The organism is Parabacteroides faecis (assembly GCF_014647375.1).
GTDB lineage: Bacteria > Bacteroidota > Bacteroidia > Bacteroidales > Tannerellaceae > Parabacteroides > Parabacteroides faecis.
On the sequence record NZ_BMPB01000023.1, the window covers coordinates 1 to 57,671 of the forward strand.

42 protein-coding genes and 2 pseudogenes (1 of these 44 running past the window's edge) are annotated in these 57,671 nt (G+C 43.0%); 23 read left to right on the forward strand and 21 right to left on the reverse strand.

What is annotated here, in order from left to right; translation table 11 throughout:
* Positions 1–518: 518 nt before the first annotated feature.
* From IEY67_RS24625 to IEY67_RS24635, 3 genes are all read right to left on the reverse strand, one after another.
* Complete coding sequence (locus tag IEY67_RS24625) at positions 519–920, reverse strand: ASCH domain-containing protein (RefSeq protein ID WP_183672505.1); 402 nt, start codon at positions 918–920, stop codon at positions 519–521.
* A gap of 37 nt (positions 921–957) precedes the next feature.
* Entirely contained in the window at positions 958–1,434 is a 477-nt protein-coding gene (locus IEY67_RS24630) for a YdeI/OmpD-associated family protein (RefSeq protein WP_183672506.1), read from the reverse strand.
* 329 nt (positions 1,435–1,763) lie between these two features.
* The gene (locus tag IEY67_RS24635; RefSeq protein ID WP_183672507.1) at positions 1,764–2,642 is read right to left on the reverse strand and encodes a carbon-nitrogen hydrolase family protein; all 879 of its coding nucleotides are present in this window, start codon (positions 2,640–2,642) and stop codon (positions 1,764–1,766) included.
* A 231-nt stretch (positions 2,643–2,873) separates the two neighbouring features.
* On the opposite strand from IEY67_RS24635, the gene IEY67_RS24640 reads away from it, so the two are divergent.
* On the forward strand, positions 2,874–3,779 hold the full coding sequence (locus IEY67_RS24640; protein ID WP_122351428.1) for a helix-turn-helix domain-containing protein: 906 nt from the start codon (positions 2,874–2,876) through the stop codon (positions 3,777–3,779).
* A 183-nt stretch (positions 3,780–3,962) separates the two neighbouring features.
* On the forward strand, positions 3,963–5,015 hold the full coding sequence (locus IEY67_RS24645; protein WP_183672508.1) for a thiamine pyrophosphate-binding protein: 1,053 nt from the start codon (positions 3,963–3,965) through the stop codon (positions 5,013–5,015).
* Here the strand turns inward: IEY67_RS24645 and IEY67_RS24650 are convergent.
* Positions 5,008–5,778 carry a LuxR C-terminal-related transcriptional regulator gene (locus IEY67_RS24650; RefSeq protein WP_183672509.1) on the reverse strand — a complete coding sequence of 257 codons (771 nt, stop codon included), beginning with the start codon at positions 5,776–5,778 and terminating at the stop codon, positions 5,008–5,010. The genes IEY67_RS24645 and IEY67_RS24650 overlap by 8 nt on opposite strands.
* A 493-nt stretch (positions 5,779–6,271) precedes the next feature.
* Between IEY67_RS24650 and IEY67_RS24655 the strand changes: the two genes are divergently transcribed.
* Positions 6,272–6,706: a DUF6078 family protein gene (locus tag IEY67_RS24655; protein WP_075557737.1), complete on the forward strand. Its 435-nt coding sequence runs from the start codon at positions 6,272–6,274 to the stop codon at positions 6,704–6,706.
* Positions 6,707–6,956: 250 nt separating this feature from the next.
* Here the strand turns inward: IEY67_RS24655 and IEY67_RS24660 are convergent, their stop codons facing one another.
* The 5 genes from IEY67_RS24660 to IEY67_RS24680 form a co-directional block, all read right to left on the reverse strand.
* A complete protein-coding gene (locus tag IEY67_RS24660) occupies positions 6,957–7,598 on the reverse strand; it encodes a flavodoxin (protein ID WP_075557736.1) in 642 nt (213 codons plus the stop codon).
* A 71-nt stretch (positions 7,599–7,669) separates the two neighbouring features.
* The gene (locus IEY67_RS24665; RefSeq protein ID WP_183672540.1) at positions 7,670–8,833 is read right to left on the reverse strand and encodes an aldo/keto reductase; all 1,164 of its coding nucleotides are present in this window, start codon (positions 8,831–8,833) and stop codon (positions 7,670–7,672) included.
* Positions 8,834–8,966: 133 nt separating this feature from the next.
* Positions 8,967–9,779 carry a helix-turn-helix transcriptional regulator gene (locus tag IEY67_RS24670; RefSeq protein WP_183672510.1) on the reverse strand — a complete coding sequence of 271 codons (813 nt, stop codon included), beginning with the start codon at positions 9,777–9,779 and terminating at the stop codon, positions 8,967–8,969.
* Positions 9,780–9,783: 4 nt separating this feature from the next.
* Positions 9,784–10,611 (reverse strand): carboxymuconolactone decarboxylase family protein, encoded by an 828-nt coding sequence (locus tag IEY67_RS24675; RefSeq protein WP_122360210.1) that lies wholly within the window; start codon positions 10,609–10,611, stop codon positions 9,784–9,786.
* A gap of 34 nt (positions 10,612–10,645) precedes the next feature.
* Positions 10,646–11,770 carry an aldo/keto reductase gene (locus IEY67_RS24680; protein ID WP_183672511.1) on the reverse strand — a complete coding sequence of 375 codons (1,125 nt, stop codon included), beginning with the start codon at positions 11,768–11,770 and terminating at the stop codon, positions 10,646–10,648.
* Between the two features lie 786 nt (positions 11,771–12,556).
* On the opposite strand from IEY67_RS24680, the gene IEY67_RS24685 reads away from it, so the two are divergent.
* The 10 genes from IEY67_RS24685 to IEY67_RS24730 all read left to right on the forward strand — a co-directional run bounded on the left by IEY67_RS24685 (position 12,557) and on the right by IEY67_RS24730 (position 29,692).
* A complete protein-coding gene (locus IEY67_RS24685) occupies positions 12,557–13,540 on the forward strand; it encodes a tyrosine-type recombinase/integrase (protein ID WP_183672512.1) in 984 nt (327 codons plus the stop codon).
* Between the two features lie 423 nt (positions 13,541–13,963).
* A complete protein-coding gene (locus IEY67_RS24690; protein WP_183672513.1) occupies positions 13,964–15,064 on the forward strand; it encodes a sigma-70 region 4 domain-containing protein in 1,101 nt (366 codons plus the stop codon).
* 24 nt (positions 15,065–15,088) lie between these two features.
* A complete protein-coding gene (locus IEY67_RS24695; protein ID WP_370450054.1) occupies positions 15,089–15,691 on the forward strand; it encodes a DUF3575 domain-containing protein in 603 nt (200 codons plus the stop codon).
* A gap of 23 nt (positions 15,692–15,714) precedes the next feature.
* Positions 15,715–17,142 (forward strand): DUF3868 domain-containing protein, encoded by a 1,428-nt coding sequence (locus IEY67_RS24700; protein ID WP_183672514.1) that lies wholly within the window; start codon positions 15,715–15,717, stop codon positions 17,140–17,142.
* A gap of 107 nt (positions 17,143–17,249) precedes the next feature.
* A complete protein-coding gene (locus IEY67_RS24705) occupies positions 17,250–19,238 on the forward strand; it encodes an Mfa1 family fimbria major subunit (protein WP_183672515.1) in 1,989 nt (662 codons plus the stop codon).
* 132 nt (positions 19,239–19,370) lie between these two features.
* Entirely contained in the window at positions 19,371–20,516 is a 1,146-nt protein-coding gene (locus tag IEY67_RS24710) for a FimB/Mfa2 family fimbrial subunit (RefSeq protein ID WP_183672516.1), read from the forward strand.
* A 12-nt stretch (positions 20,517–20,528) separates the two neighbouring features.
* Entirely contained in the window at positions 20,529–22,175 is a 1,647-nt protein-coding gene (locus IEY67_RS24715) for a FimB/Mfa2 family fimbrial subunit (RefSeq protein ID WP_183672517.1), read from the forward strand.
* Entirely contained in the window at positions 22,172–28,150 is a 5,979-nt protein-coding gene (locus IEY67_RS24720; RefSeq protein WP_183672518.1) for a T9SS type A sorting domain-containing protein, read from the forward strand. The genes IEY67_RS24715 and IEY67_RS24720 overlap by 4 nt, the downstream gene beginning before the upstream one ends.
* A gap of 139 nt (positions 28,151–28,289) precedes the next feature.
* Positions 28,290–28,820 (forward strand): hypothetical protein, encoded by a 531-nt coding sequence (locus tag IEY67_RS24725; RefSeq protein WP_183672519.1) that lies wholly within the window; start codon positions 28,290–28,292, stop codon positions 28,818–28,820.
* 116 nt (positions 28,821–28,936) lie between these two features.
* Positions 28,937–29,692, forward strand: a complete 756-nt coding sequence (locus tag IEY67_RS24730) for a class I SAM-dependent methyltransferase (protein WP_183672520.1) — start codon at positions 28,937–28,939, stop codon at positions 29,690–29,692.
* A gap of 25 nt (positions 29,693–29,717) precedes the next feature.
* Here IEY67_RS24730 and IEY67_RS24735 read toward each other — a convergent pair whose 3' ends face one another.
* A complete protein-coding gene (locus IEY67_RS24735; protein ID WP_122373346.1) occupies positions 29,718–30,536 on the reverse strand; it encodes a helix-turn-helix domain-containing protein in 819 nt (272 codons plus the stop codon).
* A 64-nt stretch (positions 30,537–30,600) separates the two neighbouring features.
* Positions 30,601–31,581 carry an aldo/keto reductase gene (locus IEY67_RS24740; protein WP_183672521.1) on the reverse strand — a complete coding sequence of 327 codons (981 nt, stop codon included), beginning with the start codon at positions 31,579–31,581 and terminating at the stop codon, positions 30,601–30,603.
* Between the two features lie 271 nt (positions 31,582–31,852).
* Between IEY67_RS24740 and IEY67_RS24745 the strand changes: the two genes are divergently transcribed.
* The 5 genes from IEY67_RS24745 (at position 31,853) to IEY67_RS24765 (ending at position 38,834) form a co-directional block, all read left to right on the forward strand.
* The gene (locus IEY67_RS24745) at positions 31,853–32,092 is read left to right on the forward strand and encodes a zinc ribbon domain-containing protein (protein ID WP_221267848.1); all 240 of its coding nucleotides are present in this window, start codon (positions 31,853–31,855) and stop codon (positions 32,090–32,092) included.
* Between the two features lie 5 nt (positions 32,093–32,097).
* Entirely contained in the window at positions 32,098–33,015 is a 918-nt protein-coding gene (locus tag IEY67_RS24750; RefSeq protein ID WP_183672522.1) for a cation diffusion facilitator family transporter, read from the forward strand.
* A 174-nt stretch (positions 33,016–33,189) separates the two neighbouring features.
* The gene (locus tag IEY67_RS24755) at positions 33,190–33,807 is read left to right on the forward strand and encodes a TetR/AcrR family transcriptional regulator (RefSeq protein ID WP_122373343.1); all 618 of its coding nucleotides are present in this window, start codon (positions 33,190–33,192) and stop codon (positions 33,805–33,807) included.
* 93 nt (positions 33,808–33,900) lie between these two features.
* Positions 33,901–38,148: an acyl-CoA dehydratase activase-related protein gene (locus IEY67_RS24760; protein ID WP_183672523.1), complete on the forward strand. Its 4,248-nt coding sequence runs from the start codon at positions 33,901–33,903 to the stop codon at positions 38,146–38,148.
* A gap of 38 nt (positions 38,149–38,186) precedes the next feature.
* Complete coding sequence (locus IEY67_RS24765; protein ID WP_183672524.1) at positions 38,187–38,834, forward strand: CatA-like O-acetyltransferase; 648 nt, start codon at positions 38,187–38,189, stop codon at positions 38,832–38,834.
* A gap of 148 nt (positions 38,835–38,982) precedes the next feature.
* Here IEY67_RS24765 and IEY67_RS24770 read toward each other — a convergent pair whose 3' ends face one another.
* A complete protein-coding gene (locus tag IEY67_RS24770; protein WP_183672525.1) occupies positions 38,983–39,996 on the reverse strand; it encodes an aldo/keto reductase in 1,014 nt (337 codons plus the stop codon).
* Between the two features lie 111 nt (positions 39,997–40,107).
* Entirely contained in the window at positions 40,108–41,004 is an 897-nt protein-coding gene (locus tag IEY67_RS24775; protein ID WP_183672526.1) for a helix-turn-helix domain-containing protein, read from the reverse strand.
* Between the two features lie 244 nt (positions 41,005–41,248).
* On the opposite strand from IEY67_RS24775, the gene IEY67_RS24780 reads away from it, so the two are divergent.
* Positions 41,249–42,508, forward strand: a complete 1,260-nt coding sequence (locus tag IEY67_RS24780; protein ID WP_183672527.1) for an MFS transporter — start codon at positions 41,249–41,251, stop codon at positions 42,506–42,508.
* 4 nt (positions 42,509–42,512) lie between these two features.
* On the opposite strand, the gene IEY67_RS24785 is transcribed toward IEY67_RS24780, so the two are convergent.
* On the reverse strand, positions 42,513–43,424 hold the full coding sequence (locus IEY67_RS24785) for a helix-turn-helix domain-containing protein (protein ID WP_183672528.1): 912 nt from the start codon (positions 43,422–43,424) through the stop codon (positions 42,513–42,515).
* Positions 43,425–43,606: 182 nt separating this feature from the next.
* On the opposite strand from IEY67_RS24785, the gene IEY67_RS24790 reads away from it, so the two are divergent.
* Both IEY67_RS24790 and IEY67_RS24795 read left to right on the forward strand, forming a co-directional pair.
* Positions 43,607–44,086 carry a cyclophilin-like fold protein gene (locus IEY67_RS24790; RefSeq protein WP_183672529.1) on the forward strand — a complete coding sequence of 160 codons (480 nt, stop codon included), beginning with the start codon at positions 43,607–43,609 and terminating at the stop codon, positions 44,084–44,086.
* Positions 44,087–44,133: 47 nt separating this feature from the next.
* The gene (locus IEY67_RS24795) at positions 44,134–44,550 is read left to right on the forward strand and encodes a putative quinol monooxygenase (RefSeq protein WP_122373335.1); all 417 of its coding nucleotides are present in this window, start codon (positions 44,134–44,136) and stop codon (positions 44,548–44,550) included.
* On the opposite strand, the gene IEY67_RS24800 is transcribed toward IEY67_RS24795, so the two are convergent.
* Positions 44,474–45,256, reverse strand: coding sequence for a zinc-binding metallopeptidase family protein (locus IEY67_RS24800; RefSeq protein ID WP_183672530.1), 783 nt, complete (start codon positions 45,254–45,256; stop codon positions 44,474–44,476). The two genes, IEY67_RS24795 and IEY67_RS24800, sit on opposite strands and share 77 nt — an antisense overlap.
* Before the next feature lie 113 nt (positions 45,257–45,369).
* Here IEY67_RS24800 and IEY67_RS24805 point away from each other — a divergent pair, with 113 nt between their 5' ends.
* The gene (locus IEY67_RS24805; protein ID WP_183672531.1) at positions 45,370–46,404 is read left to right on the forward strand and encodes an alcohol dehydrogenase; all 1,035 of its coding nucleotides are present in this window, start codon (positions 45,370–45,372) and stop codon (positions 46,402–46,404) included.
* Between the two features lie 624 nt (positions 46,405–47,028).
* Here the strand turns inward: IEY67_RS24805 and IEY67_RS24810 are convergent.
* On the reverse strand, positions 47,029–47,595 hold the full coding sequence (locus tag IEY67_RS24810; protein WP_122373332.1) for a sugar O-acetyltransferase: 567 nt from the start codon (positions 47,593–47,595) through the stop codon (positions 47,029–47,031).
* Positions 47,596–47,731: 136 nt separating this feature from the next.
* Positions 47,732–50,146, reverse strand: a complete 2,415-nt coding sequence (locus IEY67_RS24815) for a TonB-dependent receptor domain-containing protein (RefSeq protein WP_183672532.1) — start codon at positions 50,144–50,146, stop codon at positions 47,732–47,734.
* 151 nt (positions 50,147–50,297) lie between these two features.
* Between IEY67_RS24815 and IEY67_RS24820 the strand changes: the two genes are divergently transcribed.
* Positions 50,298–54,347 (forward strand): hybrid sensor histidine kinase/response regulator transcription factor, encoded by a 4,050-nt coding sequence (locus IEY67_RS24820; protein WP_183672533.1) that lies wholly within the window; start codon positions 50,298–50,300, stop codon positions 54,345–54,347.
* 16 nt (positions 54,348–54,363) lie between these two features.
* Here IEY67_RS24820 and IEY67_RS24825 read toward each other — a convergent pair whose 3' ends face one another.
* From IEY67_RS24825 to IEY67_RS25480, 4 genes and pseudogenes are all read right to left on the reverse strand, one after another.
* The gene (locus tag IEY67_RS24825) at positions 54,364–54,978 is read right to left on the reverse strand and encodes a flavodoxin family protein (protein ID WP_183672534.1); all 615 of its coding nucleotides are present in this window, start codon (positions 54,976–54,978) and stop codon (positions 54,364–54,366) included.
* A gap of 98 nt (positions 54,979–55,076) precedes the next feature.
* Positions 55,077–56,483, reverse strand: coding sequence for an aldo/keto reductase (locus tag IEY67_RS24830; protein WP_183672535.1), 1,407 nt, complete (start codon positions 56,481–56,483; stop codon positions 55,077–55,079).
* Positions 56,484–56,513: 30 nt separating this feature from the next.
* Positions 56,514–57,143: pseudogene (locus tag IEY67_RS25475) on the reverse strand (4Fe-4S dicluster domain-containing protein); the annotation flags it as partial.
* A 128-nt stretch (positions 57,144–57,271) separates the two neighbouring features.
* A pseudogene (locus tag IEY67_RS25480) lies at positions 57,272–57,671 on the reverse strand (4Fe-4S binding protein); its annotated part runs 390 nt beyond the window's last position; the annotation flags it as partial.

Below are 57,671 nucleotides of genomic sequence, written 5' to 3' on the forward strand. Positions count from 1 at the left end.
CCGATCCCCGACCGATGAGCTTGAAAGAAAAACAGCGCATGACACAGTTTATTTTACGCCCCCTGTTCTTATCGGCACTATCCACAATTAGATGGATAGTCCCTTCTTATCAGATTAGGCATTATCTTTATAGCAGGTTGTTAAAGTGATGCAATTCTAAAAATTTTAAAGCAGATCGCACGTTGCTAAACCATACCCCTTTCAAATTATGCACTTCATAACTAATTGTTTTTCAAAAATATAATTCTCAAACACATAGTAGTGGCATATATTAGTTTTCTCCTATCATTTTCTATCTATCGTATAGCAATTTTCATATTTTAATTGTATCTTTACCCCAACTCAAACAACCACCGCAACACCGAGCAATCTAAAGTATTGTACACGTGGGGTTATTAGTGGGAGAAAAAATTTCGAGCTTACTAAAATATTGGTTCTGTGAAGATTAGAGCTAAGGTTCATCTTCCGTCCGGACCGCTTTCGAAAGAAGCAAAAGATATAAAGCTCTGTAATATATATTACAGGGCTTTTTCTTTTTCTTCGCTTTGATATACCTTGAACCACTCACAAAGTAGTTTTGTTTCTCCTGTAAGCTTTTTCCCTATTTTTTCTAATAATAAAGAATAATATTCCGTATGTATTCTTAGCCAGTTTTCTAAATTCCCATCACCCTCGGCAATTGCAAACTCTTCTGTTATATTCTGAAATTCAACAATTTCGATCTTGTTGATTTGTATGATGCATACCTCTCTACCATGTGAATCCAATATAGAGGCATATTCATTCTCTTTTATTGTTTCTTTTAGGTTCATACAGTGATAGTCATATAAGGAAGATGTTGCTATCTTTTCTTTTGTTAGAACTTTCTTTGCTAATTTATCGGTAGTAGTTCCAAACTGTATTTTATGTTTTATTTCCATTTTTATTGTATTTGTCTTTTTTGCCAATAAAGTAACTCTAATAAAACTTATCCTCGTTTAGCACTTTGAGTATAGTTTTAGCGATACGGTCAGCTTTGGTTTGTTCTGTTTTGGCAGAATTGATCCAGTCGATAAATGCCTTTTTCTGGCCATCGCTATAAGTTTCAAACTTTTCTAATGCTCCCTCTTCATATTCCATACATAAAAGCAATTCTTCCGGAATTATCAATGGAGTTTTATCCTCATATAAAGTAATATGAACTGTGTCAGGAGCTTCCTTTTTGATTTTCTTTCTTATTGCCGATTTGATGGGTAAACCGATATTTCCGTTCCCGATAGGCATCATATTCAAATTAGAAAACTCATAGTCATCTATCTTCCCTTTTACTTTCAACATCCCGAATGATATTTTGGGCATAGGGATTTCAGGAATTTCGACAAAGGTCCAACCTCCTTTACCTCCGATTTTGAACAATATATAATCTTTGTCTACTAATGGTTTTTCTGTATTCATAATATGATATATCTATTTTAGTTTTGAAACAAAGATACTAAGTACGAATGACAGCAGTATGTCAGCAGCACAAATTATTTTTTATTCTCTGTTTACCAGACGTAGAAAAAAGTTCCTTCTTTCGTACGACCCTCGAAAGATGTAAAGTAAAGCCCTGTAATTATCACATTGCAGGGCTTTTTCTTTACTTTGATAAAAGACTCATTCTAAAAACTCCTTATAATAGATTCAATAATCTATTTTTATAGTTTCGTATTCAATCTTTTTCCTTGAATGATCCCTTATTATTGTTTCGTTTCTATGTAATTTATTCTTTTATATATCTACGTCTATTTTCTGTAATCACTTCTAACGAAAGGTTCTTCTATGCTTTCTTCAATAAGCAATTTGTACTTCTGCGGATGCCGGTAAGCATTTCCGTGTACCTCGTCGGCTCTGTATTCCCTGAGTTTCTCAATGGGGAAATTGACTATGCAAACCTCTTCATGTTCTCCAGCTTCAGAAATAAGCATATCTCTTGAACCCATTCCTGAGGGATGGTAAGCTATGCCGTCAAATGCACATGATCGGCCGTTACAGTCAAGCCTGTTTTTAGGGTAATTGGCGGTTGCAATTCCAACCATATTTTCATAAGCACGGGTTCGGAGTTGCGAAAATCGGTTAATTTCAATGGGACAAGCATTGGGAACTAAAATGATTTCAGCTCCTTTCAACATGAGTATTCTAGCACTTTCAGGAAATTCTCTGTCATAGCAGATCATGACTCCGACTTTCACATAACCCTGCACTGTGTTCAAATTTACAACCAGAAAATCATCTCCAGCTGTCAATCTGCATTCATCGCCAAAATCGCAAGTATGTACCTTTGCATAAATGAGCACGATGTTTCCAAAACGGTCAATCATACACAGTGTATTTCGCGGCAATGGTTCATATTGTTCAAGAAATGTTATTCCGATAGCCATCTGCAATTCTTTGGCGAGTTCACGAAATGAATTGATGAACGGGCTGTCGATCGCTATGGCACTTGCTTTTAATTTATTAAGGTCTTCGGGTATTTCGTACCCAACACTCCACATTTCCGGAAACAATGCGATGTCGGCACCTGCATCTTTTGCTATTCTGCAATATTCCATCCCTTTTCTTAAGTTTTTATCCAATGCATCTTCGGGGAGAAGCTGCAACAAAGCTACTTTTAGATTTTTCATGATGGAGCTATTTTGATGTTATAGTTCTGTATTTATCTTTATTTTTTAATAATCAGAAAACAAATATACGAAAAGTGCAGCTTTCTATGCGTTTTTCGCCGAGGAGTCATTTTACTTTCAAGTTTATCGAAACTACGGGAAGCATTACCATTATTACGGTTTCTTTCCATGCGATGATGAGGATAAGGAAAAAACGAATTACTTTTGTAGTGGATCAAATATTAATATATTATGGATGAGATTCTTAAAGTAGATACGATTGAACAGTACAATGACCTGTTCGGTTTTGAAACCCTCCATCCGCTGGTGGCAATTGTCGACCTTAACAAGCCGGAAAGCCAGCGAAGGGACCGGATGACTCTCGGCTTTTATTCTCTTTTCCTGAAGGAGACCAAAGGGTGTGTGATCAATTATGGAAAAAGCATTTATGATTTCGATGCCGAAACAATTGTTGCCATTGCACCAGGTCAGACGGTGGGTTATTCCAATGATTTCACGGGAACGACTCCGAAGACCATCGGTTTATTGTTTCATCCTAATTTTATTAGCGGAACGTCATTAGGGCAGAAAATCAAAAAATATACCTTCTTTTCTTACGAGTCGAATGAAGCTTTACATCTGTCGGAAGAAGAGCTCCGGATCATAAGGGATATACTGTCTATCATCCGGACAGAATTGAAACATGCGATAGACAAACATACCAGAGGATTGATATGTACCAATATCGAATTGCTGCTGGATTATTGCATGCGCTTTTATGACCGTCAGTTTATCACACGACAGGGCATGAACCTGGACGTATTGGCCCGTTTTGAAAGATTGCTTGACGAATATCTGGATTCCGGACTTGCCGCTAAAGCAGGATTACCTACGGTTAACTATTTTGCAGACAAGATTTGCCTGTCTCCCAACTATTTTGGAGATCTTGTAAAAAAAGAAACAGGCAAATCTGCTAAAGAGTACATCCAATTGAAAATGCTCAACTTGGCTAAAGAGGAATTACTGAACCCGGAGAAATCAATCACACAGGTTGCTTATTCACTGGGATTCCAGTATCCCCAACATTTCGTTCGCTTCTTTAAGAAATATGGAAATATGACACCCAGTGAATATAGACGCGCAAGTTCGTCTTTATAACCCGGTTGTCCGTTCCAGTTCTTCGGGATAACGGTTGCCTGTCAGTTTTATTTTAGAACTGGCCTCATTGATGTTTTTCAACTCATCAAAAGAAGTATTCTAATCCAATGATATAGTTATATTTCACTATTGCTCTCGTTAATGAGTAGCCCTAACTTTGTACTTTATTTATAGTACATAGAAATGAAGCTATCAGGAACTGAAATATTAATTAAAGTATTTGCTAATCACAACGTTGATACCATTTTCGGGTATCCGGGGGCTTGTGTAATATCAATTTTAGACAAGCTATTTAACCACGATGAGATAAAGCAAATACTTGTTAGGCATGAACAAGGAGCAGTACATGCGGCGTGCGGATATGCACAATTGTCAAATAAGCCCGGTGTAGTTATTGTAACATCCGGACCGGGAGCAACAAATACAATCACAGGTGTTGCAGATGCATTTTATAGTGAAGTACCTTTGGTAGTAATAACTGGTCAGGTGTCTTCAGGATTAATTGGAACAGATGCATTCCAGGAAGTAGATATGCTTAGTATCACGGCTCCTATTACCAAGTGGAATTATCAAATTCGCAATGCTGACGAAATGGCAAGTACAGTCGAAAGGGCTTTTGTTATTGCGATGGCAGATCCTCCGGGTGTGGTCTTATTGGACATAACAAAAGATGCTCAAACAGGAATGGCAGAATATATTTCAAATAATACACAACTATATAAAAATAAAGGCTTTGTAAAGAGCGTTTTGGGAGAATGTCAATTTCCAAGAAATGAATTTTACACAGAGATACTAAAATGCCTTAGCGAAAACGGGAGGGAAATGGTGCTTGTTATCGATAAAGTTCCGAATGATTTTTTTGACGGAGATAATTTCTGTTTCAATAAGGTTATTAAATCAGATATATATGGTGTTTCAGGATTTGGGCTGCCTGCTGCAATCGGAGCCCAATATGCAGCTCCGGGTAAGACAATATGTCTGGTGGCAGGAACCTTAGAATTTCAGGCTACCGCCAAAGAATTAGGAATGATAAAACAACAGGGGTTAGATATAAAGATTATATTATTAGATGAGACAGCAGCAGATAAATACAAGATTAAAAATCCTGATTTTTTGTCTCTTGCAAATGCCTATGATATTGAAAGTTGTAAAATTAGCAAAAGTAATGACCTAAATGTTGCAATTCAAAAAATGCTAAACTCGAACCATAGTTATTTATTGCAAATAACTACCTAAGAATACCGTGTTTACGTCCTAACTCCAATGCTTCAATCGAATGACCAACCTGCATTTTTTGTAGGATGTTTTGCCGATGAATATTAACCGTATTTACGCTAATAAACAATTTATCGGCAATCTCTTTGCTTAATAACCCCTGTTGAATAAGGATCAAAATATCTTTCTCTCTTGGGGTTAGCTCAAAGTGAGGTTCATTTGGAAAACTAAAAGGAATCTGTTCTCCTGTTTTCAGATTTATAAAGAAGCTATTAAAGTTAGTTGCATTACTTTGATTCGACAAAACATGAATAGTACCTAACATTAGCCATAGATTCCCTGATTTATCAGTTTCTAAAGCTTGCCGTTCCCATGAAACACGAATATATTGATTCTGCATATTTTGGATTCTCAACTCAAAAACATGTCTAAAATTAGGACGTTCTTCTTTGGTCTGTTGGAGAAGAAAAGCTCCTACTTTTAGCATTGTTTTTTTATAGTCAAGAAAATCATCGGGATGAATTTTAGAATCTAATAAATTACCATTACTCACACCATCCGACTTATCAGCAGGTGTAAAGCCAAAGATATTCTTAAAATTAGCAGAAGTATAGACATACTCAAATGTGTGTAAATCGACAATAAAAAAACACCTATCACTAAGCTTTGATAGTCTTTCCAAATCAGATTTATACTTATCTATAACCAGATAATCCAAGTTGACATCCTGCAACTTGTGGTCAATATATATTTCTTGTAGAATGTCTTTTATCTCTTGATTCATTATCAAAATAGCTATATATCACTATTTAGCAGTTCATTTTAGTCAACTACCATTGCACAAAGGTAATATATTGTTGCCAAATAGTCATTTTGCATTTACTCTTTAATTGATATAAATATGGTTACCCCATTATCCGAACAGAGATTTTTCCGGCTATTTGATTTTAGCCGACAGCCTTGATCAAAATGAAGTAGGTTCAGTCACTTTCGCCCCCGGAGCCCGTACAATATACCTCACTGGCATGGAGCAAGTCCCGACAGCGAATTTATTCAGACAGTAATAACCGGACGAGAGAATGGGCTGACTGTATGACTGTATGGTTGAAACCGGTAAGTGATGAGGAATATAATAGTGACAATAAGTAAACTATAATATCTATTTAGTCCCTTTTTGCCGGAATCACTCTGTTTACACCAAAAGAATGCTTACATTTACACGATTGGTTTGATTAATCTTATATCGAAAACTAACACAATAAACACTTATCACTAGTATGGAAGAAAAACATCTTTTCCCGGAAATTCCCTTCAACTATGCTTTATGCCTTAAACGGGAGTGCCCCAAAGCCTCTACTTGTTTGCGACAGTTAGCAGAACAGGATATTTCGGACAGCGTCGAGCGTTGGATGATTATTAGTCCCAAATACCAGGTTACACTGGAGGGGGAGTGTCCGCATTATCGTCCTGACGTGAAAGTTATTTATGCCAAAGGCTTTACACGTTTGTTGGATAATCTGCCTTACGCACAGATGAAAAGCGTCATCTCTCGTTTGAGAAACCTTTTCAGTGAAAGAACTTACTATCGGGTTCGTAAAGGCGAACGTTTACTTTCTCCTGCCGAACAAAAAGAGATACAGCACATTCTGGTACGATGTGGAATTGATGAACCACCGAAGTTTGATGCCTATGTAGAAGATTATGCCTGGTAGTAACGGGGAAAGGATTTTGCCATAGGCTTGGCAGGCTACTGCCATAGTAGTGGCAGAGCTCTGCCATGCCTTTGGCAGACTCTTGCCATTACTATGGCAAAACATTTCCATCAGTATGACAAGACACTGTCATTTAAAGGACAGAGCATCTTGCACGGGAAGAGGATTTTCTAACTGTGCAATTGTCGCTCGCTGTACTTCCTGCATGCCGATACCGCCCATAAAAAGAGGTGTTATCATTATCTGCTGTTTAATTGATCTCATTCAGCCAGTCGGCAATCATCGAGTGACAGTTGGATGTTTGAGATGAACGTATCCATAGGCTTGGTGTGAGGAAGTTTCCGCCCGGAATGAGCCGTTTGGCATCGGACTCGACACCGTTGATCCCGCTGCTTGCACTCGATACGATCAAACCGATGTTTTTACCTTCCATCTGACTGCCGTATTGAAATAGGAATGTTTGCAGGGGCGCAGCCATATTGCTCCACCAGAGAGGTGCGCCTATGATGATTCTGTCATAATCGGACAGGTTATCAATTGTCGTTTCAATAGATGGATAAGAATTCGCATCGTTCGGATTATCCCGGATTGCCTGAATCAATGCACTGCCAATCGCATAATTGTTGGCGGCATAGTCTATCCCTTTTTCGGTAGGTTCAACCCTTACCACATCGGCTTCTATTTGCGTCTGCAGATCGTTGATAATAGAATGTACATTATTCGTGTAGCTGTAATATACAATCAGTGTCTTGCCCGTTGGGGCCGGATTCGGATTGTCGGGTGTTTCCGGAGTCTCGGTCTGCGGGTTATCCGGCTCATTATCATCGGGAGAACATGCATTTAATCCTACCGCTATAAGAGTGGCAAACAGTAGATACAGGTACTTTTTCATATGATTCTTATTTTATAATTAAACAATTATTCCAATGCTGAAAGTTTGAGAAGTCTTGTAGGATTGATTCTTTAGCGGCCTACTTGACGCTGCTGTTCGGCGTTGTATCGGTCTCCGACAACGGGAATAGCGGCTACTGCATCCTCCAGCTCTTTCCATTCTTCGGGTGAAAGAGTAAATTCCTGTGTGCGCAGGTTTTCTTCCAGATGCGCCAGTTTCGTTGTTCCGGGGATGGGGACGATCCACGGTGCTTTCCGGAGTAACCAGCCGAGTGCCACTTGTGCCGAAGTCATGCCTCGTGTGCGGCCGAAGGCTTGGAGCACACTCACGATACGGGTATTAGCACGCATCGCTTCCGGTTGAAAGCGTGGCAGGGTTTGGCGGTTGTCGTTGTTTACATCAAAAACCGTGTATTCATTGATGCAGCCACCCAAAAATCCACGGTTCAGCGGGCTGTACGGAACAAAGCCGATCCCCAACTCCTGACAGGTATCGAGCACCCCGTTTTCCTCTACCAGCCGGTGCATCAGATGATACTCGCTTTGGATAGCCGTCAACGGACAAACAGCGTGAGCTTTGCGGATGGTCTCGGCACTGACTTCGCACATGCCCCAGTGTTGTACCTTGCCCTCTTTCATCAGGTCGGCAATGGTCGATGCCACTTCTTCTGCCGGAGTATCCGGATCAGAGCGGTGCTGGTAAAACATGGGAAGCGATTCGAGCCGGAGGCGATGGAGCGACTCTTCGCAATAGCGACGAATAGTCTCCGGCCGGCTGTTCTGACGACTCGTGGCTTTCCCGTCGATAACTTCATGTCCGAATTTAGTCGTTACGTTGATCCGGTTTTTGAATTCGGACAATGCTTCTCCGGCTAGATTTTCGTTAGTCAACGGCCCATAGATGATAGCCGTGTCGAAGAGTGTTATACCCCGATCCACCGCTTCATGCAACAATCGGATGCACTGTTTTTTGTCTGGATGCTGACTGCGGTTGTAAGTCATACCCATTACACCAAAGCCGAGTGTCGATACCTCGAAAGCTGCCTTTCCCGTACCTAATATACGATGTCCCGTAATATGAGCGGCATCGCTGTCGTTATCGGAGACTGCCGTCTGTTTCGTTTCCGCTGCAAAGACTTTATCCAGTCCGGTGGGCATGGTCAATGCTACTCCTGTTAAGGTTGCCGTCTTGAGAAATCCGCGACGGCTGAGATTCATTTGATTGTTCTTTTCCATAATTTTTTGTTTTAATGTTCTGTAGGCAAAGGTAAAAAGAGAGCCTCGCAACGACTTTGCTGCGAGGCTCAAAAGGGTTTGTTATAAAGTTCATTTAGTTAAGTAGTGTTTTACGAAAATACATCTCTGTTTTTTACCATGATGGGGCAACCCCATACGTTTCCTTATATATTTTGGAGAAATGAGACAGGTTTTTGAAACCCACATCGAAACAGGCTTCCGTCACTTTTTTTCTACCTGATTTTATCAAATCATGTGCAGCCTCCAGGCGACGTCTGATAATCCATTTCTGTGGTGTCAGGTCACTGATTTTGGCGAAGTCTCGTTTGAAAGTCGCCAAGCTACGTCCCGTATAACTTGCAATTTCATCCATCGAAAGGTCGCACATATAATTATTATTCAGATAGTCGAGAATGTCTATTTTCCACGGTTCCACAAAATCGAACAACGAGGCGTAAAGGTTCCTGTCGGTATTGAGTAGTACATATACTCCCTCAGTCATTTTTAACCTCAGTACATCTTCAGACGGTTTTTCGCCTGCATCGAAATAGGGTATGATGGATTCGAACAGTGAACGAATGTCCGGTCTGTTGCCTGGTAATACACGCAGACTTACTTTATCGCGTTTAGAATCAGTTGGAATTTGTTGCCGGTTAAGAGTCTGATAAAATTCTCTCAGAAAAGGTCTTGAGAATTTCAACACGACAGAACGGTACGGTTTCCCATCCTCGACCTTTTTTTGCAACCACATCCGGTTATCGCGCCGCATGAAAGCACACTCCCCCGGATGCAAAACGGTTTTCTTGCCACGCTCTTCTATCTCCAGTTCACCGGAGCACAGATAAATAAGCGTATGTTCCCTGTTTTCGTGGGCACATCCCCGGTCGTCAGTGAAATAGCTCGCTATAAGCACATTCGAGCAATCGAATACATCTAATTGTTCCATATATTTATTGTTTGTTCTGTTCGAGTTTGTTATACTCTTCATCCGTCACCGGTTCGAGCCATTCATTGGAAGTATTCTCTCCGGGGACTTCGAATGCTAAATGAGCGAACCAACTGTCGGCTGCAGCTCCGTGCCAATGCTTGACGTTAGCAGGGATATGAATCACTGTGCCAGGCAGAATCTCCACCGCCGGCTTGCCTTCTTCCTGATACCAACCGCGTCCGGCTACGCCGATGAGCATCTGTCCGCCGCCGCTTTTTGCGCGGTGTACGTGCCAGTTGTTGCGGCAACGAGGTTCAAAAGTAACATTGGCTATCGATACTTGCTCTCGGGAAACGGGAGCAAGGTAGCTGTTACCGATGAAGTACTGTGCATATGCAGTATTGGGTTCGCCGATAGGGAAAATCATTTCGCGTTGGAAAGCGGCCTTGGCGTCTTCACCGGTAGAATCTTCCGCCCATACGCCTTTGGCCAGATTGAATGCCGCCCACGCTTTGGGCCAACCGGCATAGAAACCGATGTGGGTGATTATTTCGGCAATCTCGGTGCGGGTAATACCGTTCTTCTTTGCCGACTGAAGATGGAAAACGAGCGAATTGTCGGTGATACCCTGGCTAATGAGAGAGGTGATGGTCACTAAACTGCGGTCGCGCAGACCAAGTTTATCGGTGCGGCTCCATACTTCGCCGAAAAGGACATCGTCGTTAAGTTCTGCAAATTTGGGGGCGAACTCGCCTAATTGGGTGCGCCCTGCTGTCTGTACTATTTTTTCTTGTGCCATAACATTGAGTGTTAAAATGGTGAATACTGAAATTAAAAGAATCTTGTTCATTGCTAATTGATTTATAGGATGAAGTTATTTGTTTTTATTTATCTATTTGACTTTCTGTGAAGGGATCTGCCCGATGACCCATCAGGTCGATTTTTGCGTACTCCTTGTCGAATTCCTCCATTTCCCATGCTGAAAGGCGGACTGTCCCTGCTCCGAGAAAATCGTCCAAGTGTGACGGATTGGTCGTACCGGGTATCGGAGCAATCCATGACTTGCGCGACAACATCCAGATTAGGGCAAATTGTGCAGGTGTTACTCCTTTGCGTTGTGCCCATTCGAGTACCAAAGTGACGAGCGGAATATTGTGTTTCAATGCTTCTGGCGTAAACTGAGGCAGTGTTGCCCGGCGGTCGGGTTTCTCGAAACGGCTGTTACCGTCGATTATTCCGGTGAGAAACGCACGCCCCAGTGGACAGTAGGGAACGAAGCCGATATTGAGTTCTTCCAGTGTCGGAAAGATTTTGGTTTCAGGTTCTCTCCACCAGATGGCATATTCGCTCTGCACAGCCGAGAGGGGACAAACGGCGTGTGCCCGGCGGATGGAACGGGCGCTGGCCTCGGACAAGCCCCAGTGCAATACCTTTCCTTCCTGCATCAAATCCTTTACGGTTCCGGCCACGTCCTCCATCGGTACATTAGGATCGACACGGTGTTGGTATAGCAAGTCAATGTGGTCGGTACGAAGGCGCTTCAGGGAGCCTTCTACCGCCCGACGGATATGGTCGGGATGGCTGTTGAGTGCAGTCGGTTGTTTTTCCTCGACTCCGAATCCGAACTTCGTACCGATTTTCACTTTGTCGCGGAACGGGGCGAGAGCTTCGCCGACCCACTCTTCGCTGGTATAGGGGCCGTAGACTTCTGCCGTATCGAAAAAAGTAACGCCCTTGTCATAGGCTCGGCGGATCAGAGCTATCATTTCATGCTTATCGTATCTGCCGCCATAGTAACCCACCATAGGCAGACATCCCAAGCCGATGGCTGATATGTCCAGTCCTCCGAGTTGGCGATATTCCATACTGTCCGACGTATTGCCGTCATAAGAACGTACGTCTTTAGACTGCGACGGGGATTGTGCAAAGACTTTAGATACCCCCGTCCATGTACCGATTGACGATATTGTTACCATCGATGACATTTTCAGAAAATCTCTTCTAACCATAACTTGTAAATTTTATGAATGATTGTTATAAGTTTATTTTTGATAATGCAAAGTTAGCAAGGCTTGTAAAAGCAGTTGTAACGATAAGTGGGAAGTTTGTACCAATTTTACTGATTTTGGATATCCATATTCTTCGGCGTTTCGTTTTCATCATTATCGTTTTCCGGTGTTTCGGGTTGCCCCATCGGTTTGTCACCGGAACGTTACCTGGAAGGATTGCTGGAAGAATAAATAATTCATATTTACATTTTGCTATTTTATCTTCTTAACCAGTCTTCTGCATGAAGGCTTGGTTAAGGATATCTTTTTTTATGCGTTTCTCCCGACGTTCAGTAAATACAGAAAGATAACCTAAAAGCTGAACAGATAAATTTTTGTTCTTTATCAGCTGATGACCTGCCGGGTAATTAAAGTACCTGTTAGCCTTTACCTCCGAAAGACAAACATATTGTCATTAGATGTTGAGTCCGGTTTTTTCTCGTTATAGAGATAAAAAGAGAAGATTTCGATCCGTTTTCTTATCCGAAGAGACCATTTCCTGCTTTTACCTGCCGGGTAAATCACTGTCAGCTGCCGGAAAAAATAAATTATAAGCCGGGTGAAGAGAACTATGACCGTGCAAAAAAGGTTTATAGGGGAAGAAATGGGAGCGGAACAAGGTGAAATTACCCTGAAAGCGTTCTCCATGGAAAAAGTGATGTTACAAATAATGGAATAAAATGATATATTTGATTTTAATTCCTGTAAAAGTATAACATTTTGATTTACTAATATAACCAATCATGTATGGCAATAACAAAAGAAAACAATCAGAAGAAAAAAGGGCTTTTTCTGCATGAATATGTCGGTCGACGGGCAGAAAGCAAGCGACTGATGGGAAAAGACAGTACGGCTGATCTTTATCAGGCAGCCGGTCATCATTTTTTTGTCTTCCAGGGAAACAGGGATATTCGGGTCTGTGACGTAACGGCGACTCAGGTGAACGATTTTCAGGCTTACTTGCAGGCAAAAGGATTAAAGATCAATACGATCAATAGCTACCTGAGCAGTCTTCGGGCGATATACAATGCCGCCTTCGACGACAAACCGTTTAAAAGAAAACTGCATCCGTTCCACAAACTGAGACTGAAACGCGATATGACGGTCAAAAAGCCATTGTCGGACCAGCAGGTGAAAAAGATGGCGACAGCCGATTTTCGTGACCGTCCCGATCTGACCCTGGCAACGGATCTGGCTCTTTTCAGCTTTATGGCGTATGGCATGCCTTTTGTAGACATGGTGCACCTGACGCGGAAGAATATCCATGGACAGGCTATCGTGTACAACCGGCATAAGACCGGTATAGAGATACGTGTCGAGATCACCTCCGGCATGTGGCAGATGATCCGTAAATATGAATCATCGGGCAGCGATTACCTTTTCCCTGTGATGTTTGCCTCGGCTACTTACCAACAGTATAAGTCCATGCTGTCTGCCCATAACGAAACATTGAAACAGGTGGGGCAGTTATTGGGTATTCATAATAACCTTACCTCGTATGTGATGCGTTATACCTGGGCCTCCGAAGCCCGTCGGTTGCATGTGGATATCGCCGTGATCAGTCAGGCATTAGGGCATACGAACGAAAAAACGACGCGGGGCTACTTCAACCGACTCGACCAGCCGGAACTCGATCAGGCGAATCGAAAGATTACAAATCCGATTTGTAAAATACTGTCGGATAAGCAGAAACGCATAAATTGGCGGGGAGTTGAAGCTACTTATTTATGAAATAAGAACAATTACGAAATGAATGTTGATTCTTATTCGCTTTTGTCTTAATACCTAATACTAGATGTCCACAAAGGTAAGAATATTAGTAAAAATAAAGAAAAAATTATCACACTTTTTATGTGTATAGGTAGTAAAGAAGATCTGGTATTAGTGTTTTGTCTGTAATTTACAATTTTTTTGCCGGTAATAGCTTGTTTATATTGAATTTGATAAAATGAGAATATGATCGGTCACCCTTCCTTGTGTTTTAACAGCTGTTATGTGAAAGTAACAGTGGATTTATACTCTTTTAAACACAATTGAAAGATAAAATAAAAGAAAAACTATCCTATTGTCTTTCAGTCTTTCTTTCTCAGTGTGGTTTTTCCGGGCTGATAAAACTTATTTCATAAATAAGTTCAAACAAAACCAGCATTAGAAATGGTTGATGATAAAAAGACAACATTTTCTCCTTCTGTAACCACTCTTTCCGAGAAATACTCGGAAGCGGTATCTTTGTATGCCACCACGGACATGACAAGCAAACAAATAGCCAGTCAATGTGGAGTCAGCCTTTCCGCTTTCCGCGTCTATCTGAGACGGCATCACCGTGACCTGGTCTTACGACGTTACGGGGTCGAAGCGGATTCGAATGAACTTGCTTCCATCAAGCTGCGCGGTCGTCGGGGACAAACACCGGCAGCCTACCATAAATATAAGGAAGCCATTGAAGCCTGCGACAACCTGTCTTATATCGAATTTAATATCTCCCAAATCGCCCGGCAGTTTAACCTGGACGGAACCTCTCTTTCCAACCAGCTGAAACTCCATTATCCGGAGATTCTGGAACGCCGGGAGAAGACTCGCGTACGTTTGGGGCTGGCCGACAACTTCCTGCGCGGTGCCCATCCCGACAGTGTCGAAGCCTATGCCGCCGCCGTCGAGCTGCTGCGTACGACCGATATGAACCTGCCGGCCATTGCCAGGAAGTGCGGTGTGTCGATAGGCGGACTCAGCCAATACCTCCGCTTTTACCATAAGGAACTGCTGGAGCAAAAGAACGGCGAACGGCAGGAGGCCGCCCAATCCCGTCAACCGGGAAAGGCTAGCGGTAACAGCCGTATCCGCGAACCGCATCCCGAATCGTGCGAGAAATACCGTGAATCGCTGGAGCTTTACCGTACGACCGGTCTGACGGTCAAGGAAATCGTAGCTCGTACGGGTGTCTCCTTGGGCGGTTTCTGCAATCACCTTCGCAAATGGCACCGCGACCTCATGCTCGAACGGCGGGGAGTCGTGCCAGCCTCAGACTGCAATGTCTATGAACTCGACCTGAAGCAGTCGAAACGCTACCTCAAGTCTACCGCCTCCAAATACGCCGGTGCCATCGAAAGCCTTCGTACGACCCCTCGTCTGTTGGCGCAAGTGGCGTCCGAATACGGTTTCAATCCTGATACTTTCCGCGACTACCTTCACCGGCACGAGCCTGAGCTGGCGGTAAGCAATGCGGCAAAGCTTCGCATGAAAAGAAAGATACAGTAACAATAAAATAACAAACAGATTATGATTAAAAGATTAACATTTATCCTAAGCCTGCTGATGGCAGGACTTTTCACTCAAGCACAGGAAGCTGTACGGCCTGGCGTGGTGGAAAGTAAAGGTTCGGTTGTTGGTATCAAGACCAACCTTCCGTACTGGGCTACGGCTACCTTCAACCTGGGTGCTGAAGTACGCCTTGCCCGCCACTGGAGCCTCAGTGCCGAAGTCGGCGTCAATCCCTTCGACGGGAAGAATGATGACGGCAGCTATGGCCAATCCCTCAAGCACCTGCGTGTCCATCCGGAACTGCGCTACTGGTTTTGCGAAACATTCCACAAGCACTTTGTCGGCCTGCATGTCCCTTACCTATTATATAATGTATCCGACATCAAGCTGCTGGGTACGGAAGGCGAACGCCACCAGGGATGGGGTACAGGCGCAGGCATCAGCTACGGCTACTCGTGGCTGCTCTCCAAACACTGGAACCTCGAAGCCACGGTGGGCGTGGGATACCTCTACCTCGAATCGGAGAAATACCCCTGTGCCAACTGCGGACGCAAGCAGGAGACTGTCAAGAAACATTATTTCGGCCCCACGCAGGCAGCCATCAGCCTGATTTATCAATTCTAAACTATCCTAAACTATCTGAGCACATGAAAAAGAACAACATACTCATCATGACCGCTGGCCTTTTGCTATCAGCCGTAACTGCCGGCGCACAGGAAATCGTCGTCAAAGACAAGATTGTGGAAAAGGCGGGTTCCGCGCTGGTTATGGGCATGACGCTCGACCTGAGCCAAATCCGGCTGGCAGGCAACCGCAGCATCGTCTGCACCCCCGTCATCGTTCGCGGCGACAGTATACGTCCGCTCGCCCCGGTCATCATCAATGGTCGCAGCCGCCACATCCTGTATGAACGTACGGGCCGCAACCGCCAGGAAAACCAGGAGATCGAACTGCGCCGCCGCAACGGGAAAGAACAGACGGTCGACTACCAGGTGCGTACGCCCTACGCCTCCTGGATGAACAATGCCGAAGTGGCCCTTGTCACCGACGAATGCGGCTGCGGATGGGAAGCGATGCAAAGTAACCGTTCGCCGCTCTTCGCCATACAGCTTGAAAAACCGATTATGACCCCCTTCCTTTGCTATCAAACGCCCAAAATGGAAACCGTCAAAGCACGTGCCAAAGAGGGAAGCGCCTTCCTCGACTTCCCCGTAGGCAAGACAACCATTGCACCCGACTATCGCGACAACCGGGCCGAGCTGGCCAAAATACGCGAAACGGTCGAATCCGTACGCAACGACCCGTATGCTACCATCACCGAAGTCTATATTAAAGGCTTTGCCTCGCCCGAAGGCAGCTATAAGAGTAACAGCTACCTGGCCGAGAACCGTGCCAAGGCGCTCAGCGACTACGTGAAAGGACTCTATCATTTCGACCGCGCCACCTTCACCGTCGACTTCGAACCCGAAGACTGGGACGGACTGGCCGCACACATCGAAACCTCCGGGCTGGCAGACAAGGCCGAGTTGCTCGACATCATCCGTGCCGACCAGCCCGCCGACCTCGACCAGAAGGAATGGAAACTCAAGACGCTCAACGGTGGCGCTTCATACCCTGCTATCCTCCGCGACATCTATCCCTCCCTGCGACATTCGGACTATGCAGTGAAGTACACCATCCGAAACTTTTCCGTAGAAGAGGCCAAGGAACTGATCTACACCGATCCGAAGCAGCTGAGCCTGGACGAGATGTTCCGCGTGGCACAGACCTACGAGCCGGGCAGCGACCAGTACAACGAAGTCTTCGAGATTGCCGTCCGCATGTATCCCGACGACCCTGTGTCTAATCTGAACGCTGCCAATACAGCCATCGGTAATAAGCAGTTGGCACAGGCAAAACGCTATCTGAGCAAGGCTGCCGATTCTCCGGAGAAGCAGTTGGCGGAAGCTTCCATCGTCATGCTGGAGGGTGATCTCGATCGGGCAGAGCAACTGCTCGACCGGCTGAAAGGTACCCCGAGCGTATCGGAAGCCGTAGAAAAGAATCTGGAGCAAATCCGCCTTTGGCGGGAGTAGCTGGCCGCTATCTTGTTTAAGGTGTCCAGGCAAGGTTTGTTTGCGATATCCAAAAATGAAACTATTTATCAATAACTTAATTCATAAACTAAAAAATGAAAGTGAACATGAAAAAGAACAGACTTTACGCAGCAATGGCAGCCGTCGTTCTACTTGCTGCCGGCTGTACAGACAAAATTGGAGATGGTACAGAACTGGAAAATCCGGAAGAACTCAATGGCCAGAAATGCTACCTGACTGTAAATATTGCTACTGGAACGAGTGGCGGTTTTACGAAGGCTGGAAGTTCCAATGGTGAAGGTGACCAGTATTTGGAGGAAATTAAAGGATTGAAAGAAGATGAAATTAACGATGTTAATATCTTCTTATTTGAAGTTCCTGCAAGTATAACTGAGAATGATAAGTTACTGAAGACTTTGAACGCTGATCTTACTACTGATATAGATATAGCAGGACATGGTTATGTAGGCAACCTAAATGAAACACCAAATGGCGGTAGTGAAGCATACCATGATAAAGCTGATGTCGTAGTAACATTGAAAGATCCATTAGGTGATAATGAGTCTAAAACGTATCAGGTTTTGACAATTGTTAATGCTGGAAGTTCTCTCACAAATTATACAAAATTATCACAGTTAAGGGATGCAACGTTTGATAAGGCATGGACTGGTGGTGCATCAGATCTTGCTTCCTATACTAATTTTGTAATGTCTACCCATCAGATGAAGGGAAATACAGCAGAATCAACAGTAGAACTGAGTAAGAATAATACCAGCGAAGGTAATCCTGCTCACACTACAGTATATGTAGAACGTTTGGCTGCTCGTGTTGATTTGAAGGTTGCAGAGAACTTGTCAAGCAGTTCAAGAACAGACGGAACATTCGCTGTTACTCGCTATTTACCTGTAAACTTGTGGACTGGTAATACATATATGTTTAAGCAGGTTTCTCCATCTGTGACTAGCTGGACTGGTGCTATACCAGCTGTGGATGCGGTATATAGTGATGGTGAATATAAATACTTGGGCGATGAAATATGGAACAATACCGGCAATGGTACAGGTACGTTTAATTACGTATTGGATCCACAAACAAGAACTAAAACAGCAACTCAAACTGATAATTTTAATAACAACAACTTTTCTTATACTAATCACTTTATTTCAAACACGACCACTTTAGATCCAACAAATGGGGCTTGGAAAGATGTTTCTGTTTTAACTGGAAGCCAGTATACATCCGGAGACTTTACGCCAATCTTGTACACAAGAGAAAATACAACAGCTTACGATCAGCAGAAGAATGGTTTTTCAACTGGTGTGATTTTCGAATCTACATTTACTCCTGGTGAGGGTTTTGGCGTTAGCCTATATAGTGATGGTGTGATTTCATCTGGAAGAACAAACCTACCTCAAGATAAAAGTTTCTTTGTAGCCAACCACTTGGGTACAGATGGACATCATGTAAAGGTTAATTATGCCGATGTTAAGACAATTGCTGCGATGGCTTTTGTTAATATTGAAGATATGTCAAAGCCGCTGTACGAAGGTTTCATGGATGGTAGTTGGCTGTCAAATGGTCCAGACTTAACCACACTAGAATCTATTGTAGACAAAATGCAGGAATCAAATCCGGTTGAAGCTGCGTTTAAAGCCTATTTGAAAGGTGTTTTTGATGGAGCCGATGAATCAACTTTTGATGATATTAAAGGTCTTTTGAATTATAATTCTTTTGTAGCTGACGCTAAATATAGCAATTTAACTCAAGATGATCAATCGGATCAGGCCTACGCTGGTATTCTATATGAAAACTATGAAGTATCCTATTATCTCGGCGGTAAGAGTTATTACAAATTCTGGATTCGTCACGATGATAACCAGAATCCGAACTTGATGTCTGTAATGGAGTTTGCTATTGTCCGTAACAATGTTTATCAGTTGAGTGTAACAGGTGTTAGGGATTTGGGCGATCCACTGCCTTTCACTCCTGGCAAGGATGATCCTAACAATCCGGACGAAAGCGATGAATTGAAGATTTCTGTTGAGATTTATGTTAAGAACTGGGTAAACCGTCTGAACGACAACATCATTCTCTAATGCACATAACCGTTGTTTCAATAATCAACTCGCATGAAGCACTCATGTGTGTCTAGGGCCAAGGGAGGGCAACCTCCCGGCCCTTTACCCTTTTTGCTTCAGATGTCTTATTTTTAACACACTAGCATGAATATGAATAATTTATTGCATACCTGTAAACAGCTGCTCTGCGCCGCAGCCCTTATCGGACTGCCCGCCTGCGACTGGATACACGACGACTCGCTGCCGCTTTGCGAGTATCGTCTGCATTTTAAATACGACTACAACATGAAATTTGCCGACGCCTTCCAGCAGGAAGTCGACCAACTGACGCTCTTCTTCTGCGACGAGGCTGGCAACTTCCTCTACCAGCGGCAAATCAACCAGGCGGAACTGACCGACGGCTCCATCGCACTCGACCTCGAACCCGGCACCTACCAGCTCCTTACCTGGGCCGGACTCAAAGCCGATAGCTACGAGTTGCCCCAACTGACTGCCGGCACCTCGACTATTAAAGATATTAAAGCACGCACCCTGCGCAACGCCGACGCCACCCAGCCCAACGAACTGGACGCCCTCTGGCATGGCCTCGACACATTGGTGGTGACCCGTGACGTGCCCGAAAGCAAAACCGTCAGCCTGGCCAAAAACACCAACAAGCTGCGTGTCGTCCTCCAAAACGTGATGGGGGAGGACATGGACGTAAACAATTTCACCTTCCAAATTGTAGCCGACAACGGCTATATGGACTACGACAACAGCCTATTGGAAGACCCCGAAATTCATTATCTGCCTTACTACACCGAGAACGTGCAGATCGGTGCCGACCCGACCGAAGGAGCCACCATCGGCTCTCAGTTTGTCGCCGTTGCCGAACTCAACACCATGCGTCTGATGGACGGCCGCAACTACCGCCTCATCGTGCGCCATGAGGGATGGGAGAACGACGTATTGAACGTCAACCTCAACAACTACCTCCTCCTCACCAAAATGGAAGGCCACCGCATCTCGGCTCAGGAATACCTCGACCGCCAGGACGAGTACTCCATCATCTTCTTCATGACCCCGGTAACTTGTCCCGACTGTCCGGACCCTGAAGATCCGGATCCCGAGAAACCTGACCCCGAAGACCCTGACCCTGAAAAGCCAGATCCCGAAGACCCTGATAAACCTGACCCCAAACCGGATCCGGATCCTAAACCCGATCCCGCCCCTGAAGACCCGACAATCGTCGGCTACGCCTGCTTCAAAATCCAGGTAAAAGATTGGGTCATCCGTTTGAACCAAGGTGAACTTTAAAACAATTATACAATGAAACACTATACATATATATTATATAACAAAGCAGCAGCAGTAGCCTTCACGCTACTGCTCTTGCTGCTTTCCCCCTCCTGTAGCAAGGAAAGCGGTAGCGGCACCCCCGACCTCCCCGACGAACCGCAGCTTTGCACGGTGACGATTTCGCTGCAGGCACCTAATTCTCTGCGCCCGATAACAAGAGCTAGTGGAGAGGAGGTTTCGACAGATTGGGCTACCAAAGAAGAAGAATCTGCGTATGAAAGAAATATTTCGGACTGGATTGTGGTGGCTTATGACGAAAATGGTACTTATGCAGGGCATTTACTAGGTAATCTGTATAATAGTGATGACGAAGATTCCCAGACATCATTGGAAATGCAATTGCCGACGGGGAGATATAACTTTTATGCTTTTGCAAACTTAGGTAGTTTGGAGAGTGGGGATGGCATAAAAGATAATATTATAAATCCAGAAAAGGGAGAAGCATATATAAAAGATTTAACAGTCAATGTCGGTGATTTGTCTGCCAAGTTTAATACACCGACATCTGAAGCAAAACAACTTATCCCAATGAGTAGCTACGCTCAGGAGCAGGCTATTACCCAAGATTCCCAATTGGAGATTCCACTGATTCGTATGATTGGGAAAGTGAAGGTAACTATAAGTAATAGCTTGGATCAAGCTATAACGGTCAAAAATCTTACACTGGGAAAGTTTAGGCGTAATGGATTGATTAACTTTTTGCCTTGGGGTGAAAATAAGTATTTGGAGTTTAATGGAGTAAATTATCCTAATAAAAATCAAGGACCGCCTTTTGAATCGGATGATTATGCAGAAACATCATATTCTTATGTATTATTGGATGATCAGGGTGAGGAAATAGCGAAAGATGCTGAAACACAGTCCTACAGTTGTTATGTTGAAGAAACTCTGTTTACAAAACTTAATGAGACAAAAGGCTTGCTTCTGAATTTGGATATAGAGGGCCGGGAGACTATAGAAAGAGAAACTAATTTCGATTTTGTTCGTCGCAACGACTTGCTGGAAATTCCATTGATGGTAACAGAATTGGATGGAACGATAACCATCGGAGATATGCGCCTACCAATTGGCGTATTCCCGACAAAGTATGAATTTGGTGTGGGAAGCTCTATCCAGATTCTTACTCCTATCACTCACTATTTGCAGAGTGCGGGAGATTTGGTTATTAATTATGCATTGAGTGATCCTGTATCCGGAAAAGTGTGGAAGATTAAATATAAAGAAAATCCAGCTAATCCCGAAACAGAGAAATTTAGTAATTATATGTTGATACCAGCTCACTCCGGAAGTGGTAACCTGTTGCTTGATAGAGAAACGAACACAGAGTTAACGCAAAGTAAAACAATATATACATTCGATAACCCTGCTGTGTCTGAAGCAGGTTCTGCTGCAGATAAATCAAAGTCAGGTTCCTTTACAATCCGTACGCAAGAACTGGCAAAAACGGCAAGTGCAACTATCAAACTGACATTGATTGTAGAATATGGGAAAAATGAAAATGAAAGTTTTACAAAAGAAGGAGAAATCGAAATCCCCTACACAATAAACATAACAAACGCTCCGGAATCAACAACCGATGAAGGAGGAGAAACAACAACGAAAGGAGGTAAGGCATGATGAAAAGATATATAAATAAGTTGGGTAAGATATTACTTGCATCTACTTTATTAATAGGTGGAAGTGGAGGTTTGGTTTATGGACAAGATACTGTGGAAGACGACCATGAGAGTACTACTATAAGCTTTACTAATACAGGTGATAGAATAAAGCCTACAGAAGAAGTCATTTATGCTTTACCTAATGTCCCTAAAAACATCTATTTCCAGTATGCTTATACGAGAGATAATATAGATGGGTTTATTTCGTGGAGGAATTTGAGTAACACCCAAAATCCCAAAGCAAATTTGACAAGACCTCAGGGCTATAGACCTAATTATAGAGTAGGAGGGGCTTGGGAATGGTCGGATGATGAACCCAAAAATTTCTGGTCTGATGGCAATTACAGATTAGTTGAATACCAAAATGCTTTTGCGTGGTTTAGAAATAGCGATGATAGTAATACATCTTATTGCTATACCGTAACAAAGAGTAGCAGAGATAATGTAATTGGAGATATTACCCATAAGCGTGATAATTTGAATAATTCTTATTCTACACTTGCCAGTACTTGTTATATCACATATCAAAATAATACCATAAATGGTAATGAAATAATAGAATGTTCGGCAAGCTCTGTCCTGCCGACCTCATGGACTGTAGATAGGAGCAGACAATCCCCAGAGTTAACAGTAATACGTCGCTACCAAATAAAAAATGGGGCAGAAAGAGGTGATAAATTGAAGAATAACAGAGAGGTGATGGGGACTAGCAAATGGCTTATCAATGTAGATGCAACCTTGCCGGAAGCTTATCGTAACAATCCAGGTACATATTTCATTGAGACTCCAGTTATTCATACACCTATGACACGTGGTACGAGTTACCGTCTTGCTGAGAGGCTGACAAACTATTATGTACCGTCAGGCGGTAACTATGCAGAAGCGGGACAAGTACGTTGGAGAGCGTATGACGAGAATGGTTATCCGTCACAGGGGAATATTGAATTTTATGGGGAGAACAAGAAAACGGCTTCATATACAATACAAGAACAAAAAACAGACTTGAATTTGGCGGCAAACGAAAATCGATCTGTGGCAAGTATTTTGAATTTCTATTTTAATTACAATGAAGAGAATTCATCAAGTCAACAAAAATTTTATCTGACTGCCGAAGTGGCGGCAGAGGGTGGAGATACTTGGTATCCAGTTTCTCTCATTACAGTTTATTTGGAACCTCATTCTGATCCGATGACACAAGAGGAACTATGTGATATAAACAATGAAGATGATCCTCTGTATCAGCGAAGATTTTCTTATATAAATAAGCATTATACTTTATTGGCTAGTGAAACATTTGATGGAGAGCAGGGGGAGAAAAAAGAAATAGAGACTAATCTTAGTTCTAATAATAACTATCGCTCTACCCCTTTTACAAACAGCGAATCTTTTTATGCATATACTTATCCTTCAGAGAATAGAGATGAAGGTCGAAAATCGGCAGGTCGAGGAGAATATGGATTGTATAGAACTTTGAATTATGAGGGTGTATCTCAAACTAACTATACAGATTATTTTAAGAGTGTATATAATCATGAAGTGATAGACCGCAATAAAGAACTTGCTGATAGTAGATTCGAAGAAGAGAGACCTGAAGATTATGAAGATGGATTTGGTTATTTCTTATATGTAGATGCTGCGGATGAAGCAGGTGTTATAACCAAGTTGAAATTTAATGAGGATTTGTGTCCTAACACTCGTTTGTTGGTTACAGCATGGGTTTGTAATTTGGGTGGTACTTATGGTTTAAGTGCAGATGTGGGACTGACTTTTAAAGGAGTAAAAGATAGTGGCGAAGAAGAAATTCTGAATAAGTTTTATACAGGAGCTGTTAAGAATGTACCGGAAACTAACGATCCGCAGAGACAAACAGTAAAATGGCAACAAATCTATTTTTATTTCAACTATTCAGCAACGGAAGATACTTATGAATCGTATGTGTTGGAGTTAGCTAATAACTGTCGCCACTCCGGTGGTGCTGACTACGCGATTGATGATATTCGAATTTATCGCTCATTGCCAGATATACGTGTAGAGCGCATCAACGATTGTGATGCCACAACGCTGGAAGTAACAACTGACGTATTGACCCTATTCGCTAATATGAATTGGGATCAAGATCAGCCGGTACTAGAGAGCCAACAGAGAGAAAATGAAATATTGGGCGATTATACTACTCGAAAGTATCGGTATGGCTTGATGGGGTTGAAAGAAGGAGGAGTCATAAATGGTGAAGATGATGTGTATTCCGGAAACTTCTATTTTGCTTTTTTGGACAACTTCGATCCAGAAACGCAAAATCGTGATTATGATTGGGTTGCCATAAACAAAGATGCCCTAGGAAATGTGCCGGAAGCAGTACATGCCGCCCGTGTTTCATTGACAACTAAACTTGAGTTAATGCCGAGAAGTGCCGAAAGAGCTTTAATTGCTGAAAGGTATATGAATATTCAGGCAATGATAGACTATAATTCTGATTATCAACACGTAAAGGAGAGTTATGACCAATTTACAAATAAAGAGAATCCCGATGCTGAATTTGATGTCTCCTTGGGAAATGGAAGCTCTTTCAAGATGACTGTTACTGAAGCTATGCAGTTCTTGAATCTGTCAGATGATGGTTCGTCGCAAGAACTCTTGGATCTCACAGCTTTGGTTGATAACACCTCGTCTTCTCCAAATGTAGGTAGTTGGGATGATAACAAGTTAGCCAAATATACTCAAAATGTTATAGAGCTATACCACCGTTTGCATATCCCTCGCATTCGCTATCCTTGGCTTAGTTCAGATGGGAGTACGCTTCATATCAGTACGATAGATGTTGATAATACAGATTTGAAATGCTTTGAATACGATTCAAATGGGACGACTGTTAAACATGATGGTAAATACCATGTTATGATCTTTACGGCAGAAGAAGTAGCAGGAGTAAATACGACAGAAGTAAGCCCTGTAGGTAAATGTAAGTTGGTTTCTCCATTCCAGGTGCAAGGTGTTGTACAAATCAATATCATCACAGGAACTCAGCATGAGGCAGCCTTATGCGTCGGCAATCAGAGACAGCTATCTGCTTACTTATTACAATGGGAAGAAGGTAGTGAGGAACCCACAAAATTGGAGGTAGAAGATGGCTATATTTTTGACTGGTATCTAGGTCCTATGGAAGGGGAAGGAGAGGATGGAATACCTAGCTATTCCTCACTGGAGATTAAAGGGGCAGATGATAAATCTTTAACTTTAAAAGAAGCCCTATCTGAATATCGAAACGCTGTTAATAATCCCAAAGGCGTTATATCAGTTGATGCTTTGGAAGAATGGTCCTCTTCGGTTGGTAACATAAAGGAGGTTCTAATCGACTTGATTCAGCGTGGACTTTTGCAAACAGGAAAATTTGCAAATGAAACTTTCACAATGATTGTAAGGAGTGATGAAATTGTAGCAATGCCTTATGTCTCTAATCCGGCAGATCAGAATATACACTATTGTACAGAAGAATCTCCTGTGGACTTCGGAGAAGTAGGAGATCACTCACCACTACTATATCCAGGATTTAACAATACAGGAGATGATACAGATTTGGCAAGTGGTATAGCTTATTTGCGTTTGGGGCTGCTCCATCTTGAAAGTGGAAAATCATTAACAGTCCCTGTTCGTAGTAATGTAGAAATGGCAGATGATGCTACTTCTTTAAGAGAAGGTAGTAATACAAATATTACTTGGACAAATGTGAATACAGGAAATGTTACAACTGTAGGAACAATCACTGCATTAAATGTTACTGAAGCTGGTGGAACTATAACTTTCCAATGGAATAATTTTGCGAAAGAAAACTTCAAAGAGGGTATAGAATATCATTTGAATATTCCATTTGTACAATATGATGGTAGTAATATTCTTAGTAATGAATGCGACGGGCTCGCAACCTTGGCAATCAAAATCGTCCCCGAATACCTAACCTGGTCTGGCGATGCCAACGGCCTCTGGTACAACGATAACAACTGGGAGCAGTCAACGAAAGGAGAGTTGTATAAGGATGGTGATGCAGGAACATCAACAGATGATGCTAATGGAACAGATGATATCAAAAACGCCTTCTCCCCATTATACTTTACGAAGGTAACAGTTAATCCGGAGAAGATTGTTGATGGTAAAGCAAGTGTTTTGCCATTACGAGAAGAGAAAACAACTTTTGTTACTGGAACAGGCAAGCATACATTGAACTTTGGAGCAGATGGTATGAATTTGGATGCAGCTACTGATGCAACTTCTAAATCCGGTGTCACCCCCAATATCCAATACGACATGGCAGTGGATGGCGAAATTACAGATGGTACAGATAAATCTGACAAATGGTCTATCGTCCCTTACTACGGCAACAAAGTTGACCAAATCTACTTCAAACCCGGTGCTCAATTACAACGTCAGCAAGAATTGAAATACAACACCGCTCGCGTAGAATTTGAGATGGATAAGGATGCCAAGTATTGGCTGGCTTCTCCGCTTAAGGATGTATATGCCGGTGATATGTATGCTCCGAAAGGAACAGGTAGGCAGACAACGTATGCGTTTGATCCGATTTCTTATTCAAAGAATGCACCAAATTCCGAAAATGATCGTCAAAATCCATCTTTCTATCAGAAAGCTTGGGATAAAGGGGTGAATATTTACACAAATGCAGATGGAGACCTAAGTACACTTTACAGCGTTGTCAAATCCAACTGGAGTGTTGAATACAATGATGTAAATGTACCTTATGCTTTGGGTAAAGGTTTCTATGCAAGTGTAGAAGACTTTACGAATGATGAAAATAAGGCTTTGGTTCGTTTGCCGAAAGAAGATGTTAGCTATACGTATGAAGAGTTGAAGACAAAAGCAGCTACTTCTTTATCAAAAACAAATGGTGGTAAATTAGCAGACGGAGCCGAAATCACTGTCACATTATCTAGTGATGATAATGCCAGTGATGCCGATGGCGATGGTAAACATTTCTTGTTAGGTAATCCATATATGTATCCGTTAAGTCTTGAAAGTTTCTTTGCGGAAAATACAATGTTGGCAAATAAAGTTTGGACATTAAATGGAGGAACAGCTATAGTTGGAACTCCAGATTTAGTTAATGGTTGGAATACAGGCGAAAGTTTGACTGAAATTCCCCCAATGCAAGCTTTCTTTGTGGAGTTGAAGGATGGTCTGACCGTAGAAACAACAACACAGACAGTCACATTCTCTACAAGTATGATGAAGTCTGATGACGAAACATCCCGCGCCACCCTCCGTTCCTCCATCACCGCCTCCCACCCGGTTCTCCGTCTGACGGCTGAGAAGGGAGAGAAGCGAAGCATCGCTTTCCTGACGCAACGCGATGACGCTAGTAACGCTTACGAAAGTGATAAGGATGCCATCACATTGCTCGATTCGGAACTAACGGAGATACCACAGATCTACACCATTGCCGGTGACCGGGCTGCCGGAGTCAACGCCGTGAAGACTATCAATAATATTCCGCTAGGTGTCTACACCGCCTCCGACAAGGACGAAGTGGCGCTGACTATCGAAGGCATCAGCAACCTGCCTGCCGCACTTTATCTCTACGACGCAAAGACCAAAGAGAATAAGGTATTGACCGGTGACAGCTATACGTTGAACCTGACCGGCGCGACACACGGACGCTACTTCTTGCGTTCGGGCGATATGCCGACCGGCAATGAAGCCATCGAAGGCAATAATATCTCGATCTATTCCGTAGTAAGAGGCGAAGTAATTGTCAGTGCAACGGAGCCGTTGAAGCAGATTCAGGTAGTCGCACCTTCCGGCCAGGTGGTACGTTCGTTCTTCCCCAGACAGGCAGTTCATTCTTTCAACTTGCCTCAAGGCATTTACATTATTCGTGCCGAAAGCCAGACGGCTATAAAAACAGTGAAATTACAGGTACGTTAAACGCATTCCTACATTTTACATAAATAAAGTTGTTTACCGGCAGGATTGAATCAGTCCTGCCGGTATTTTTTCCGTACCTGTCAGCTGTCAGCCGGGGCAGGCAAGGGAATTCATCCTTGCCGGTAAAACATACAATACAATGTACGAAGAATTAAAAGCCCTTTTCGGCAAAGAGACCCCATCGGTGAGAAAGTTTCAAAAAATCCTGAACGAGTTACCCCCTGTCCGGCGTTTGCATTATCTCCAGTTAGCTTATAAGGCAGCCTTTTGTGAATGGGACGTAATGGATGTGCGCTACCGTTTGTTTCTGACCCACCTGTTTACCCGTGACTGGCAGCGTACTCTAAACTTCCTGCTGGAAAGTACTGTACTCGGCACGTTACAGTTCGACTTGCAGGAACCGGGGATTATTCAGCGTTTTATCGGGCAACTGGAAAATCCGGAGAACAGCCCGAATCCCTCTTTTCTTCATTTAGCCTTTTCTTTGTCGCTGGTTTTTCCTTATTCCTGGTCGGTCGGGTATCTGGGTGATAAGTTACGGACACAAATCCTTACTTCGGAGGATCTTCTCCGATTGAATGACAAGACGCTTTTAGGTAGTGATCCGGGAGATAAGTTTCATTGTGACTATAAAGAGGTAATGAAAAACAAAGGTAAGAAACCATGCTGATCTGTTCGCTGATTATCTCCTTTATTTTGTTTTTTAACTGTATCTTTACGATCAATTCATAGTAATATGAAACAACAATAGATGAAAACATAAAACTATAAATCAGGAGGACATAGATGAATAGTGATTATAAAGTAGGCGATTTAATTTATGATGCAAATATTTATGATGGCATGAATACCGACCTGACAGATTTGCAATTTTATAAACGGTGGCTGCCGAAAGGTAAGGAGACCCGAATACTCGAACTTTGTTGCGGCACAGGCAGGCTTACTGTTCCGATAGCAAAGGACGGGTATGATATTACCGGGGTTGATTATACTTCTTCAATGCTTGACCAGGCAAAGATTAAAGCATCCGAAGCAGGATTGGAAATTCCTTTTATTGAAGCTGATATCAGGACTTTGAATTTACAGGAAAAATACGACCTTATTTTTATTCCATTTAATTCAATCCATCATTTATATAAAAATGAAGATTTATTTAAGGCATTCAGTGTCGTTAAAAATCATCTCAAAGACGGAGGTTTATTTCTGTTGGATTGCTTTAATCCGAATATTCGATATATCGTAGAAGGTGAAAAAGAACCGATGGAAATTGCTGCATATACAACAGACGATGGAAGAGAAGTATTGATAAAGCAAACAATGCGATATGAAAATACGACTCAGATTAATCGAATCGAATGGCATTACTTTATTAATGGTAAGTTCAATTCGAATCAAAATCTGGATATGAGAATGTTTTTCCCGCAAGAATTGGATTCATATTTGGAATGGAACGGTTTTAATATTATTCACAAATACGGAGGATTTGACGGGGAAGCATTTAATGATGATTCGGAAAAACAGATATTCGTTTGCCGGTGTTAGTTCTGATACGAACGCTTTATTTACGTTATCTGCCGGCACTGGGGGCCAACCCGTAAGCCTCCTTATAAATCCTTGAAAAATGTGACAGGTTCTTGAAACCGACATTCATCATTGCCTCGCTGACTTTATAATGTTGCTTGGCGATCAACTCGTGGGCGGTTTCCAGCCGTCGCCTGATGATCCATTTCTGCGGAGTAAGTTCGCTTACCTTCCGGAAGTCATTCTTAAAGCCTGTCAGGCTTCGTCCGGTGTATGTCGCCAGTTCTTCCATAGACAGGTCGTACATATAGTTTTCCTCCATGAATCCCATTAAGTCTATTTTCCAGGGTTCGGTAAAATCGAATAAGGAGGCGTAAACATTGGCATTGGATTTCAGTACGACATATAACCCTTCTTTCAGTTTCATATCCAACCACTCCTTATCGGGTGTGTCGGATGAACTGAAATAAGGGAAGATGGACTCAAACAAACTTGTGACATCAGGGCGTGAAGGTATTTTCAGGATACTTGTCTTGCTCCGTCTGGCTGTTTCCGGAAATTTATCTTTACCCTGATGGCGGTAATATTCCAACAGGAATTTTCGGGGAAAATTCAGAAGGATGGATTGATAGACCTGTGTATTCTTATCACTGTATTTAGTCATTTTTATCCGATGCCCTTTGCGGATAAAGGCACATTCCCCGGCACTAACTATAATGGAATGGTTGTCTTCCCGGAAATCGACCTGACCGGAATAAACATAAAGCAGGCAATGCTCCGGTATGCCGAGATCGCATATCGTGTCCTCACTGACTTTCATATTAAGAAAGATGTTGGAGTAGTTGATGAAATGTCTGTCTTCCATATCTATTATTGTTTGAAGGCGAAAATACGATTTTATCCGCAAAAGGAGGAATTTGTACTAAGTTTTATTGGTAAAGCCTGGCAATATCTTCGTCTGTCCGGTTACCGTGGATTTCAATATTGGCGAGCTCCGTCTCGATCCGGTTAAACTCTCCGGGAGTTAGTTCGAGATCGGCTGCATGCAGGTTCTCTGCGATACGTTCCGGTTTACGTGAACCGGGGATCGGAACAAGGAATTTATATTTATACAGCATCCAGGCGAGAGATATCTGAGCCGGAGTTGCATTTTTCTCCTGGGCAAACAGATGAAGCAGATCGAGTAACGGTTGGTTGGCTACCATATTTTCTTTCTCGAAACGAGTAATTACCCGGCGCACATCATCACCTTTATATTCTTGTGCAGGAGTATATTTCCCACTCAGGAAACCACTGCCCAGCGGACTGAACGGAACAAAACCAATCCCTAACTCTCCACATGCAGGAATGACTTCTTTCTCGAATGTGCGTTCCATTATGGAATACTCGCTTTGCACGGCTGTCATGGGTGTGACGGCATGTGCCAGACGGATTTGTTCGGCAGTGGATTGCGATTGCCCCCAGCCCCGTATCTTTCCTTTCTTTATCAGTTCGCCCATACACCAGGCAATCGCTTCTACCGGGATCTGTTTGCTGACACGGTGCTGATAATAAAGGTCGACATAATCCGTTTTGAGGCGTTTCAGCGACGCATCCAGATGCGATTCCACGGCCTTCATCAATTGGGGCATCGTAGAAACTTCTTCATCCGGATATATTCTGAACTTCGTAGCCAGAATGATATTCTGCCGGATCGGAGCAATGCCTTCGCCCACCAGTTTCTCATTCTCTCCGGCACCATAGGCTTCTGCCGTATCAAAGAAATTACATCCCAATTCATAAGCATTTCTCATTAAAGCAATAGCCTCGTCTTTCTCCGGAGTTTCACCGTAACCATGACTTAATCCCATACATCCGTAACCTACAGCCGAAACTTCTAGTCCTGCTGCACCGATTTTTCTTTTCTTCATATTACTTCTTTGTTTATAGGTTTTATATCTGTTGGCAAAAGTAGGGGATAGGAATGATTCGGACTTTGCTGTGCGGACAAACTGTTTTTGCTGTGAGGGCTATTACACAAAAGAAGGGCAGAGGAAATATGATGTAATCATCGCTGATTCTTAAATAATTGTTAGCTTTGTAGACAGTTAGAGAGTAATATAGATTTATTCGATATCTGATAATAATTATAAACCTAATTAGTAGAACATTGTGAACAAACTATTTTGCCAGAGTTGTGGTATGCCACTTGAAAATGACAAGGTAATTGGAACAAACACGGATAACAGTAAAAATAACGACTATTGTATTTACTGCTATAAGGATGGAACTTTTACACAAGATGTGACTATGAATGAAATGATAGAGATCAGCTTACGACATATGAAAGAATTGTTTAAAGGCGACCCTGCTTTTGATGAAAAAGCTGCGCTCGATAACATGAACTCCTTTTTCCCACAATTAAAAAGATGGAGTAAATAATACGTATGTCACGGGAGAAAATCTTGATAAGAACTTCATGGGTAAGTACGATAGGCAACGCGATACTGTCTGTATCTAAAATTGTTGTCGGCTTGTTGGCGGGGAGTTTGGCTGTAATTGGGGATGGTATTGATTCGGCAACCGATGTGGTTATATCTGTTGTCATGATCTTTACGGCACGTTTGATGAACAAGCCACCTTCCAAGAAGTATGTGTTTGGTTATGAGAAAGCGGAGAGTATTGCCACTAAGGTGCTTTCGTTAGTGATCTTTTATGCAGGCGCACAGATGTTAGTGTCGTCGGTTGAAAGTATCTTTTCGAACGAGACGAAAGAGATTCCATCGGCTATTGCCATCTATGTTACGGTCTTTTCTATTATCGGTAAACTTTTGTTGTCTACTTACCAATATAAACAAGGAAAGAAAATAAACAGTTCCATGCTGATCGCGAATGCTGTCAATATGCGTAATGATGTGGTTATTTCATGTGGTGTCCTGTTTGGATTGATATTTACTTTTATATTTAAGTTGCCTATACTCGACTCAATCACGGGGTTGGTGATCAGCCTCTTTATCATCAAATCGTCTATCGGTATCTTTATGGATTCCAATGTTGAACTGATGGATGGGGTGAAAGATGTCAACGTATATAATAAGATATTTGAAGCTGTAGAGAAAGTTCCCGGTGCAGGTAATCCGCATCGTGTCCGGTCGAGAATGGTTGGTAATCTGTATCTGATCACGCTCGATATAGAAGTAGACCCGCAAATGACTTTGATGCGTGCCCATGAGATTGCCGATGAAGTAGAGAAGAGTATAGAAGACTCGATAGATAATATATATGATATTTTAGTCCATGTGGAGCCTGCCGGAAAATGCCAAACGGATGAGAAATTTGGTATCGATAGAGACATGGTGAAATAGAAAAAAATCGGTGTCGGTATAAGTCAAGAAAACTGTAATAATCAAAGCGGATAGCTAATATTTAGAGTCTCAGTCAGATACCAGCTGTTTTCTCGTTGATAATTATTAACAGTAAATGTTTTGCCATGTTTAAACGATCGTTTAAGTTTGCTTAAACAATCGTTTAAACATAGTATGGTAAAAAAGAATTCGACATCGGATGTAAGTGACCGGATACTGGATGTAGCCCGTGACTTATTTATTAAGAATGGCTATACGGGAACCAGTGTTCGCGATATAGCAGCAGCTTCAGGCACTAATGTAGCCCACATCAATTATTATTTTGAGTCGAAGTATAATCTTTTCGAAATAATATTTGATGAGGCATTTGATATTCTCTTTAAACGTGTTTCCGCAACTTTGACATCGGATATGCCATTCTACGATATGGTAGAAGCATGGATAACTACCTATTATGAAATATTGTCCGAATATCCTCAGATACCTATTTTTATCTTGAATGAAGTCAACCAGAGTCCTGATACCCTGATCAAGAAACTGGTGGAACGTAATCCTTTGGCTATATTTACAAGATTGTCTGAAAGGATGGCTGAAGAAGTGAAAAAGGGAACGATAAAGGATATTCCGGTGATAGACTTAGGATTAAATATCTTATCCCTATGTGTATTTCCGTTTATGTTCAAAGGATTGGCCATCAGGATTGCAGACCGTTCGGAAACTGAATATAATGAAATCCTGGCAGAACATAAGAAACGTGTGATTGATTTGATCTTTAGCGGGTTGAAACCATAAGTTTTTACTCGCTACATATATAATACCAGGGTAACCACTAATATTTAGCCCTCAATTAAGATTGTCGTATAGATTTATTATAATCGTTTTAATATGAAACCAAATACTATTTGTAGTATCGGGATCGATGTCGGTTCCACTACATTGAAAGTTGTTGTTTTGAATGACCGGAATGAAATCATTTACAAAGTTTACAGACGTCATAAGGCTGATTTTAATACCTTATTTGTTGAAGAACTGAATACTGTCACTTCCCGATTCCCTGATTGCCGGTTTACGATAGCCATTACGGGATCGGCTGGCATGGGGATATCCGAACGAACAGGGATTCCTTTTGTTCAGGAAGTCGTTGCATCTATAGAAGTAGTAGATAAAGAATATCCGGACACACATACGCTGATAGATCTGGGTGGTGAAGATGCCAAAATGGTATTCTTTAAAGATGGAAGACAGCCGGATATCCGTATGAACGGAAGCTGTGCCGGTGGAACGGGAGCTTTTATCGACCAGATGGCCGACCTGATGAATATTCCTGTCGAAGAACTGGGGCGTCAGGCACTGAAGTATGAAAAGTTATACCCGGTAGCTTCCCGTTGTGGTGTATTTGCGAAAACGGATGTACAAAACCTTATCTCTCGCAACGTGCCGGTTCCCGATATATCCATGTCGATCTTGCGGACTGTCGCCGTGCAAAGTGTGACTACGCTTGCTCGGGGATGTGATATACAACCGAAGATACTTTGTATAGGCGGTCCGCTGACGTTTATCCCTGCATTAAGAGACTCTTTTGTCGAACTACTGAACCTGGATGAAGCAGATCTGATCGTCCCGGCAAACAGTGAGTATTTTCCGGCATGGGGAACAGCCCTTTATAACCGGGAGGGAGAGACAATCGAAGACATATCCTTGCTGATACAAAAGTTGGGAATAAAGGATCATAAACGGAAAGATGTATTGCCTGCTTTATTCGCGAATGAAGAGGAATATCAGTCCTGGAAAGAGAACCGGAAGATAAAACCTTTAAAGCGGGCAGAACTCGGTTCGAAGAAAAATATCGAATGCTTTCTGGGTATTGACTCCGGTTCCACGACGACCAAGATACTAATTATGGATACGGACGGTGATATCGTTTATACGTTCTATGGCACCAACCAGGGAAATTCCCTGAGGAAGGTGATCGAGGGACTGAACGGATTTTATCAGGAAGCCAAAAACAAAGGAGTTACATTCCGTTTTATCTCATCTGCGGCGACAGGTTACGGGGAAGACCTGATCAAGTCGGCATTAAATCTCGATTACGGGATCGTGGAAACGATGGCGCATTTATCCGGTGCACAATATGTAGACCCGGAAGTCTCCTTCGTACTGGATATCGGCGGACAGGATATGAAATCCATATTCACCCGCAACGGAGTCATATCGAATATCGAACTGAATGAAGCATGTTCATCCGGTTGCGGCTCTTTCCTTCAGAACTTTGCGGCAACCATGAATATGGGGCTTTCCGAGTTCACGAAAGCAGCCTGCCTGGCAGAATATCCTAGTGACCTGGGATCACGCTGTACTGTTTTTATGAATTCGAAGGTGAAACAGTCATTGCGTGAAAATGCGGCATTAGGTGATATTGCAGCCGGTTTGGCTTATTCGGTCATCAAGAACTGTCTGTTCAAGGTGCTGAAAATCACGAACCTCAACCTTTTGGGAGAACATATCGTGGTGCAGGGCGGAACGTTCCGCAACGATGCTGTTTACCGTGCACTCGAACTCCTGTCTGGCAAATCGGTCAGTACCACCGACTATCCCGAATTGATGGGAGCGTTAGGAGCTGCTTTATATGCCCGGAAGATGTGGCAGGCTGATAAGAAGCAGACGCTGTTTACCGGAGAGGAAGTATTGCCGGATGTAAATACGGTGGATACAAAAGAATTGCAATGTAAAGGATGTACGAACAAATGTTCGATCCTTCGTTTCCGGTTTGATAACGGGAATATTTGTTATGCAGGAAATAAATGCGAGAAAGTGTTTTTTAGCAAAACCACGGCTGCGGAGAAAGGCTATAACGCTTTTGACAGAAAGAATGAGATCCTTTTTGCCCGTAGTAGCGAAAAGCAGACGTCTGTATCCGGTTTACGGATCGGTATTCCGCGGGTGCTGAATATGTTTGAGAATTATCCTTTCTGGCATACCTTGCTTACCGAATGTGATTTGGAAGTGGTATTGTCTCCCGAGTCTACAACGGCTCTTTACCAGAAAGGAGTCGGAAGTGTGATGTCTGACAACATCTGTTTTCCGGCCAAGTTGGTGCACGGGCATATCCTGGCATTGGCAGAGCAAAAGGTCGACCGTATTTTCTATCCGATGATCGTGAAGGAAGAAAAAGAGTTCGATTCGTCGGTCAATTCATACAATTGCCCGGTCGTGAGCGGTTATCCGGATGTGATCCGGAGTTCTATGGAACCGGAGGAAAAGTTCGGTATTCCGTTCGACAAACCTGTCGTTACTTTTAGTAATGACAAAGCACTGGAGAAAGCCTGTTTTACTTATCTCTCTTCTTTGGGCGTATCGGAGGTTGTTTTTAGAAAAGCCTTTGTGAAAGCGCTGAAAGAGCGCAATGAGACGAAAGATGCTTTGCGGGATAAACAAAAAGCTTTGTTCGACCAGGCGGTCAGAGAGAATAAGTTGGTATTCGTGGTAGTGGGCAGACCTTATCATACAGACCCGCTGATCCATCAGAAGGTAGGGCAAATCCTTTCGGATATGGGAGTATATGTGTTCACCGACGATATTTTCCGTCATAAGGAAAGTAAAGGGTTCGGTAAACTGAATATAGTCTCGCAATGGTCTTACCCTAACCGGGTCGTACAAGCTGCCATGGAAGTCGCCAAACTTCCTCAGAACGTGCAATTGGTGCAACTGAACTCTTTTGGCTGTGGTCCCGACTCTTTCTTTATGGATGAAACCGGGGAAATATTGAAGCAAGCAGGCAAGAACCATACGATCTTACGTATCGACGAAATAGCCAGTCCGGGTTCTGTCCGGTTGCGTATGCGTTCCCTGATCGAGTCTTTGAAGGTGATAATACCTGATCCGGTAACAGGAACGAAGACATTCCAGGGCTATGACGTTGCCTATAAGAAAGAGGACAGGCAAAAGACGATACTCGCTCCCTGGTTTGCCGATTTTATCTCGCCTTTCATTCCGGCTCTCGGAGAACTGGCAGGTTATAAGATCGTCAATTTGCCTAAGACCAATACGGTCTCAGCGGAGGCCGGACTTGTCTACGGGCATAATGAAGTCTGCTATCCTTCCACATTGATTTTGGGAGATATTATCACGGCATTGCAATCGGGTGAATATGACCTGGATGATGTTGTGGTTGCCATTACGCAAACAGGCGGTCAGTGCCGGGCTACGAACTATCTGGCACAGATCAAATCAGGTTTGATGAACGCGGGATTTTCCAATATTCCGGTGTTGGTGTTTGCTGCCGGAGAGGTTTTCCAGAATGATCAGAAGGCGTTTAAACTGCCGGTTCTTAAATTGATGGATATTGTCGTTTATATGCTTCTTTATGCGGATGCATTGCAGCAGATGTATAGCAGTACGATCATCCGGGAAAAGAAGAAAGGGGAGACGCAGCATCTGTTTGATTTCTATATTGAGAGGGGAGTGGAGGCAATCCGCAGGAACGATCATAAAGCGTTGCTTTCCTTGTTGGAACAGGCTGTGGCCGACTTTAACGGAGTTGACATCTACGACCGTGAGTTTACGAAGATCGGCTTGGTAGGGGAGATCTATGTGAAATACAATAATTACGGACAGGCTCATATCACCGAATGGCTTCGTTCCCGGAATATGGAAGTGGTCACGCCTCCTATCATCGATTTCGTGATGCAGTATTTCGTAAATTCCCAGGCCAACGTAAAGAATGGTTTGCAGAAGGATAATCTCTTTAAGCATTGCCTGAGTCCTATATTCTGGAAATATATGAATGACAAGATCAGGAAGGTGGAAGGAATCGTGAAGAGTTATCGTTTTCATGTGCCGTCCAAATCAATATATGTAAAGGCAAAATATGCTTCGGAGATATTGGATTTGTCCAATCAGTTCGGTGAAGGTTGGTTGATAGCCGGAGAGGTGGCCAGCTATGCCCGTCAGGGGATAAAGAGGGTTGTCTGTATTCAGCCGTTCGGTTGCATTGCCAATCATATTGTAGCGAAAGGTATCGAGAAACGGTTGAGGAAGTTCTATCCGGAGATGAACCTGCTGTATCTGGATGTTGATGGCGGCATGGCGGAGGTGAATTTACAGAACAGGTTACATTTCCTGATTAATGATTGAGGGCGATATAAGTAATACAGAATTATAAAATTTCAGATATGGAACCTGTTTTTCATGTTATAGACAAAACAAGTTGGGAAAGGAGCGTTCATTTTGATTATTACTATTCACAAATAAAGTGCAAGTATAATCTAAATGCCAATCTTGATATTACCAATCTTGTAACAAAGCAAAAGGGAAAGAATATAAAATTCTTTCCCACAATGTTATACGTTATTATGAGGGCTGTCAATCAGAACAAAGAATTTCGTATGAGCTTTAACGAAAAAGGAGAATTAGGTTATTGGGACGAGGTTGTTCCATGTTATACTATTTTCCATGATGCGGATAAAACATTTACAGATATATGGAGTGAATACAATGCTGACTTTGACGTATTCTATAAGACCGTTTCAGAGGATATGCAGAAGTATAAGGATATAACAGGAGTGATAAAGGCCCGTCCCGGACAACCGAAGAATTTTTGTTCGGTATCTTGTTTGCCCTGGCTAAGTTTCACAAGTTTTGCGCAGGACACATATACGGAAAGTTCTTTCTTGTTTCCTCTCATTAAATTCGGGAAATATTTTGAAGAGAATGGGAAAATCCTGCTTCCCGTTTCCGTCTTTGTGAGCCATGCGGTGGCCGACGGATATCACACTTGCAAACTTATAAATGATATTCAGGAGATAGCACGGAGTTTTTGATCAAAAGAGTGATTACTTGAATAATTATAAAGACCTGAATAAAGACTGATATTTAATTTGCATTCGTTCAAATGGTTATGGTTTTGTGTAGATGCTTTTCTACTCGATTTATCTTCAGACTTTCAAAATAAGGGCGACTGGGAAATAGTCAAAGATTTTCATTCGCTTTTATTTTTGTTCCTCCAAAAACTTCAGACATATTTATTCTGCCGAGCGTATCGTCTATTTGTTTCACTTCTTCCGCTGTCAGTATAATATCGGATGCACCGGCATTCTCTTGTAAACGGCTCAGTTGGCGTGTTCCGGGTATAGGAGCGATCCAGGGTTTCTTGCAAAGCATCCAGGCAAGTGATATCTGGGCCGGTGTAGCGCTTTTTGTTTCAGCAAGATTTCTTATCATGTCTAACAGTTGTTGATTGGCTGCAAAACTTTCGGGTCTGAATTGTGGCATGGAACTGCGATAATCCGTACCCGGTTCAAACCTGGAATCCTGATTGTATCTGTCGGAAAGCAGTCCGTTGGCAAGTGGTGAGAAAGGAACGAATCCGATGCCAAGCTCTTCCAAAACCGGAAACAGGGCTTCATAATGACGTGCCATCATCGAATAACGGTTTTCCACAGCTGTTAGCGGACAGACGCTATGCGCACGCCTGATGACATTTTCTGTTGCTTCGGAAATACCCCAATGGATGATTTTGCCTTCATTGATCAAGTCCTGCATGGTACCTGCCACTTCTTCCGGAGCGATGCCAGGGTCAATACGGTGCTGGTAATAGAGGTCGATACGATCAGTTTGTAAGCGGCGGAGGGAACCTTCTACTGATTTTCGGATTGTTTCAGGGCGTGAGTCTGTAATAAGCGGGTAGGGGACTTTGCCGCTTTCCGTGTCGAAACGGATACCGAATTTAGTGGCAATTACTATTTTATTCCGGAAAGATTTTAAAGCGTCTCCTAATAACTCTTCATTATCGTGCGGATTATCCGGTGTCCCGTATGACTCGGCGGTATCGAAAAAGGTATATCCTAAGTCTATTGCCTGAGCCAATAGCTCTGTCATCTCTTTCCTATCGGGAACTGTTCCATAAGCATGACTCATTCCCATGCAACCTAAACCGATGGCGGATACTTTCAATCCGCTGCTTCCTAATTCTCTGTACTTCATGATTCTGTTTCCTTTGTTATTTATGAACTCTTATTTATATATAACAAAGGTAAAGCTAAACTTAGCGTATGTAAATACACAGATTACGGATTAGTAAACCAATATTACAGTTTAACTCATTTGCCGGTAATCGGTGGGGGCCATTCCTGTCATTTTCTTAAATAACCGGCTGAAGTGATGCGGATATTTGAATCCCATTTCATACGCTATTTCATTAATCGTTTTCTCCGGATCGTGTAGCTTTGCTTTTGCCAGGTTAATCACGGTCGACTGTATGTGTTCCTGTGCAGACTTTCCGGTTTCTTTTTTGATCAGATCTCCGAAATAGTTGGCGGAGAGATGTAAATTATCAGCACAATATTGTACGGATGGCAACCCGATTGTTTCCGGCTTATCCGATTCAAAATAGTCATTCAGTAACATTTCAAAACGGGTCAGTATATCATGGTTTACCTTTTCACGGGTGACAAACTGGCGATCATAAAAACGCATCGAGTAATTGAGTAAAACTTCGATACTGGCTGTGATGATGGATTTACTGTGTTTGTCGATGGAGCGTTCCAGTTCCTCTTGTATTTCGTTCAGGCAGTTCAGGAATGTTTGTCGTTCACGTTCCGATATATGGAGCGACTCATTTGCTTCATAAGAGAAAAATGTATATTCACGCATTTTCTGTCCGAGAGATGTTTTCCATAATAAGTCCGGGTGAAATAACAATGCCCAGCCTTTCATCTGGTAAGTTTCCCCGGTATCCTCGTTCCCGACAATCTGGCCCGGGGAGAGAAAGACCAGGGTTCCCTCCTGATAATCATAGTAATTCTTACCGTAGCGCACATCCCCGCATTTGACATCTTTCAATACAACGGCATAAAAGCCGTATCGTTTGCGGGCATGTCTCAGTGGTTTCACTTTCGAGAAATCGATAACGCTGATCAGCGGGTGCAACGTTTCGTATCCGATAAAGGAGTGATAGTCGTGAATCGTTTCCAGTTCTAAAATCTTATCCATTGTCTTCGTTTTTATCTGTCACAAAAATAACAGTTTTCCGGTACGTAGATACTGGTGAAATCTTAAATATGTAATATTGGTATAAGAAACAGTGATTTGTGTTTACTGTCTGTGTGTCAGTAATTAAAAAAGTGATATTGGTAGATGAACCTGTAATCTGTGTATGGTCGTGGAGGAATAATGGGCGTATGTTTGTAGCATGAAAAAAGTTCTTTTTAAGTATAAATTATAACTTGATATACTAATGAATAAGACATTGACAGATTCAAAATTCAGATTGTGGTTGTTGTGGGGCTTTGCCGTATTGCTCTACTTCTTTGCAAACCTGCAAAAAGTGGTTATACCGGGGGCGACCTTTAATGAGATCCAACAGCATTTTTCTACTGCAGCAAGTAGTGTAACGGGGTTAGGTGCTATATTTATGTATACGTATGCTTTCAGCCAGCTGTTTGTCGGTTTGTTTGTCGATCGCTTCAGCGGGGTGCGTGTGATGGCGTGGGGCGGATTACTTTTGGTCGTAGGCAGTATCCTTTCGGCATTAGCTCCTTCGTTGTGGATGCTCTATGCTGCACGTATCATGGTAGGAATGGGGTCTGCCAGTGTCTATCTGAGTATAACCAAAGAGACGAACCGTATCTTTCCCGGTAATTTTGCTTTGATGCTTGGTTTTGTGATGGTACTTGGTTATTTGGGTGGTGTGGCAGGAAATGCTCCTTTTATAGCAGGTGTACAAGCGTGGGGATGGCAATCGACGTTGATCCTGGCCGGGATCGTTTCGGGTGTGGCTTATGCCGGATTTCTTTTGACGAAGGTTTCTCTTCCGATGCCTGTTGTTGCCCAGAGTGCCCGCTTCGACTTTCGTCGTTTTCTGGATGTGTTGAAAAAGCAACATAATATATATGTGATTGTCTGTGGTTCATTTACGTTCGGGCTCTATTTTGTGGTGCAAAGTATGATTGGGAAGAAGTTTCTGGAAGACTATTCGGGGATGAGTGCAGAAGGGGCAGGATGGGTACTGACTGTTCTTATGATAATAGGTGCGGCCAATAGTCTGTTGGCTCCGGGGTTGAATCGTTTGTTGGGCGATCGTCGACGGATATTCATGCTTTTTTCCGGAATCGGTACGGCGCTGTCTTTTCTATTGCTTGTTTTGGCTATCGCTTTTGGAATACATAGTCCATGGCTTACCGGTGGAAGTTTCGTGCTGATGGCATTTGCTGCTAATATATCTCCAATAATAGTTGCGCTTATCAAAGAAACGAATTATTCGGATATCTGGGGTGTGGCACTGAGTTTATACACTTTTATTGCATATATGGTGATTGCAGCTTTAGGTAATGTTGTCGGTTTCCTGATGGACAGGTTTGAGCCGGAACATATCGACGGCGTGCAGATATATGGCCGCGATTCTTATTTGCTTTCGTTCGGTGTATTGCTGGTTATCTCATTGTTTGCTGTATATAGTGCATTCCGGATACGGGAAACATATGGTAAAGATATTTGAGTGCTCAGTTCTGCATCCGATATTCATTGGGAGTTATTCCAACTACCCGTTTAAACATGCGGCTGAGATGTTGAGGATACTGAAAGCCGAGGTCGTAGGCTATTTCGCTCATCGTTTTGTCGGATGAGAGTAGTTTTTCCTTTGCCACTCCTATTACTCGGTCCTGTATATACTCAGAGGCGGTACGTCCTGTTTGTTTACGTATCATATCGCCAAAATAGTTGGGGGAAAGGAAGACTTTGTCGGCGAAATATTTCACGGATGGCAATCCCTCTTTTTGCGGTGCGTCTCCCTCGAAGTAATCATTCAGTAACTGTTCGAAGCGGACGATGATGTCATTATTTACCTCACCCCGTGTTTGGAACTGACGTTCATAGTAACGCATACAGTAGTCGAGTAATAATCCGATATTGGCACAGATCAGCCGACGACTGTGTTTATCGATGGCATGTTTCAGTTCGTTTGAAATATTCTGTAAGCAGTCCATGACAGTTTGCCGCTCTTCTTCGGAAAGATGGAGTGCCTCGTTGGTCTCGTAAGAGAAGAAAGAGTAGTTACTGATTTCCTGACCGAGGGCGGTTCCATGTATCAGGTCAGGATGAAAGAGAATACCGTGTGCATGAGGCTGTATGTTCGGTAGCATTTCCAGGTCAGTAACCTGTCCCGGAGCGAAGCAGACGATAGTTCCATCCTGATAGTCATAATATTGACGACCATATTTGATGTTACCGCATTTGACATCTTTCAGGAATAGTGCATACACCCCATATCGGAACCAGGCTCTTTCAGGCCATTGTGTGGACTGGGTCAAATCGACGACACTCACCAAAGGATGCTGGGTTTCAAGTCCGAAGATTTTGTTGTAACGATCTACGCTGTCTAGTTCGATAATTTCATCTTTATTGATCTCTTCCATATCGCTTTATGTTTTTATACATTACAAATGTAGTTCTTTTCTTCATACGATTTCTATCGTTGTTTCAGAATCCATGATTAGGGTACAATTATCAGTAAAATGTATAAAGTCCCGGTGTTTCTGAGACTCTATTTTTGTATCAGAATAATTAAAACAAAGATAATCTGATAAATAGTAGTAATATGAAAAAGTTTTTATTAATTCCATTGATGCTATTGACCGTTATGTCGATGGCTGCCTGCGGGGGATCGGACGATGATCCGGTGATGCCTGAAACACCTGAACAACCTGAAACTCCTACAACATCTATGAAACTAAATATTACAGTCGGGAGCCGGACGATTACGGCTACGATGGAAGACAATGCTGCTGCACGGGATTTCCTCTCGCGTTTACCTTTGGAGGTGACTCTGAATGATTATAACAATATTACTGAAAAGATTTTTTATCCGTCGCCTGCGCTGACGACGGTTGGTGTGACACGGGGCTGCTCACCCGTACTCGGTGATATTACAATTTATGTACCATGGGGCAATGTCGCTATTTTCTGTAAAAACTGGTCGCGAAGCAACGATCTGATTAAGATCGGTCGTATCGACGGTGATGGTATCGGGGTTTTGAATGTGGCGGGTGATATAGCGGTAAAATTTGAAAGACAATAAAACCAGTGAAGTTTGGTTTAATATAAGAAACAAAATAAATAAAGCAAATGAAGAAGTTACTAATCATTTTATTACTAACAGCTGTGATTATTCCGGTGATCGCACAAGAAACTGAAAATATGGTACGTCTGTCGAAAATTACAGTCGATCCGGAACGGTTGGCTGAATATAATGCTTATCTGAAAGAAGAGATAGAAGCCTCCATGCGGTTGGAACCGGGTGTACTGCTACTTTATGCAATGGCTGAAAAGGATCATCCGAATGAGGTGACTATACTTGAAATCTATGCGGATGAAACTGCCTATAAAAGCCACATCGAAACTCCTCATTTCCAGAAATACAAACAGGGAACGCTCGATATGGTAAAACATCTGGAACTGATCGATACTACTCCGTTGATTCCCGGGTTAAAGATGAAATCTCCTTCAACAGCCGTGAATACGGTTCGACCGAGGCCTTTCTGATCAGGACTCCTTTTTCTCCATGAAGTTCCCCTGAAGCCGGTAGGCAAAGACTAAGACAAGGGAGAGGAGGAAAAGTGCCTTCAATACCTTTGCCGTAATCCCAGGTTTCATCCGGTTCGGCTTGATGAACCAGCGTGCAAGGTTGTTCTGAAGACTGGAGTAGTTGAATGATATGATAACCTGTCAGTATATCGAATCCGCGGTCATTCTCTATGGAAAAGCCCGCTTCGTCTTCCCATCCCTCTTCGGTTACGTCCAGTATGATGCCGAGGGCGAGGTGAACTTTGTCTTTGTGCAACACATTCATCACTTCGACGGCGCCACCCGAATGGATTTCTTCATCCCCGGTAAATGCTATAACTACATCGTTATTCAGTTCATCACGCAGCATCAGGTCGATGATTACGGCATTAGTCGCACTGTTGTCGAAAGTCCCTTTCCAACAATCACCGGCCTCTTCCATAAAGCAATTCTGATAGACACAATCGATATGAGAAGATATAAGTGTGTTCCATTCGGCCGGATCTGTTTGCCGGGCATAGATAAGTGAAAGAGGTCCTTCGTGAATTAACCGGTAATTACTTGATTCCAGCAGTCTTTTTATTTCATCTACCCGGTTGCAGATCGTAAATTTATTCCCATCATCTTTGCTGTCGATGGTGAGACGTTGGAGCAGGGTGGGATATGATAGAGAGTTATGTTGCATGAATATTATGGAATGTTTTTCGAATACAAAAGTAGGAAGTTTTTTTAAGAGTAGGATATGATTATCGTGTAATCGCTATCTTTGTAAAATCTATTAATCAACAGAAAGAGATTATGCTTGCATATACATATATTGAACATGGTAAATTCGAACTGCGCGAGAAGGCGGAACCGGAAATAAAAGATTCACGTGATGCTATCGTGCGTGTGACGCTGGGTAGTATCTGTACGAGTGACCTGCATATTAAACATGGTAGTGTACCACGTGCCGTACCCGGAATAACGGTGGGGCATGAGATGGTCGGTATTGTGGAGCAGGTAGGTCCTGATGTTATTTCCGTCAAACCGGGGGATAGGGTAACCGTAAATGTAGAGACATTCTGTGGGGAATGCTTCTTTTGCAAACATGGGTATGTCAATAACTGCACGGACCCTAATGGCGGTTGGGCTTTAGGATGTCGTATAGACGGCGGTCAGGCAGAATATGTCAGGGTTCCTTATGCCGACAGTGGATTAAACCGTATTCCGGAGACGGTTAGCGACGAGCAAGCTCTATTTGTTGGTGATGTGTTGGCCACAGGTTTTTGGGCAGCCCGCATTTCGGAGATTTCCAATGATGATACAGTGCTTATCATTGGTGCCGGTCCTACCGGTATCTGTACATTGCTTTGTGTGATGCTGAAGAAGCCACGACGTATCATTGTCTGTGAAAAGTCCCCTGAAAGAATCCGGTTTGTCCGTGAACATTACCCTGATGTGCTGGTGACGGAACCCGAAAACTGCAAGGATTTCGTACTTCGTAACAGCGATCACGGCGGTGCAGATGTAGTCCTGGAGGTAGCGGGTAGCGAAGATACTTTCCGTTTGGCGTGGGATTGTGCCCGACCCAATGCGATTGTGACCGTTGTTGCCCTCTATGATAAACCCCAGCTTCTTCCTTTACCAGATATGTATGGAAAGAATCTGACCTTTAAAACAGGGGGCGTGGACGGTTGCGACTGTGCCGAGATTCTCGAATTGATCGAGCAGGGTAAGATAGACACCACTCCGCTTATTACTCACAAATTTCCGTTAAACGAGATTGAAGAGGCTTATCGTGTCTTTGAAAATCGTTTGGATGGGGTTGTGAAGGTGGCTATTTCGGTTTAGTGATACAATAAAAAGTTTTCAAGATAAATCCTTCATTCCTTCATCTTATTGTATTAACTATTTGATTATGCTGTTTTTATATATGAAGGATGTTTGTCAGGATGAAGGAATGTCTTTTGAATTGTCGTTTTTTCATTCACTAATGATGATTCCGAAACGATAAAAAGAGGGAGTATCCACCGAAAGGTTATTTGTATGCTAATGTTATTTTAGTGCTAGGATTACTGGGGCTTAGCTTGGTTGTCCTTTCTTTTTCCCTATCTGTTATCTGTCGAACGCTTGTTTGTCAGTTGTCAAACGCTTGTTCGATAGTTGTATTATAAGCGTTTGACAATTGACAAACAATAAAAAGATAGTAACTCTCATAATAATAAGTAATTATAGATACCCTTACTGCTTATTATTTTAACCTTACTCCCTACCTGGCATATAAAGTTATCAGGTAGGAATTTTAGGTAGGAATATGAAGATTTCAGCCCCCAATAAATCTGTTTCCTTCATGTTGTCAAAATTCCTTCATGTACAAAATATCAATAACCAGCTTGTTAGATCAAGGATGAAGGAATGAAGGATTTATTTTAGGAAATTTTTGTTGAGATATTTTTGAAGATGTGATGCTCCGTTTTATATTTCTATGTTCCGGATGAACTTTGCCGGAACACCGCCAACTACCGTGTTTGCAGCCACATCTTTTGTTACGACTGCTCCTGCTGCAACGATGGCATTGTCGCCAATGGTTACGCCTTGTAAAATAGTGGCATTCGAACCGATCCAGACATTTTTGCCAAGTACAATGGGAGCAGGATAGGTTGTTTTACGGTCTTCCGGTGTAAGGCCGTGATTGAGGGTAGCGAACACAACGTTGTGTCCGATTTGACAATCATCACCGATCGTAACACCGCCGTGATCCTGAAAGTGACAGCAGGCATTGATAAAAACATTTTTACCAACTTGTATATTCTTTCCAAAATCAGTATAGAATGGAGGAAATACACGCAGTGTCGGATCGACTTCGTATCCGAACAATCGCGAAAGTAATGCCCGAACCTCGTCGGAGGTATGATAGGAACCGTTCAGTTCGAAGGTGATACGCCGTGCCTCATTGCTCATCTCATCCATGAAACGATGGATTTCCGGTGTATTGAGTGGCCCCCGTGTCCGGATAACTTGTAAAAAATCCTTGAGTATCATAAGCTTAATTTTTAGATGTATATTTTCATAATGCAAAATTACAAGAAATATACATCCTGTTCTATACCCAAATCAGGGGAAAGATTACCCTTTTTACGGTTTTATACGGACATTTGGCACACCCTTAAGATCTTTTTTAATGATTGGTTCCTTCAAACAGATCCCGGTTATCCCGTGAGTTTTGTGAACCTCTCTTGAAGTTATTGAATGTATAACTGATAGACAAGGTTATAACCGGATAATCCGGTCGTATGCGTGTAATGGATTGTAGGTCTGCTGTTGTAATATCGCTTCTGTAACGGGCTGAGTTGAATATATCCCGGAAAGAAAGTGTCGATTGCAGGTTGGGATTGAACAGTTGCTGACGGATTGCCAGGTTGACAAACCAGAAAGCATCCGACCGTCCCTGCGTCGTAACCGACGGACCTACGAAGTTACCGTCCAACTGGATGCGAGTGTTCTTAAATACACGGAACATATTATTTAATGTAATATCATAATTCGTACTGGTCTCTTTCTTTCCACCCGATTGAATATCGTTCACTATCTTATAGTAGTAAACGTTTCCGTTTACATTCAGGTTCCACCATTTGTTAATCGTTAGCTGTCCGTTTAATTCGATACCCAGAGCATGGTCGTTTCCGACATTTGCCATAGAGTCGAGGGTCACTCCGGCTTGATACGGGACACGCAAGCGTTCGATCTTATCTTTTCGCGACCTGTAAAACAAGCTGGATTGTAATAACTGTTCTCCGAAGTTCTTTTTGTAATTCAGTTCAAAGGAATGTATATATTCAGGACGGATGTCTGGATTTCCGATCTCGGCTGTATAGTAATCGCGATACGTGATATATGGCTCCATGTAAAAGAGTTCCGGACGGTTGGTTCGGTACGAATAGGCAAATGTCAGTTTCTGTTCATGGGGAAGTGTATATCCGATATGTACGGAAGGAAAAACTTCGAAACGGTTTACTTTCCGATTTGCACCTTCTATGGAGCTGCGTAATACCTGGTGCGTATGTTCGCCCCGGACGCCGACCTGTGCATCGAATGCCTTATAACTATCGCTGCCTATCAGATAAACCGAATGGATACCACGTTGAAAATAGAATGTGTTGTAAATATCTTCGCGCCAGTAGAACTCCTTTTTCTCCGGGTTCCAGAACTGCATACTGTAATCGCCGTCTTCCAGGTAAGAATGATACTGATAGCCGCTCTCCAAATGACCGGTCTTGCTGTAAGGATATTTATAGTCGACATTACCGCGTACCGTCCAACGTATTTCATCCTCCCAGGCACGATGTCCCTGTTGACGTTGGTCACTTTTATCAAACAGGTCGCTTTGGAAATACTCCATAGGATTTCCTTCATATCCTAACATGAAACTGCCGGAAAGTGCATGTCCATCGTCATTGAACTTATGGGAAAATCCGGCTTTCCCGATATTGACAGTCGAGTGCAGATCGAATTCATCGCGGCTGTTGAAGTTGTACGGGGCGGATTCGCCGGTAGCATCTTTGCGGGTTTCCGTGTAGTCCAGGTTTCCGTCACGGGTGAATTTGTCGTAGACAACCTGCAACTCTGCGTTGACGGATGTTTTCGGAGAGAAAGAATAATCGATGCCTCCGCGCAATCCGTAATGGTAGTTCTTCCCTTTTCTGGGACCATGAGAGATGGATGTTGTTGTTACATCATCGACAATAGTTGTTTTTTGCTGATCGAAGTGGCTTTCCCGGATCGGTTGGTTCCAATGCCCGGCAAAATGCCATTGCAATTTATTCAATTGCTGGGAGATAAGGAAGTCGACTCCATTGGAAAGGGCTGTACTGCCATACATATTCGCCATACCGTTAATACCCTGGCGTTTATGCTTTTTAGTGACGATGTTGATCATGCCGACTTCACCATCCGTATCATAACGTGCCGATGGGGTAGTGATGATTTCCACATTTTCTATCTGTCCGGCCGGTATCTGTTGCAATGCCTGTGTACCAGAATAGAAGCTCGGCTTTCCATCGATATATACTTTAAAGCCGCTACTCCCTCTGAATGTTACGTCACCATTGACATCGACCCGTATGGAAGGAGTGTTTTCAAGAATATCGACAGCCGTACCGCCGCTTCCCATCAGGTTGTTGGAGGCATCGATGATCTTTTTATCCAGTTTATAGATGATCTGCCTTTTCGTACCTTCCACTACGACTTCGGATAATCCGACTTCCAGTGGTTGCAATTCGATAATACCCAGATCCAATACGGGCTGGGAGGGGCGAAGCGCAATCGTTTCACGGGTATAGACATCATATCCGATCAACCTGACCAATAATGAATATTCCCCGTCGTTAATATCCGTTATCCGGAAAGACCCGTCTGTCCCGGATAACGTACTGGAAACAGCTGCCGTTTCCCCTTTCTTTAATACTATGACATCCGCAAATTCGATCGGATTGCCTGTGCTTTTATCCCGGATCATCCCTTTTATCCGGGGAGAAACAGCCATAACGGAATGGAAGCTGAATACTAAAAGAATAAGAATTAAAGTACCTTTCATGATGATATGTTTATGATTGATGTCGCAAAACTAATCAAGTGATTTCTATACGGAGAAGAGATAATGGGAGATTTGATCGGTGTGTCATGGAGAGAGATATATTTGTCACTGTCAGACATAGCGGAGACAGGAAATAAGACTATATTTGTCTATGATTTCATTCTTCGATATCGCTATTGGGAAGAGAACTTTTTATTGTTTTCTTTTCTTATCGGCCCTTTTACTGATCGCTCCGTCGGTGAAGGGTTTCAACCTGCGGAAAATAAATAACGCGGAAAACCTTTCCAGTAGCAACATCTTTTCATTCTATCAGGACGAAAAAGGATTTATGTGGATAGGTACGAGCCGTGGGGTAGATATCTATGATGGAAAACGTATTATAAAGTACAGCCCCAGGGACGGCGAGAAATATTTTGCCGGTAGCCGGATTGAGAAGATAGAGCAGACCGGTGGGAAGGTCTGGCTTCAGACTTATCACGGATTATATAAGATTGACTTGAAAACATCTGTCACCCGGTCGTTCGATATGTTTAACCGGATAGCTTTTCTCGATAAAGACAGCCGGGGAAATATCTTCCTGATACAGGGTAACAATAGTATTTATTATACACTTAAGGATCAGGAACAATTTGAGCAAAAGTTCATTCCTGATCTGGCAGCAAACGATATAGCCGATTTCTTTATCGATGACTCCGATCGATTGTGGATATTCCGGAAGAACGGCGACAACATTTGTTTTTCCATTCAGATAGACGAGCAAGGTAATGCGAACCTTTTCCCTTTGCCCGGTTATAAGCATCCCGTCGGTATCGTCTATTGTGCGAACGAAGATAACATCTCGTATTTCGTGGATAACACATATACGTTGTATGAATTCGATACATCCAGTCGTAAAGCTTTTCCCGTATATCCTTTAAAGGATTATCTTGCCGGAAAAGACGACATCACATCCCTTCTGAAATTCCATGACGACTATTTCATCGGCTTTAAGACGAAAGGATTATCCTTGCTTAGGAAAGGTGAATATGGTTATCATTTCGATACATTGGAGATTACCGGTGGAATCAACTGTCTGCGTAAGGATAATTATCAGGATATGATTTGGGTAGGAACTTCTGGACACGGTGTATTTACCTGTTCGGAAGACCTGTATTCCATCCGGTCTGTTCACCTGAATGATCTTCCGTTAAAATTACGGCAACCTGTAAATGCTTTGTTCGTAGACAAAGAGAATACTTTATGGTTGGGTAGCCGGGGAGACGGCATTCTTCGTGTCTTTGATTTCCAACCGGATAAAAAGGTAGAAGATCACCGTATGGAATTGATCTCTACTTCAAATAGTGGGTTACGGGATAATACGATCCTTTCTTTTTCATCCAGTCGACAGGATAACCTCTGGATCGGTAGTGAACACGGACTCAGCTATTTTAACCGGAAAAAAAAACGTATCATTCCTGTTCCTGTGTTGTGTGGGAATAGAAATGTAGAATTTATATCCGATATATATGAACGAGATTCCCTATTGTGGATATCTACGCTTGGCATGGGGATTATACAGGCAACACTTGAATGGCGGAACAGCCATCCTGTGGTAACGGTTGTAAAACAATTCACTGTCCGTGAAGATGACGAGTTTACCAATCGTTTTCAATATATCTATCCGGAAAACGATTCTATTTTATGGTGCATGAATAAGGGAGAAGGCTTCTTCCGGCTGAATATCGCAACATCTACCTGGGAAAATGTCCGTTTTGATGGAAATACGATCAATGAAACCAATGTTATACAGAAAGATTATCACGGAAATTACCTGGTCGGAACCAATTACGGGTTGGTAAAATATGGCCCGGACGATTATAAATTATTGAATGAGATCAATAAATACCCAACCAACAGTATTTATAGTATTCTTCCTGATACCATTGCCGGTTATTGGTTAAGTACTAACCGGGGACTAATCTTGTATAATACAGATCAGGAATTGTTCCGCACTTACGATCATCATGACGGTCTTTCGATACTTGAATTTAATGAAGGTTCCTCTTTCAAAAACGAAAATGACGGGACGCTTTTCTTCGGGGGAACCAATGGCTTTGTTACTATCCGTCGCAATTATTATGATGAAGGGCAACACTATATGCCGCCAGTCTATTTCAGGACGATCACTATACGGGATAGGCAGTATCCTGTTGAGGAATTTATGTCGCAGAAAGGAAAAAAGACGATTCTGAAACTCTCGCATGACGAGAATTTCTTTACGCTCTCTTTCTCTGCGACCGACTATCTGAACGGTAATGGTTATTCCTATTATTATAAGTTGGATAGCGGTGAAAAGGAATGGATTTCCAACGGAAGTTCCGATATAATCACTTTCGCTGATCTTCATCCGGGGAATTATACATTGTATATAAAGTATTATAATAAAGTACTGGGAAAAGAAAGTTATATCTATAAACTAAATATCGAAGTTTTACCTCCGTGGTATGCTTCATCCTGGGCCCGATGCATTTATTTTTTACTATTATTGGTTGTGACAGGGCTTGTCACTCGGATATGGATTGTTTACAATAGAAAGAAAAAAGCGGATCGTCTGCAGAAGATGGAACAGAAACATAAAGAGGAAATATACGAGTCCAAGCTCCAGTTCTTCACAAATATATCCCATGAGTTCTGTACGCCGTTAACGCTTATCTATGGCCCTTGCAACCGTTTGATGGATCAGAAGAACTTGAGTGAACCCGCCCGGAAATACACTTCCATCATTAAGCAGAATGCCGAGAGGCTGAATTCGCTGATACAGGATCTGATCGAATTCAACCGGATCGAGTCGGGTTATAAGAAACCTGTGATAATACCTGTCGATATAACTGCTTTAGCCAATAAACTGGTGGATTCATTCACCGATATGGCGGAGTCGCATGCTGTAAGACTTGAAAAAGAGATATCCCTTTTTATTCAATGGAATTCCGACAAGGATTTTATTGTCACCATCCTTCTCAATCTTTTATCCAATGCATTCAAATACGCGGAAAACGAGAAGAAAGTAATTGTCAGGATCGGAACCGATTCCAATAATTTATATATCACCGTCTCCAATACCGGAAAGGGGATAGCAGCAAAAGATATTCCTACTCTGTTTGACAGATACCGCATTCTGCAGAACATTGAACAAAGTGACAATACTTCATTCTGGTCACGTAACGGGTTAGGTCTGGCAATCTCTTACAATATGGTACATTTGCTCGGCGGAACGATTGAAGTAGAGAGTATCCCGGATGAATGGACACATTTCAGGATCAAACTGCCTTACCTCGAAGCTTCTCTTGCCGGATCAAACGAAGAGACAGCTGTATTGTTGCCTGATTATAATCCGGAACGTACACCTGTCTGGCAAATCCCTGAAAGTCCTATCGACACATCGAAACCGACACTGCTTGTCGTGGATGATGAAATAGAAATCCGCTGGCTTATCTTCGATATATTCAGGGACGATTATAATGTATTGACAGCTGCAGGTCCCATTGAGGCCTCTGAAATATTAAAAGATATACACCCCGACCTTATCATTTGTGACGTGATTATGCCGGGAACAGATGGCCTGACTTTCTCGCGGCAGGTAAAAGAGGATGAAACAACTGCTCATATCCCTTTTATCCTGTTATCGGCTCGACAGGATATTGAAGGGCAGACTGCGGGGCTGAATGCCGGAGCAGAACTTTATATAACCAAGCCGTTTAATGTGGATTTCCTGAAATCTTCCGTACAACGCCTGTTGGAGAGAAAAGAAAGTCTCCGTGAATATTTCTCGTCTCCATTGAGTTCATACACGTTAGAGAATGGAAAGCTATCCCATAAAGAGCATAAGAAATTCGTCAATGATATATTGAAGATCATTAATAAAAACCTAAGGAACAAAGACCTGTCTGCGCAATTGATCGCTGAGAAAATGAACATAGGTCTTCGTACCTTTTACCGTAAGCTGGAAGAGATTGAAGAGATTACTCTAGCTGAACTGATCAATAGCTGTCGGTTACTGAAAGCTGCCGATTTGCTTATAAAAACAAAACTGACCATCGATGAAATAGTCTTTCAATCCGGCTTCACCAACCGCTCCACTTTTTATCGGGCATTCTCAAAGAAATATAATTGTACCCCGACGGAGTATAGAAAACAACAGTCGGGGACAATAAATTCTCAATAGATACCAAGACTTTATATTATCTGATAAAGTTCGTTATTTGCCGCTCTTCAGTTTCCGGCAATGGCTGTGCCCCGGCTTTTATGTTTTTCAGTAACCAGGCCATATTCTTACCGAGTGTCCGCATGATTTGTAAACCTTCGGCATCCTGTGCAGCCTCGCCGGGCATGCGACCATGTACGATGTTCCAGTATTGTGAAGAGACGACAGGCATGTTGTTGATCGTAAAATATTTGTTCAGCCGGTCGATTGTAGCACTGGCTCCACCACGTCGGCAGACTGCAATTGCGGCTGCCGGTTTGTACGCAAGCATATCCGAACAGGAATAAAAGACTCTGTCGAGGATGGCACAAAGCGAACCGTTAGGCCCGGCATAATATACGGGAGAACCTACTATCAATCCATCTATATCCTGAAGATTTTCACGTATCTCTTCATACAGTTTATCTTTGAAAACGCATCTTCCCAATTCGTTGCACTTGTTACAGGCAATGCAACCTTGTACGGCTTTATTGCTGAGTTGGATGATATGGGTTTCGACGCCATTCTGTTCCAAAGCTGTTGCCACTTCAGACAAAGCCAGAAATGTATTTCCCTCTTTCCGGGGGCTTCCATTAATAAGTAACACTTTCATATATATAGTCTTTATTGGACAAAAGTAGCAGTTTTAAGACAATGCCCTGTTCTTTATTCGTTCAAATTGTTTTTCTTTTTAGCTCATATATCCGGCTGCTATAATAAGTTTTGTTTCAACTGTTCCGTATATTTATCTATACGTAATAACTCTTTCGGAATATCGATGTTCTGCGGACAATAAGGATTACACTGGTTGCAGCCGACACAATGATTGGCCTGACGTAACCGGGGAACACTACGGTCGTATCCGACCAGGAAAGCACGACGCGCTTTCGCATAATTTTCATCCTGCCGGCTTTCCGGAATATTTCCGGCATTGATACAACGATTATAATGCAAGAGGATCTCCGGAATATCCAAACCATACGGACAAGGCATACAATATTTACAATCATTGCAAGGGATGGTTGGATAACGTAGCATTTGTACGGCAGTCTCTTCCAGAAAAGCCAGATCGATATCCGTCAGCGGTTCCAGTGGGGAATAGGTGCGGAGATTATCCTGCAGGTGTTCCATATAAGTCATTCCGCTTAACACTGTCAATACCCCCGAGAATGTTCCGGCGAAACGGAAAGCCCATGATGCGACACTCGAATCGGGACTACGCTGTTTCAGTTTCGCTGCAATATGGTCGTGTACGTTCGAGAGACGGCCTCCCAGTAACGGCTCCATGATGATGGCGGGGATGTTCCGTTTCTGTAATTCGCCGTATAGATATTCAGCATCGGTATTCCGGGTGTTGACCTCTTTCGCATGTTTCCAGTCAACATAGTTGAGCTGTATCTGGACAAAGTCCCACTTGATCTCGTCCTGACGGGAGAGGAGGTAGTCGAATACTTTGATATCTCCATGATAAGAGAAACCCAGGTTGCGGATACGGCCTGCCTTTCGTTCTTCAAGCAGAAAATCGAGCATACCGTTGTTTATATAACGTCCTTCGAAATCTTCCATACCATTCCCCATACCGATACCGTGCAACAGGTAATAGTCGATATAGTCGACTTGCAGCTCTTTCATAGAGTTACGATACATAGCCATCGAGTTTTCACGGCTCCATGTCTGGGGCGCGAAGTTGGATAATTTGGTGGCAATATAATAGGTATCGCGCGGATAACGGCTGAGAGCGATACCTGTGGCATGCTCCGAACGTCCTTTACAATATGCAGGCGATGTGTCGAAATAGTTGATACCATGTGCGATGGCATAGTCGACCAGGCGGTTGACCATTTCCTGGTCGATCTCATCACTACTGTCTCTTGCACTGCTGTTGGAAACTGTCGGCCAACGCATACAGCCATATCCTAACAAGGATACTTTATCGCCTGTCGTGGGCGTGGTGCGATAGGTCATTTCGGCAGGAATATCACCGGAACCGTTTCCCCGGAAGGATGCGTTTTTGTCCGGTTTGCAACTATAAAGTGAGGCTGTCGATGCCAGTGTGCTTCCGCCTAAGACTTTCAGGAATCTCCGTCGGTCTATATTCTTTTTATTCTTTTCTTCCATGATGCTTTGTTTTGATGATTTTCGGGTATATTAAATGGTCCGGTGCATTTCGTGTCCTTCCACATAGATGGCACTCAGTGGGCGGGAGGGACAAAGATGTTCGCAGGCTCCGCAACCGATACAACGTTCGGTATTGATAACCGGTATTTTCGGTGAGTCGGGTGCTTCGGGATCTTTGGGAACCATCTGTATAGCAGCTGTCGGACAATGACGGGCACAGTTGCCGCAATCGACACCGTCGGTATTGACTACGCAAAGGTCTTTGATCCATACGGCATGTCCGATCTGAATGGCAGATTTGTCGGCTACACTGATCGGCTGTATGGCGCTGGTAGGACACACGTCCGCACATTTGGTACATTCCGGTCGGCAATACCCAAGTTCATAGGACATTTCCGGTTGCATCAGGGTCATAAGGTTACTGGACGGACGCAGTACCTGGTTGGTACAGACGGATACACATAATTGGCAGGCAGTACAATGTCCGGTAAAGTTTCGTGCGCTTAATGATCCGGGAGGAGTGATAGGAGTGAGGCGTTCCGGCTTTTGTTTGTCTTCTATCGGAGCTAAACCGCCATCTACATTCTTTTCGGGTTTGACTTGTGCCTTCAATGTGGCTGATACGGCAAACAGGGTGGCGGCCGATAAAAAGTGACGGCGTGAAGCGGCGGATTTTTCTGTGGCTGGAGCCGATGCCGATGGCAATACTGATGCCGAAGCCGATGGCGAAGTGGTTGTTTCAACCTGTTTCTTAGGCAGCGATTGTCCCGGTACATATTTCAGGGCATTCCGGCGACATTTCCCGATGCAATCCATACAAGCCACGCAACGGCTGTAATCGATCCGGTGTTCTTTGGTATCGATGCATGCAGCCTTACAATTCCGGGCACATAATCCGCAACCGTTACATTTTTCGGTATCGATAACCGGTTTGAAGTAAGAATACCGGGCAAGGAAGCCGAGGATGGTTCCTACCGGACAAATGGTATTGCAGTAGGTTCGTCCGTTACGCCACGCTAATATAGCCAGTACGATAAATGTTATGATGGCTATGCTGAAAGTGGCTATTCCTTTCATCCAAACATCTACCGTATAAAAGGCATAGCTATCCATCCGTTCAGCGAGATAGGCGAGTCCATTGTTTGCCCATTGATAGAAAGGAGCGAACAGATTGGAGGCGATCCGCCC

Coding starts and splice junctions, on each gene's coding strand:
- IEY67_RS24740 (WP_183672521.1), bottom strand. CDS start 31,581: ATGAAGAAAAGAAAAATCGGTGCAGCAGGACTAGAAGTTTCGGCTGTA.
- IEY67_RS24645 (WP_183672508.1), top strand. CDS start 3,963: ATGAAGCTATCAGGAACTGAAATATTAATTAAAGTATTTGCTAATCAC.
- IEY67_RS24775 (WP_183672526.1), bottom strand. CDS start 41,004: ATGGATAAGATTTTAGAACTGGAAACGATTCACGACTATCACTCCTTT.
- IEY67_RS24700 (WP_183672514.1), top strand. CDS start 15,715: ATGAAAAAGAACAACATACTCATCATGACCGCTGGCCTTTTGCTATCA.
- IEY67_RS24825 (WP_183672534.1), bottom strand. CDS start 54,978: ATGAAAGTGTTACTTATTAATGGAAGCCCCCGGAAAGAGGGAAATACA.
- IEY67_RS24800 (WP_183672530.1), bottom strand. CDS start 45,256: ATGCAACATAACTCTCTATCATATCCCACCCTGCTCCAACGTCTCACC.
- IEY67_RS24745 (WP_221267848.1), top strand. CDS start 31,853: ATGCCACTTGAAAATGACAAGGTAATTGGAACAAACACGGATAACAGT.
- IEY67_RS24815 (WP_183672532.1), bottom strand. CDS start 50,146: ATGAAAGGTACTTTAATTCTTATTCTTTTAGTATTCAGCTTCCATTCC.
- IEY67_RS24780 (WP_183672527.1), top strand. CDS start 41,249: ATGAATAAGACATTGACAGATTCAAAATTCAGATTGTGGTTGTTGTGG.
- IEY67_RS24820 (WP_183672533.1), top strand. CDS start 50,298: ATGATTTCATTCTTCGATATCGCTATTGGGAAGAGAACTTTTTATTGT.
- IEY67_RS24680 (WP_183672511.1), bottom strand. CDS start 11,770: ATGGTTAGAAGAGATTTTCTGAAAATGTCATCGATGGTAACAATATCG.
- IEY67_RS24685 (WP_183672512.1), top strand. CDS start 12,557: ATGGCAATAACAAAAGAAAACAATCAGAAGAAAAAAGGGCTTTTTCTG.
- IEY67_RS24785 (WP_183672528.1), bottom strand. CDS start 43,424: ATGGAAGAGATCAATAAAGATGAAATTATCGAACTAGACAGCGTAGAT.
- IEY67_RS24655 (WP_075557737.1), top strand. CDS start 6,272: ATGGAAGAAAAACATCTTTTCCCGGAAATTCCCTTCAACTATGCTTTA.
- IEY67_RS24770 (WP_183672525.1), bottom strand. CDS start 39,996: ATGAAGTACAGAGAATTAGGAAGCAGCGGATTGAAAGTATCCGCCATC.
- IEY67_RS24760 (WP_183672523.1), top strand. CDS start 33,901: ATGAAACCAAATACTATTTGTAGTATCGGGATCGATGTCGGTTCCACT.
- IEY67_RS24710 (WP_183672516.1), top strand. CDS start 19,371: ATGAATAATTTATTGCATACCTGTAAACAGCTGCTCTGCGCCGCAGCC.
- IEY67_RS24795 (WP_122373335.1), top strand. CDS start 44,134: ATGAAGAAGTTACTAATCATTTTATTACTAACAGCTGTGATTATTCCG.
- IEY67_RS24715 (WP_183672517.1), top strand. CDS start 20,529: ATGAAACACTATACATATATATTATATAACAAAGCAGCAGCAGTAGCC.
- IEY67_RS24810 (WP_122373332.1), bottom strand. CDS start 47,595: ATGATACTCAAGGATTTTTTACAAGTTATCCGGACACGGGGGCCACTC.
- IEY67_RS24730 (WP_183672520.1), top strand. CDS start 28,937: ATGAATAGTGATTATAAAGTAGGCGATTTAATTTATGATGCAAATATT.
- IEY67_RS24790 (WP_183672529.1), top strand. CDS start 43,607: ATGAAAAAGTTTTTATTAATTCCATTGATGCTATTGACCGTTATGTCG.
- IEY67_RS24625 (WP_183672505.1), bottom strand. CDS start 920: ATGGAAATAAAACATAAAATACAGTTTGGAACTACTACCGATAAATTA.
- IEY67_RS24830 (WP_183672535.1), bottom strand. CDS start 56,483: ATGGAAGAAAAGAATAAAAAGAATATAGACCGACGGAGATTCCTGAAA.
- IEY67_RS24630 (WP_183672506.1), bottom strand. CDS start 1,434: ATGAATACAGAAAAACCATTAGTAGACAAAGATTATATATTGTTCAAA.
- IEY67_RS24635 (WP_183672507.1), bottom strand. CDS start 2,642: ATGAAAAATCTAAAAGTAGCTTTGTTGCAGCTTCTCCCCGAAGATGCA.
- IEY67_RS24725 (WP_183672519.1), top strand. CDS start 28,290: ATGTACGAAGAATTAAAAGCCCTTTTCGGCAAAGAGACCCCATCGGTG.
- IEY67_RS24660 (WP_075557736.1), bottom strand. CDS start 7,598: ATGAAAAAGTACCTGTATCTACTGTTTGCCACTCTTATAGCGGTAGGA.
- IEY67_RS24720 (WP_183672518.1), top strand. CDS start 22,172: ATGATGAAAAGATATATAAATAAGTTGGGTAAGATATTACTTGCATCT.
- IEY67_RS24805 (WP_183672531.1), top strand. CDS start 45,370: ATGCTTGCATATACATATATTGAACATGGTAAATTCGAACTGCGCGAG.
- IEY67_RS24735 (WP_122373346.1), bottom strand. CDS start 30,536: ATGGAAGACAGACATTTCATCAACTACTCCAACATCTTTCTTAATATG.
- IEY67_RS24755 (WP_122373343.1), top strand. CDS start 33,190: ATGGTAAAAAAGAATTCGACATCGGATGTAAGTGACCGGATACTGGAT.
- IEY67_RS24665 (WP_183672540.1), bottom strand. CDS start 8,833: ATGGAAAAGAACAATCAAATGAATCTCAGCCGTCGCGGATTTCTCAAG.
- IEY67_RS24640 (WP_122351428.1), top strand. CDS start 2,874: ATGGATGAGATTCTTAAAGTAGATACGATTGAACAGTACAATGACCTG.
- IEY67_RS24650 (WP_183672509.1), bottom strand. CDS start 5,778: ATGAATCAAGAGATAAAAGACATTCTACAAGAAATATATATTGACCAC.
- IEY67_RS24765 (WP_183672524.1), top strand. CDS start 38,187: ATGGAACCTGTTTTTCATGTTATAGACAAAACAAGTTGGGAAAGGAGC.
- IEY67_RS24675 (WP_122360210.1), bottom strand. CDS start 10,611: ATGAACAAGATTCTTTTAATTTCAGTATTCACCATTTTAACACTCAAT.
- IEY67_RS24750 (WP_183672522.1), top strand. CDS start 32,098: ATGTCACGGGAGAAAATCTTGATAAGAACTTCATGGGTAAGTACGATA.
- IEY67_RS24690 (WP_183672513.1), top strand. CDS start 13,964: ATGGTTGATGATAAAAAGACAACATTTTCTCCTTCTGTAACCACTCTT.
- IEY67_RS24705 (WP_183672515.1), top strand. CDS start 17,250: ATGAAAAAGAACAGACTTTACGCAGCAATGGCAGCCGTCGTTCTACTT.
- IEY67_RS24670 (WP_183672510.1), bottom strand. CDS start 9,779: ATGGAACAATTAGATGTATTCGATTGCTCGAATGTGCTTATAGCGAGC.